56 protein-coding genes, 2 pseudogenes and 1 other annotated feature are annotated in these 54,929 nt (G+C 39.4%); of the genes and pseudogenes, 13 read left to right on the forward strand and 45 right to left on the reverse strand.

The genetic code is table 11. The features are described from left to right. Positions 1-182 (forward strand): hypothetical protein (locus SB775_RS20280; RefSeq protein WP_410863013.1); only part of this gene is annotated, 182 nt, incomplete at its 5' end. On the opposite strand, the gene SB775_RS20285 is transcribed toward SB775_RS20280, so the two are convergent. Further along, positions 154-768, reverse strand: a complete 615-nt coding sequence (locus SB775_RS20285; protein ID WP_061464515.1) for a DedA family protein — start codon at positions 766-768, stop codon at positions 154-156. The two genes, SB775_RS20280 and SB775_RS20285, sit on opposite strands and share 29 nt — an antisense overlap. Before the next feature lie 79 nt (positions 769-847). Further along, complete coding sequence (locus tag SB775_RS20290) at positions 848-1,501, reverse strand: phosphatase PAP2 family protein (RefSeq protein ID WP_410863015.1); 654 nt, start codon at positions 1,499-1,501, stop codon at positions 848-850. A 627-nt stretch (positions 1,502-2,128) separates the two neighbouring features. Here SB775_RS20290 and SB775_RS20295 point away from each other — a divergent pair. Next, complete coding sequence (locus tag SB775_RS20295) at positions 2,129-2,272, forward strand: hypothetical protein (RefSeq protein WP_353958000.1); 144 nt, start codon at positions 2,129-2,131, stop codon at positions 2,270-2,272. Between the two features lie 22 nt (positions 2,273-2,294). Here the strand turns inward: SB775_RS20295 and SB775_RS20300 are convergent, their stop codons facing one another. The 7 genes from SB775_RS20300 to pruA all read right to left on the reverse strand — a co-directional run bounded on the left by SB775_RS20300 (position 2,295) and on the right by pruA (position 10,007). After that, complete coding sequence (locus tag SB775_RS20300) at positions 2,295-3,533, reverse strand: cytochrome P450 (RefSeq protein ID WP_410863067.1); 1,239 nt, start codon at positions 3,531-3,533, stop codon at positions 2,295-2,297. Between the two features lie 665 nt (positions 3,534-4,198). Further along, entirely contained in the window at positions 4,199-4,378 is a 180-nt protein-coding gene (locus SB775_RS20305) for a hypothetical protein (protein WP_061464519.1), read from the reverse strand. A 126-nt stretch (positions 4,379-4,504) separates the two neighbouring features. Next, positions 4,505-5,182, reverse strand: coding sequence for a DUF975 family protein (locus SB775_RS20310; RefSeq protein ID WP_089364896.1), 678 nt, complete (start codon positions 5,180-5,182; stop codon positions 4,505-4,507). Between the two features lie 486 nt (positions 5,183-5,668). Beyond that, positions 5,669-5,923 (reverse strand): biotin/lipoyl attachment domain-containing protein, encoded by a 255-nt coding sequence (locus SB775_RS20315; protein WP_089364895.1) that lies wholly within the window; start codon positions 5,921-5,923, stop codon positions 5,669-5,671. 37 nt (positions 5,924-5,960) lie between these two features. Then, positions 5,961-7,226, reverse strand: coding sequence for a Glu/Leu/Phe/Val family dehydrogenase (locus SB775_RS20320; RefSeq protein WP_410863017.1), 1,266 nt, complete (start codon positions 7,224-7,226; stop codon positions 5,961-5,963). A gap of 22 nt (positions 7,227-7,248) precedes the next feature. Continuing rightward, entirely contained in the window at positions 7,249-8,442 is a 1,194-nt protein-coding gene (locus tag SB775_RS20325) for an ornithine--oxo-acid transaminase (protein ID WP_089364893.1), read from the reverse strand. Between the two features lie 17 nt (positions 8,443-8,459). After that, positions 8,460-10,007, reverse strand: coding sequence for an L-glutamate gamma-semialdehyde dehydrogenase (pruA, locus tag SB775_RS20330; RefSeq protein ID WP_061464524.1), 1,548 nt, complete (start codon positions 10,005-10,007; stop codon positions 8,460-8,462). 382 nt (positions 10,008-10,389) lie between these two features. Between pruA and SB775_RS20335 the strand changes: the two genes are divergently transcribed. Next, positions 10,390-11,802, forward strand: coding sequence for a sigma-54 interaction domain-containing protein (locus SB775_RS20335; RefSeq protein ID WP_410863018.1), 1,413 nt, complete (start codon positions 10,390-10,392; stop codon positions 11,800-11,802). A 90-nt stretch (positions 11,803-11,892) separates the two neighbouring features. Here SB775_RS20335 and SB775_RS20340 read toward each other — a convergent pair whose 3' ends face one another. The 13 genes and pseudogenes from SB775_RS20340 to SB775_RS20400 all read right to left on the reverse strand — a co-directional run bounded on the left by SB775_RS20340 (position 11,893) and on the right by SB775_RS20400 (position 27,422). Continuing rightward, a complete protein-coding gene (locus tag SB775_RS20340; protein WP_410863019.1) occupies positions 11,893-12,579 on the reverse strand; it encodes an FMN-dependent NADH-azoreductase in 687 nt (228 codons plus the stop codon). 29 nt (positions 12,580-12,608) lie between these two features. Then, positions 12,609-13,454: a VOC family protein gene (locus SB775_RS20345; RefSeq protein WP_410863021.1), complete on the reverse strand. Its 846-nt coding sequence runs from the start codon at positions 13,452-13,454 to the stop codon at positions 12,609-12,611. A gap of 4 nt (positions 13,455-13,458) precedes the next feature. Continuing rightward, positions 13,459-13,863 carry a DoxX family protein gene (locus tag SB775_RS20350; RefSeq protein WP_089363791.1) on the reverse strand — a complete coding sequence of 135 codons (405 nt, stop codon included), beginning with the start codon at positions 13,861-13,863 and terminating at the stop codon, positions 13,459-13,461. A 148-nt stretch (positions 13,864-14,011) separates the two neighbouring features. Further along, entirely contained in the window at positions 14,012-14,530 is a 519-nt protein-coding gene (locus SB775_RS20355; RefSeq protein WP_410863022.1) for a hypothetical protein, read from the reverse strand. A 516-nt stretch (positions 14,531-15,046) separates the two neighbouring features. Continuing rightward, complete coding sequence (locus SB775_RS20360; RefSeq protein WP_410863023.1) at positions 15,047-16,192, reverse strand: mannitol-1-phosphate 5-dehydrogenase; 1,146 nt, start codon at positions 16,190-16,192, stop codon at positions 15,047-15,049. 5 nt (positions 16,193-16,197) lie between these two features. Next, on the reverse strand, positions 16,198-18,282 hold the full coding sequence (locus tag SB775_RS20365; RefSeq protein ID WP_410863025.1) for a BglG family transcription antiterminator: 2,085 nt from the start codon (positions 18,280-18,282) through the stop codon (positions 16,198-16,200). Between the two features lie 86 nt (positions 18,283-18,368). Continuing rightward, complete coding sequence (locus SB775_RS20370; protein WP_410863027.1) at positions 18,369-20,321, reverse strand: PTS mannitol transporter subunit IICBA; 1,953 nt, start codon at positions 20,319-20,321, stop codon at positions 18,369-18,371. Positions 20,322-20,548: 227 nt separating this feature from the next. Continuing rightward, positions 20,549-21,841: a CitMHS family transporter gene (locus SB775_RS20375; protein ID WP_318685248.1), complete on the reverse strand. Its 1,293-nt coding sequence runs from the start codon at positions 21,839-21,841 to the stop codon at positions 20,549-20,551. 215 nt (positions 21,842-22,056) lie between these two features. After that, the gene (locus SB775_RS20380; protein WP_410863029.1) at positions 22,057-22,938 is read right to left on the reverse strand and encodes a helix-turn-helix transcriptional regulator; all 882 of its coding nucleotides are present in this window, start codon (positions 22,936-22,938) and stop codon (positions 22,057-22,059) included. Positions 22,939-23,299: 361 nt separating this feature from the next. Beyond that, positions 23,300-23,989, reverse strand: a complete 690-nt coding sequence (locus SB775_RS20385; RefSeq protein WP_089363798.1) for a response regulator — start codon at positions 23,987-23,989, stop codon at positions 23,300-23,302. 11 nt (positions 23,990-24,000) lie between these two features. Next, on the reverse strand, positions 24,001-25,581 hold the full coding sequence (locus SB775_RS20390) for an ATP-binding protein (protein ID WP_410863030.1): 1,581 nt from the start codon (positions 25,579-25,581) through the stop codon (positions 24,001-24,003). 195 nt (positions 25,582-25,776) lie between these two features. Next, positions 25,777-26,009: pseudogene (locus SB775_RS20395) on the reverse strand (hypothetical protein); the annotation flags it as partial. 486 nt (positions 26,010-26,495) lie between these two features. Then, a complete protein-coding gene (locus SB775_RS20400; RefSeq protein ID WP_410863031.1) occupies positions 26,496-27,422 on the reverse strand; it encodes a DNA-3-methyladenine glycosylase family protein in 927 nt (308 codons plus the stop codon). A gap of 205 nt (positions 27,423-27,627) precedes the next feature. On the opposite strand from SB775_RS20400, the gene SB775_RS20405 reads away from it, so the two are divergent. Beyond that, positions 27,628-28,227, forward strand: coding sequence for a bifunctional transcriptional activator/DNA repair enzyme AdaA (locus SB775_RS20405; protein ID WP_289319822.1), 600 nt, complete (start codon positions 27,628-27,630; stop codon positions 28,225-28,227). Continuing rightward, positions 28,214-28,747, forward strand: coding sequence for a methylated-DNA--[protein]-cysteine S-methyltransferase (locus tag SB775_RS20410; RefSeq protein WP_410863032.1), 534 nt, complete (start codon positions 28,214-28,216; stop codon positions 28,745-28,747). Before SB775_RS20405 ends, SB775_RS20410 begins: the two co-directional genes overlap by 14 nt. 38 nt (positions 28,748-28,785) lie before the next feature. Here the strand turns inward: SB775_RS20410 and SB775_RS20415 are convergent. The 4 genes and pseudogenes from SB775_RS20415 to SB775_RS20430 form a co-directional block, all read right to left on the reverse strand. Continuing rightward, positions 28,786-29,196, reverse strand: a pseudogene (locus SB775_RS20415) (DUF2690 domain-containing protein); the annotation flags it as partial. A gap of 138 nt (positions 29,197-29,334) precedes the next feature. After that, entirely contained in the window at positions 29,335-29,808 is a 474-nt protein-coding gene (locus SB775_RS20420) for a DUF2690 domain-containing protein (protein WP_410863069.1), read from the reverse strand. Positions 29,809-30,157: 349 nt separating this feature from the next. After that, positions 30,158-30,808: an NUDIX hydrolase gene (locus SB775_RS20425; RefSeq protein WP_089363803.1), complete on the reverse strand. Its 651-nt coding sequence runs from the start codon at positions 30,806-30,808 to the stop codon at positions 30,158-30,160. A 36-nt stretch (positions 30,809-30,844) separates the two neighbouring features. Further along, positions 30,845-31,111 carry a transporter suffix domain-containing protein gene (locus SB775_RS20430; RefSeq protein WP_250211696.1) on the reverse strand — a complete coding sequence of 89 codons (267 nt, stop codon included), beginning with the start codon at positions 31,109-31,111 and terminating at the stop codon, positions 30,845-30,847. Between the two features lie 261 nt (positions 31,112-31,372). Here SB775_RS20430 and SB775_RS20435 point away from each other — a divergent pair, with 261 nt between their 5' ends. Continuing rightward, the gene (locus SB775_RS20435) at positions 31,373-32,053 is read left to right on the forward strand and encodes a copper homeostasis protein CutC (protein ID WP_410863034.1); all 681 of its coding nucleotides are present in this window, start codon (positions 31,373-31,375) and stop codon (positions 32,051-32,053) included. Positions 32,054-32,084: 31 nt separating this feature from the next. Here the strand turns inward: SB775_RS20435 and SB775_RS20440 are convergent, their stop codons facing one another. After that, entirely contained in the window at positions 32,085-32,507 is a 423-nt protein-coding gene (locus SB775_RS20440) for a UPF0715 family protein (protein WP_410863036.1), read from the reverse strand. 85 nt (positions 32,508-32,592) lie between these two features. Here SB775_RS20440 and SB775_RS20445 point away from each other — a divergent pair, with 85 nt between their 5' ends. Then, a complete protein-coding gene (locus SB775_RS20445; protein ID WP_410863038.1) occupies positions 32,593-32,994 on the forward strand; it encodes a hypothetical protein in 402 nt (133 codons plus the stop codon). Between the two features lie 77 nt (positions 32,995-33,071). On the opposite strand, the gene SB775_RS20450 is transcribed toward SB775_RS20445, so the two are convergent. Continuing rightward, a complete protein-coding gene (locus SB775_RS20450; RefSeq protein ID WP_410863040.1) occupies positions 33,072-33,809 on the reverse strand; it encodes a MerR family transcriptional regulator in 738 nt (245 codons plus the stop codon). Positions 33,810-33,988: 179 nt separating this feature from the next. Between SB775_RS20450 and SB775_RS20455 the strand changes: the two genes are divergently transcribed. Next, complete coding sequence (locus SB775_RS20455; RefSeq protein WP_410863041.1) at positions 33,989-34,270, forward strand: hypothetical protein; 282 nt, start codon at positions 33,989-33,991, stop codon at positions 34,268-34,270. A gap of 12 nt (positions 34,271-34,282) precedes the next feature. Here SB775_RS20455 and SB775_RS20460 read toward each other — a convergent pair whose 3' ends face one another. The 3 genes from SB775_RS20460 to SB775_RS20470 form a co-directional block, all read right to left on the reverse strand. Then, a complete protein-coding gene (locus SB775_RS20460) occupies positions 34,283-35,140 on the reverse strand; it encodes a pentapeptide repeat-containing protein (RefSeq protein ID WP_410863042.1) in 858 nt (285 codons plus the stop codon). Between the two features lie 69 nt (positions 35,141-35,209). Then, positions 35,210-35,671 (reverse strand): VOC family protein, encoded by a 462-nt coding sequence (locus SB775_RS20465; protein ID WP_410863044.1) that lies wholly within the window; start codon positions 35,669-35,671, stop codon positions 35,210-35,212. Between the two features lie 186 nt (positions 35,672-35,857). Continuing rightward, positions 35,858-36,370: a GNAT family N-acetyltransferase gene (locus SB775_RS20470; protein ID WP_410863046.1), complete on the reverse strand. Its 513-nt coding sequence runs from the start codon at positions 36,368-36,370 to the stop codon at positions 35,858-35,860. 347 nt (positions 36,371-36,717) lie between these two features. Here SB775_RS20470 and SB775_RS20475 point away from each other — a divergent pair, with 347 nt between their 5' ends. From SB775_RS20475 to SB775_RS20485, 3 genes are all read left to right on the forward strand, one after another. Beyond that, entirely contained in the window at positions 36,718-37,284 is a 567-nt protein-coding gene (locus tag SB775_RS20475; RefSeq protein WP_410863047.1) for a sigma-70 family RNA polymerase sigma factor, read from the forward strand. Beyond that, on the forward strand, positions 37,281-38,420 hold the full coding sequence (locus tag SB775_RS20480; RefSeq protein WP_410863048.1) for a DUF4179 domain-containing protein: 1,140 nt from the start codon (positions 37,281-37,283) through the stop codon (positions 38,418-38,420). Before SB775_RS20475 ends, SB775_RS20480 begins: the two co-directional genes overlap by 4 nt. A gap of 235 nt (positions 38,421-38,655) precedes the next feature. Then, the gene (locus tag SB775_RS20485) at positions 38,656-40,044 is read left to right on the forward strand and encodes an L-cystine transporter (RefSeq protein WP_410863049.1); all 1,389 of its coding nucleotides are present in this window, start codon (positions 38,656-38,658) and stop codon (positions 40,042-40,044) included. 81 nt (positions 40,045-40,125) lie between these two features. On the opposite strand, the gene SB775_RS20490 is transcribed toward SB775_RS20485, so the two are convergent. The 6 genes from SB775_RS20490 to SB775_RS20515 form a co-directional block, all read right to left on the reverse strand. Further along, on the reverse strand, positions 40,126-40,887 hold the full coding sequence (locus SB775_RS20490) for an HAAS domain-containing protein (protein ID WP_410863050.1): 762 nt from the start codon (positions 40,885-40,887) through the stop codon (positions 40,126-40,128). Between the two features lie 2 nt (positions 40,888-40,889). After that, positions 40,890-41,219, reverse strand: coding sequence for a PadR family transcriptional regulator (locus tag SB775_RS20495; RefSeq protein WP_061464555.1), 330 nt, complete (start codon positions 41,217-41,219; stop codon positions 40,890-40,892). Between the two features lie 240 nt (positions 41,220-41,459). Next, positions 41,460-42,401 carry a hypothetical protein gene (locus tag SB775_RS20500; protein WP_410863052.1) on the reverse strand — a complete coding sequence of 314 codons (942 nt, stop codon included), beginning with the start codon at positions 42,399-42,401 and terminating at the stop codon, positions 41,460-41,462. Next, entirely contained in the window at positions 42,353-42,664 is a 312-nt protein-coding gene (locus SB775_RS20505; protein ID WP_410863053.1) for a hypothetical protein, read from the reverse strand. The genes SB775_RS20500 and SB775_RS20505 overlap by 49 nt, the downstream gene beginning before the upstream one ends. Before the next feature lie 247 nt (positions 42,665-42,911). Then, on the reverse strand, positions 42,912-43,568 hold the full coding sequence (locus SB775_RS20510) for a phosphatase PAP2 family protein (RefSeq protein WP_061466176.1): 657 nt from the start codon (positions 43,566-43,568) through the stop codon (positions 42,912-42,914). Positions 43,569-43,797: 229 nt separating this feature from the next. Next, positions 43,798-45,147: an amino acid permease gene (locus SB775_RS20515; protein ID WP_089363817.1), complete on the reverse strand. Its 1,350-nt coding sequence runs from the start codon at positions 45,145-45,147 to the stop codon at positions 43,798-43,800. Positions 45,148-45,206: 59 nt separating this feature from the next. Then, positions 45,207-45,444: a binding site (T-box leader), on the reverse strand. Positions 45,445-46,108: 664 nt separating this feature from the next. Here SB775_RS20515 and SB775_RS20520 point away from each other — a divergent pair. Then, entirely contained in the window at positions 46,109-46,654 is a 546-nt protein-coding gene (locus tag SB775_RS20520; protein ID WP_410863055.1) for a hypothetical protein, read from the forward strand. A gap of 301 nt (positions 46,655-46,955) precedes the next feature. Next, entirely contained in the window at positions 46,956-47,363 is a 408-nt protein-coding gene (locus SB775_RS20525) for an HTH domain-containing protein (protein WP_410863057.1), read from the forward strand. A 331-nt stretch (positions 47,364-47,694) separates the two neighbouring features. On the opposite strand, the gene SB775_RS20530 is transcribed toward SB775_RS20525, so the two are convergent. The 8 genes from SB775_RS20530 to SB775_RS20565 form a co-directional block, all read right to left on the reverse strand. After that, on the reverse strand, positions 47,695-48,390 hold the full coding sequence (locus SB775_RS20530) for a cupin-like domain-containing protein (protein ID WP_410863058.1): 696 nt from the start codon (positions 48,388-48,390) through the stop codon (positions 47,695-47,697). Positions 48,391-48,403: 13 nt separating this feature from the next. Further along, positions 48,404-49,477, reverse strand: a complete 1,074-nt coding sequence (locus tag SB775_RS20535) for a metallopeptidase TldD-related protein (protein ID WP_410863060.1) — start codon at positions 49,475-49,477, stop codon at positions 48,404-48,406. Further along, on the reverse strand, positions 49,474-50,712 hold the full coding sequence (locus tag SB775_RS20540) for a peptide arginase family protein (protein WP_410863061.1): 1,239 nt from the start codon (positions 50,710-50,712) through the stop codon (positions 49,474-49,476). Before SB775_RS20540 ends, SB775_RS20535 begins: the two co-directional genes overlap by 4 nt. Then, complete coding sequence (locus tag SB775_RS20545) at positions 50,702-51,496, reverse strand: hypothetical protein (protein WP_410863063.1); 795 nt, start codon at positions 51,494-51,496, stop codon at positions 50,702-50,704. Before SB775_RS20545 ends, SB775_RS20540 begins: the two co-directional genes overlap by 11 nt. Beyond that, on the reverse strand, positions 51,481-52,446 hold the full coding sequence (locus SB775_RS20550; protein ID WP_061464563.1) for a multinuclear nonheme iron-dependent oxidase: 966 nt from the start codon (positions 52,444-52,446) through the stop codon (positions 51,481-51,483). The genes SB775_RS20545 and SB775_RS20550 overlap by 16 nt, the downstream gene beginning before the upstream one ends. 25 nt (positions 52,447-52,471) lie before the next feature. Continuing rightward, positions 52,472-54,358 carry a B12-binding domain-containing radical SAM protein gene (locus SB775_RS20555; RefSeq protein WP_410863065.1) on the reverse strand — a complete coding sequence of 629 codons (1,887 nt, stop codon included), beginning with the start codon at positions 54,356-54,358 and terminating at the stop codon, positions 52,472-52,474. Between the two features lie 94 nt (positions 54,359-54,452). Continuing rightward, a complete protein-coding gene (locus tag SB775_RS20560) occupies positions 54,453-54,587 on the reverse strand; it encodes a hypothetical protein (protein WP_284149541.1) in 135 nt (44 codons plus the stop codon). Between the two features lie 53 nt (positions 54,588-54,640). Further along, a complete protein-coding gene (locus SB775_RS20565) occupies positions 54,641-54,772 on the reverse strand; it encodes a hypothetical protein (RefSeq protein ID WP_284149542.1) in 132 nt (43 codons plus the stop codon). Positions 54,773-54,929: the final 157 nt, after the last annotated feature.

Genomic DNA, 54,929 nt, shown 5'->3' on the forward strand with positions numbered 1-54,929 from the left:
AGCTAACCACTACTACTGCCTTCATGATTCGGGACTTCCACCCTATAGATTGCACCCATGCCGGGCGCACGAAAAAGGCTGTCGCAATGACAGCCTTTGGCGGTAATGTTCGGTTATGTAATGAAAGTGCCGTTTTCGTTTGGCCCCAATCAATTATTTCCCTTTGCCTTTATTCCTTCTAAAAATCAAAACAACGAAAAGAATCAATAGCAAGGCCAATATTGCATAAACGACGTTGGAATAAATGTCCATATACCCTACAATATCTTCCCACGAAGATCCAACGGCCGCCCCGATATTCACCAAGATGACGTTCCAAATTAACGTACCGGATGTAGTGTATAGCAGAAAGAGCCAAAAGCTCATATGGGACATGCCTGCAGGAATCGAGATCAAGCTTCTGATCAGCGGAACGAGTCTACAGAAAAACACGGTCCAGGCCCCGTACTTATCAAACCATGAATTCGCCTTATGGACGTCGGATACCGTTAACCGAAAAATATGCCCCCATCTATCCACGAACTTTTCAATAATTTTCACATCAAGAAGTAAACCAACCCCATAAAGGACGACCGCTCCTGCCACTGACCCCAGTGTCGAAGCAATCACGACACCGATAATTGTCATATTCGCCGTCGTCGTCATGAAACCGCCAAAAGTCAGAATGACCTCTGACGGGATCGGCGGGAAAATATTTTCCAATGCTATTAAAAGAAAGATTCCTATATACCCAAAATCATTCATGAATTCCGTAATCCAATTTTCCATTTAATCGCTCCTAACTGTATTGAGTCAATATCTGACCCTGTTACCCTCCGGCTGCTAACCTTGCAATAATCTTGTCCCTTTATTGCATATCTTTGTTCTTCCGCCGGTCTTGATACCTTTGAAAAAACCAAATGGAAATCGAAATCCAAAAACCACCCGCCAAATATCCGGCAATGATATCACTAGGATAATGGACCCCCAAGTATATTCGGCTTATACCTATTGAGAGGATCATCGACATGCTGAACAGAATCAATAGAACCCTTGCCCACTTAGCCGTAATATGACGCCATAGCAAAAATGTGAGAATACTGTATAAAGAGAATGCATTCATGGCATGTCCACTAGGGAAACTGTACCCCCCTATTTCGATGAGTCGATGTAAATCGGGCCGGGCGCGTCTAAAGAAAAGCTTAACCATAAAATTGAGAAGAGGTGAACCAATTATGACAGCACTGAATAAAATTAGTTCCAAACGATGCTTTAAAACCTTATATAAGAAAAACAATATGAACAAAGAAAGGATGATCAAGGCACTGGTTGAACCTATGTAGGTAAAGAACTTCATGATGCTCGTTAGTAAGGGCGACTCCAATCCCTGCACTAAGGCAATCACGACTTCATCAAATTTCAGGTATTCATTTGCACTTATGGTAAATGCAATGAAACTGAACCCTATTAAAGAAAGTACACTTACTATAAAGGCAATGGTTAATTGTTGCTTTAATCTCATAATAACATCCTTTCACTTTTGAAACCGTTTTAAATGGAATTATCCATTTTATCCTAACCTTCTTCATTATAGGCAGAATGTAAAGGCTTCATCGCCCGCAAACCTCACCCAGAGGATGCCGGAGCACACTTCCATCTACTTTTTCATACTACCCTATTGGTCATTATCACCTCAACTTCAGGTTACTTTAGATTCATACATTCACATGTACCGTTACATCTTCGGTTTCGTTTCACTTACCATTTTGTTTAATCATTCTAATGATCGATCTATGGCACAATCAAAATATACATATTTTGTATTTTCATTCTTAAACCAAAGGAAAAAGAAGCATGAATGTTAATTTTGGCAAGTACCGAAAAATTATGCTGAATGGAGAAATGATTTACCGGATGAATTGATGGAAAGTTAAAAGTGAGGGGAATGAACTTTGCTGAGGTTCAGGTGGCAGACCTATGTTCTTGGGGTTCTGGGCAGTACTTTATATAATGAAGGAGCAACGGTGATTAGTGTTGAACCATCAAAAAAGAATTGATTGAAGTAGCCAAGAATATCGATGGACAACGGATTATAGAATACTTTAACCCGGTATGCAGAAACCACTACCCTAAAACGTGATTTTTCGACATCGCAACCGTTTTAAGGGCTTGGCACTGGATTGACAGAGAAGAAACTCTAAAGGAAGTGAGGCGGGTTTTAAAAGCTATTGGTTCGTTTATCGTGATGTATTCGGGATTCACTTCAACAAGCAAAAAACCTTATGCAGGTTAGTGCACAAGGTTCTTTTCGTTTTTTAATGTGTACGGCGTGCCTTAAGCGGTAGTGATGTCAAAGTTTGCCCTGTCGCTGAATCAGTAAGATTTTCTTCTACCTGGAATGTTGGCACCGCTTCAATATGCTTGAATTTCTTCAGGAATGTTGTAAGCGCAATCTTTGCTTCCAGCCTCGCTAGCGGAGCTCCTAGGCAGAAATGGGGACCATTCCCGAATGTTAAATGTTTCTTATTATTAGGGCGGTGGATATTAAGGGTGAAGGCGTCTTCAAACATCTCTTCGTCCAAATTAGCTGCACTCATCCAAACAACCACGTTTTCCCCTTTTTTCAATTCCACTCCCAATAGATCGTTATCTTCCTGTACGGTGCGATCTAATTTAATGAGATTGAATCGGAAACGGAGCATTTCTTCGACCGCCTGCGGAACCAAATCCAGGTTTTCATGTAATTCCTGATAAACTTCAACGTCATCATATAGCAGGGAATAAAAGCTATTGGCCAGTAAATGACTTGTTGTCTCGACCCCTGCTCCTAAAATCAGCATGGTCGTCCGGACAACCTCATCATCCGTAAACATTTCCCCATCCACTTCTGACTTCAATAGATCTGAGATGATATCATCTGCCGGGTTTAATCGTTTTTGCACAACAATTGGATACAAATATTGATAGTATTCTTTTGCTGCCACTTGCTTCAATTCATTTACTTCTTCCTGTTTTTCTTTATCAAAAGGAAGGAATAAGATATCCACCCATTTCTTAAACAATAAACGATCTTTCGAGGGAACCCCCATTAAATCTGACATCACAATGATCGGAAGCGGACTCGCCAATGATTGCACAATATCGATTTCCGTTTCCTCATCCATTTGTCCAATCAATTCATCTGCAATTTCCTGAATGCGTGGTTCCCAGTTTTGAAGACTTCTAGGTGTGAATGCTGCGGCCAGCAGTGAACGGCGTTTTCTATGCTCAGGTGGATCACTTTCAGTTATTTTGATCTTTTCAGGGACTGCCCCTTCACCACTATCCGTTCCAACCGATATGGTAGTCCGTTTGCGAATACTTGAAAAATGTTTATAATCACTGAGAACCCGCTTCACATCTTCATATTTAAAAACATTCCACGTATCCGTTCCTTCGTGATAACTCACAGGGTCATTTTCTAACATCCGTTTACACCAAGCATACGGACTAAATTCCTCCGTCCGTGTTTTAAACCTAGTAAATTCTTTTATTGCAATAACTTCTTTCATGATACCGACTCCTCCCACTTCTCAAAGATACCTAACAAAAGGATCGAATGTTCAGTATTCTTAAATCTCAGTCGATTTGAATAGGGTCGAGCATTCCTGATAGACTTTTACCATTTACCTTAAACATGAATCTATTCCATTATAGGGTAAAACACTACAGCAGACCATGCATCTTCCATACCAGCACCCTCACATGAAATTTGCCCCACATTCCCAACAATCTATGTAAAACTGCTTATTTTTGACAATTCCCTTTCTTTTTCTATTTTTTTATGTCTCTTAATTGATGCTTAAAATCCAATCCTCTTTATCAAATTCGGGGACAGTGCTTTTGACTAAGTTATTTCAGTATAGATTTTTTATAATTGCCGGAGTTTGTAAAACCTGAACGTTGATTGGAACGCAGGGCACTCACTTTCCGCGGGCGGTCTTTGCGCCTGTGGGGTCTCCCTAGGACATGTTTTCCCGCATATATGGAATAAAACCATTACTAGATTGAAGAAATTTACGACACTCCTGCCGAAACTGCTAGCCGAGACCCCGGAGGCGCTTGCGGCAAGGGAGCGACTATCTAAAATCAACTGGAATTTTTTGAAAGAAAAAAACTGCAGGCAAACTCGATTCTCATCAAGCTTGCTTGCAGTTGGAACGGCAGTACGATGCAGCCGTCAATTTTTGCCTCTTTTAATCAGTTCATGTAAATCATCCATTTTCTTTTCCATGATATCTAGTCTGGTTTTACGGTGCTTGCTGGAACGGAAAAGGGATACGGCGCCAACAATGATCAGGATTAGAAATACAAGGCAAAACAATTGGTATATCAGATCAGCAATATTAAAACTACTCACTATGTGATCCCCCTAAAATGGCATTCTCAGTATTTATTATACACCAGGCAAAATTAACATTTTAACCTTTTTAAGGAGAAACGAGAATAAAAAAAACCGATAGCCAATTTGCTATCGGTTAATCTTTTATACCTCTATTTGTTGATCTTCAGTATCTTCTTGAGGCACAATCAATTCATTATAGAATGCAGCCAATGTAGTTCCGACATAAGGAAACAGCCATAGTAAACCAATTCCTATCGTGAACATGCAAAGGATGCCCCAACCTATGAAGCTTAGGTGCATAAGGAAATACTTCCATTTCAAGCCCTTCATTCTTTTTTTGCTTTCTGTAATGGCTTCAAGCACGGTGTATTCTGGATGATCCTTCAATAAGAAAAACACCTGCGAATAGGCGATGCTTTTGATGATACCGGGAATGATTAATAATAATGACCATAAAAAAATGAAAATAGCTTGTAAGATGGATGCCCCAATAAGCTTGAAAGAAGTTTTTCCATCTTTATAGATAGCGAATACTTCTGGAATATCAGGGTTTCCTTCCCTAACCAAATTCAAGTAGAACCAAGTGGTTGAAATGGTGAGCGGGATTAAGGCAATGGAAAAGACCATGCTGAAGATATCAGACCATAACGGTGTTTCTTCCTGCATGAACCATTGTGAAAACCCACCGCTTCCGATCACATCGACAATTATAGGTAAAATGAAATTGATCAAGAACAAGAGCAACATAAGCGAAACTGCTACTCCCCATTTACCTCCCAACGAATGAAGGGCTTTCCTTTTTAATTCTGAGATTCTCATACTCTGTAACTCCCCTTTTTTAAACGGAAGAATTCTGAACATTCACCATTTCATTGTAAATATGGATGAATTCAGAAAAACCGCTTTTTAATTGATGTCTAAATCTCACTTAGTATTTTAACATAATATTTCTAGCCATGGGCTTAAATTCCTAGAAAGCACTCACGGATAAAGAAAAACGGCTTAACCAGTTTCGAGCAATCAGGATCACCTCCCATCAGGCAATTAAATCGACTTGGCTTGTTTGTATAACAGTTTATGAAAGGGAATATGGCAATATGCCCTTTCCAAATGAAAAATACCTTCGCGAAACCATACCATGTTAAGGTGTATGGTCAGCGAAAGCGCTTTTATTTATCTTGGGTAAAAGTTTTTTCTTTATATAGTTCTTTTTTCCTTCCTGGCTTTGTCCTCGCCATTTATTGACCACAACAAAAAAAGAGCATCCCAAAGCTCAATCGCCTTGGAACGCCCTTTTTCCTATGATCAATCAGAGCCAGTTATAACGAAATCGTCTTGGAGCAAAGCTAAAGGAAGCTTTCTATTTATAGGATCCCCTGCCGAGACATTAATTTCAGTAATATGACCACTTGCACCAATTGAAACATCAATCAATTTCCCATCTTTCGTTTTCACTAAAAAGAGCCTCTCCCATTCATAAACATAGGAATTCTTTTGAACGTAAACTTGTTCGATGGTCCCATCCTGAGCACACTCGATGGTATGAATCGGTTTTAACACGGAATCACTCCTCCACTCTCCATTATTAGACTAAAGCTTATACCCAGCCACGGAATATTGAGGCTTCTGCCATTTTTCTGACACCCACCATATATGCTGCCAGCCTCATATTCACTTTTCTTGTCTCGGACATTTCATATACTTGATTAAATGAATTGACCAATAACGCTTTTAATTTAGTTTGGACCTCTTCATCTTCCCAATAATAACCTTGATTATTTTGAACCCATTCAAAGTAAGAAACTGTCACACCGCCTGAACTTGCCAATACATCAGGTACGAGAAGGACATTGCGTTCCGTCAAGATCTTGGTTGCTTCCAATGTGGTAGGTCCATTCGCTGCCTCCACGACAATTTGGGCTTTGATAAGATGTGCATTTTCTTTGGTGATTTGATTGGAAATGGCAGCAGGCACTAAAATATCACAATCTTGTTCCAGAAGTTCCTGATTGGTGATTGTATGATCGAATAGTGTCGTTACCGTTCCAAAGCTATCCCTTTTATCAAGTAAGTAATCGATATCCAGACCATCCTGGTTATAAATGGCACCATATGCGTCCGAAATCCCAATTACTTTCGCACCTGCATCGTGCATGAATTTGGCTAAAAAGCTTCCTGCATTCCCAAACCCTTGGACGATGATGCGTGCACCTTTCAATTCTATACCCTTACGTTTTGCCGCTTCCTCGATACAGATGGTGACTCCTTGAGCAGTCGCCTTTTCCCTACCGTGTGAACCGCCCAGAACCAGTGGCTTACCTGTAATGAAACCAGGAGAATCGTGTTCTCTTATTCTACTGTATTCATCCATCATCCATGCCATGATTTGTGAATTTGTATAAACATCCGGGGCCGGAATATCTTTTGTCGGCCCCACTATTTGGCTGATCGCCCGAACATACCCACGGCTAAGCCTTTCCAATTCACCGATGGACATTTGGCGCGGATCACAGATGATGCCGCCTTTTCCTCCGCCATATGGCAGATTCACGATTCCGCATTTCAAACTCATCCACATTGAAAGTGCCTTGACTTCTTCCTCATCGACTTCTGGATGAAAACGGATTCCGCCTTTTGTCGGACCGACAGCATCGTTGTGCTGGGCACGGTACCCAGTGAATATCTTCGTCGTATTGTCATCCATTTTAATCGGAATCCGGACGGTCAGCATCCGAAGAGGTTCCTTCAAGAGCTCGAACACTTCTTCAGAATAGCCAAGCTTATCAAGCGCCTCCTTGATTACGACCTGTGTTGAATCAAGCAAGCTGGCAGTTTCTTTTTCTTCTTTGACAGTTGTACTCAATGGAATTCACCTCATAGGGATATTAGGATAAAACTCTTTTAATGCGTTCGATTGCCCAATCCAAGTCTTCTTTAGTAATCACTAATGGCGGAGCAAAACGGATGACTGTATCATGTGTTTCTTTACATAGCAGTTTTTCTTCTTTAAGCTGCTCACAATAAGGTCTTGCAGCCTCTGTCAATTCAACCCCGATGAATAAGCCTCTACCACGGATTTCTTTAATCATCGGATTCTTGATTTCTTTTAAGCTATCCATAAAATATTGTCCAAGCTCCAATGAACGTTCCGCAAGCTTCTCATCTTCAAGTACTTCCAAAGAAGCGATGGAAACCGCACATGCCAATGGATTGCCGCCGAATGTAGAACCATGGGAACCAGGATTGAATACGCCAAGGATTTCGCGGTTTGCAGCTACGCAAGAGATCGGGAAAACCCCGCCGCCAAGCGCCTTGCCTAAAATGTACATATCCGGAACTACTCCATCCCAGTCAGAGGCGAACATTTTTCCTGAACGTCCAAGTCCTGATTGAATTTCATCAGAAATGAATAGGACATTATTTTCTTTACATAGTTCGTATGCTTCTTTTAAGAATCCTTGAGGCGGTATGATGATTCCAGCTTCACCTTGAATCGGTTCGATTAAAAATCCAGCCGTTTGCGGTGTAATCGCTTCTTTCAATGCATCAAGATCGCCATAAGGGATAAGCTTGACCCCTGGTAACATCGGTCCAAAGCCCCTTCTGTACTCTTCATCGGACGACAGGGACACGGCTGCCATTGTACGGCCATGGAAATTCCCGATACAAGCAATGATTTCCGCTTGGTTTTCTGCGATTCCTTTAACATCATAACCCCAGCGCCTAACAGCTTTGATTGCTGTTTCAACGGCTTCAGCACCCGTATTCATAGGAAGCGCCATGTCTTTTTGCGTAATGCGTGAAACCATTTCGTACCACGGGCCTAATTTATCACTATGGAATGCACGGGACGTCAATGTCACGCGATCGGCTTGTTTTTTTAATTCGTCGATGATTTTCGGATGCCTGTGACCTTGGTTCACTGCTGAATAGGCACTTAGCATATCCATATATTTGTTTCCTTCAGGATCTTCCACCCAAACTCCTTCTGCCTTCGAAATGACGATTGGAAGTGGATTATAATTGTTTGCACCATATTGTTCTGTTTGCTCGATTAATTTTTCCGTTACTGTTGTCATGTTGATTCCCCCTAAAATTATAGCGTTTCAGATGTTGTTTTTCCTTGAAGATGAAGAACTAAATAATCAGGACCGCCCGCTTTTGAATCTGTACCTGACATATTGAATCCGCCAAATGGCTGGTATCCGACAATGGCACCAGTACAGCCGCGATTGAAGTACAAGTTTCCTACGTGGAAATCTTCACGTGCTTGTTCGATATGTTCAATATTGTTCGAGATGACTGCACCTGTTAATCCATAATCCGTGTTATTGGCAATCTCGATTGCATGAGTGAAATCTTTTGCCTTACAGAACGCTACCACTGGTCCGAAAATCTCTTCTTTCATGACTCGTGCATTCTCATCCACATCGGCAATGATGGTTGGCTGGATGAAGAAACCTTTTGAATTGTCCCCTTCTCCCCCTGCAACAAGTTTCCCTTCTTTTTTACCGATTTCAACGTAGCTCATGACTTTGTCGTAAGCGGCTTGATCGATAACAGGACCCATGAAGTTGTTTACGTCCGTTGGTTCGCCGACCGTTTTTTCTTTCGTTAATTCAATGACACGATTCAAGACTTGGTCATATACATCTTCCACTATGACTGTCCGTGAACAAGCAGAACATTTTTGACCGGAGAATCCGAATGCAGAAGCGACGATGGATTGTGCTGCCAATTCCAAATCAGCTTCTTTATCAACAACGATCGTATCTTTACCGCCCATTTCAGCGATGACACGTTTCAACCAAATTTGGCCTTCATTTACTTTTGACGCACGCTCATAAATACGGATTCCCACATCACGAGATCCGGTAAAGCTGATGAAACGTGTACGAGGATGATCTACCAAATAATCGCCAACTTCAGCACCGCTTCCTGGAATGAAGTTCACAACTCCTGCAGGTAATCCCGCTTCTTCCAACACTTCGATGAATTTAGCTGCAATGACCGGTGTTGTACTGGCCGGTTTCAATAAGACGGTATTTCCTGAAACAAGAGCCGCTGTCGTCATGCCTGCCATGATCGCAAACGGGAAATTCCAAGGTGAGATGATGACACCGACACCAAGTGGAATATAACTGAATGCATTGTGTTCAATCGGACGGCTTTCCACTGGCATTCCGTCTTTAAGCTTCAGCATTTGACGTGCATAGTATTCCATGAAATCGATCGCTTCCGCTGTATCTGCATCCGCTTCATTCCAAGGTTTTCCTGCTTCTTTAACCAATAGAGCCGAGAAGTAGTGTTTTCTTCTCCGGACGATGGCTGCAGCCCTGAATAAAATATTTGCACGCATTTCCGCTTTCGTTTTTCTCCAAGTTTGGAAAGTCTTATCTGCCGCTTGCATGGCTTGCTCAGCAAGATCCTTATTTGCTTTGGATACGGTTCCAATAACTTCTTCTTTATTTGCTGGGTTTACAGAGGTAATGACTTCATCAGTAAACACTTTTTCACCATTAATGACTAGCGGGTATTTCTTCCCTAAATCATTAGCTACATCATTTAATGCCACTTGAAAAGCTTTATTGTTTTCTTCGATTTTAAAATTAGTAAATGGTTCGTGTTTATATGGTTGGACCATTATGGCTCATCTCCCTAAAGTTTTATATTTTTTTCTCTCGCTTATTAAACAAGCAAGTTCCGTGCCAACTTTTCATTTTTTTGAAAAAAACATTGTTTTTTCATAAAATATGCAATGAAATTCAGCACTTATGGGGCAATATTGGCATAGCATGCCATTTTTTTTTGCTCTAGCCCCTATTTTTTTCACTTAAACCTTACACTTTTTATTAATGCAAGATTCATGCCAACGTGTAAAATCATAAAAAGGGGCATTTTTATCCTTTTTCCGCAAAATATTTTTGCACTTCAATGCAAAATAATCTTGCTGTGCAAATTTTATTTGCACCTTTTCTATATTTCTACTACAATAGCTCTAAGAAATGTGAAAAGGGGAGGCATCCATGTATTTAGATCAAATCGTTAAAATAGAAGGTTTTCAAACCATCCTCCACTCGCTTGTGGATGTAATCGATATCGGGATACACATAATCGATATAAAAGGACGAACCATTGTTTATAACAAAAAAATGGCTGAAATTGAAGGAATGGAATCGGAAGAAGTATTAGGGAAAAAGATTCACGAGATCTTTATATTCAAGGAAGAAACGGAGAGCACATTAATACGGGCACTTCATTCTGGAAGGAAGACCGAAAACTCGAAGCAGACCTACTTCAATAATCTCGGACAAGAAATTACAACAATCAATAATACGTTTCCGATTTTGGATCAGAACCAAAATATCATTGGAGCAATTGAAGTGGCAAAGGATATAACGAATCTCGAAAGAATCATTAAAGATAATATCTTGAATAAGGGCGATACCAAATATACGTTTGACAGCATCATCGGAACGAGTGAAAATTTCCTGGAAGTCATAGAAAAGTGCAAGCGCTCGACCAGGACGGCATCCTCCATCCTCATCGTTGGGGAAACGGGCACCGGAAAAGAGCTCTTCGCCCAAAGCATCCATAATGGCAGCAGCCGTTCGACACAACCTTTCATCAGCCAAAACTGTGCTGCCCTGCCAGACAGTCTAATTGAAGGAATACTCTTCGGCACAAAGAAAGGCGCCTTCACCGGATCGATCGAAAGACCTGGATTATTCGAACAGGCACAGGGCGGTACCATCCTGCTAGATGAAATCAACTCATTAAATCCGAACATGCAAGCGAAATTATTACGGGCCCTTCAAGAAAGGACGATTCGCCGTGTTGGGGATACTAAGGATAAAAAAATTGACGTTCGGGTCATTGCAACGATAAATGAAGATCCGATAGACGCCATTTCAAATGATCATTTACGAAAGGATTTATATTATCGATTAAGCGTCGTATCGTTATTCATCCCACCCCTTCGTGAACGGAAAGAGGATATTCCTTTGCTGGCACAATCCTTCATCGAGAAATTCAATGCGCTGTTCGAATTGAATATTGAAGGGATTAGCGAAGAGGTCTACTCACTATTTTATGATTACGACTGGCCCGGGAACGTAAGGGAACTTGAACATATCATTGAGGGGGCCATGAATTTACTGGAACCTGGCGAAACAAAGATTGCCATCAATCACCTTCCCACTCTCTTTAGAAAGAAAGCCCATTTTGAAGACATTCATCCCGAGAAAAAAGATGTCAAAACAAATGGAGATCTACAGGAGTCGACCTTATCTCTTGATGATTATATCGCCAATACTGAAAAGCAATACTTGGAGAAGATATTAAAGGAACATGGCATGAATATCTCCCAAGCAGCTAAAGCCCTGAATATCAGCCGCCAAAGTCTTCAATATCGTTTGAAAAAGTATCAGGATAAATAACCACAAAGAAGGCCCCCATTGATATATGGGGCCTTCTTTGCTCGTTTATCCTGTAACTATGCGATTCCTTTCATTAGAAAAACTTCGCAATCAGAATGTTTCAGCCGCTTTTGCAACGTTTTCCAAACCATCCGCGATGATTTTTTGAGTCCGATCCGGATACTGATTATGTCCTTCAATGACCACTGCCTCCGGATTGTTGATTCCCCACAGGCTAATGATGTTTTTAACTAAATTCACGGCCATTTCAGCAGAAGCCATTCCTTCCAATGCATAATCCGAACCGCGGGCATTCAATAGCATGACCTTTTTATCGCCAGCATACCCAACTGGTCCCTCCGCCGTATAATTGAACATTTTACCTGCTTGTGCCAAATAGGAAAGGTATGTGATCAGCGGTGCAGGAACCGTTGCGTTCCATAGAGGGAAAGCGAATACCACTTTATCCATGGCTAGGAATTGATTTAAATATTGGTCAACCAGTTTTGCCGCTTTTTCCTCTTCGGCTGTCAGTTCAAGACCCTGGTTGCGTTTATACAAACCAGTAATGGCTGTATTCCCATAGTAAGGGAGTTCTTCTTTAAATAAATCCAACTCGGTCACTTCATCTGTACGGTGTGTCTCTTTATATGTTTCTAAAAATGTGTCATACATTTTCGAGCTGATTGCCTGATCTGCTGGACGATCATTCACTTTAATGAATAATACTTTTGTCATTTGTCCATTCTCCCCTGCCGCGGTTTCTTTATTTCCAAATAATCTACTTAAGAATCCCATTATCCTCACCCTTGCTTTCTGCTTTAAATTCAGACGACTAAATGAATCTCATTGCCTGATGGATCTGTTACACTGAAAAACTCTTCTTTTTCCGTGACGACAGCCCCGATTTCTTTCAGTTGCTCCCTTACTTTGTTTCTCGCATCTTCATCTGCAAAAACGAGGGTATACCAGTTCAGCCCCACACTATTTTCCTTTGGAGCAGGGGCGCCAACGCCATTCCATGTGTTCAACCCGATGTGGTGATGATATCCCCCGGTGGAAGTGAAGAGCGCTCCTCCATATCTATTCACGACGGTAAACCCAAGACCTTGCATGTAAAACTCCTCCGTTTTACGTAAATCTGATACATGCAGGTGTATATGTCCCATTAATGTACCTGCAGGCAGTGCACTCCACTCGCCACTACTTTCTTCCAGAAGGTCATTTCCATCCAACGGATCCGTGCCCATCGCAACCTCCCCATCAGCCCATCTCCAATCGGTGGATGGCCGGTCAGAGTATACTTCGATGCCATTGCCGTCCGGATCGGTAATGTACAGCGCTTCACTCACTTCATGATCCGCCGCTCCAAATGGATATTTCGTTTGAAGTAAATGGCGTAAAAAAATCGATAAGTCTGCACGGGTCGGCAGCAAAAGGGCAAAGTGATATAAGCCCGTCGTCCGCCCTTCTTTCGGAATCACATCAGCAGGCTGCTCAAGTGTAAGCAACGGGGTTTTTCCGTCTGTCGTTAAAACAGCTTGCCTTTCTGTTTTCTTCAATACTTGAAGACCGATGATATCTTGATAAAAAGTGATGGCATTTTTCAAATCCAAAACATTAATACTGACTTCGCCAACAAAAGTTACTGGTTTTTGATGAAAATTCTCCATATCGTCACTTCCCTTTTTTATTGAAAATCATGTTATCCAAAGAAAGAACAGTTCGGTTTGCACACACTAGATATACAGACATGGCCAGTAATGCCAAGTCCAGTTCGTAGCCCGCCGCTTGCCCGTTTCCAAGAAAACCAGCAGGTAATTTAGCCGTGAAAATCGCCCCCGCCATAATGACCACAAACAGCACGGAAACGATACGTGTTCCCAAACCCAGTATAACCGCAAGTCCTCCAATCAATTCGATACTTGCAACGATGTATGCCATGAACCCAGGAATACCAAGGCTATCGAAAAATCCCGCCGTGTTCCCTATGCCCCCTTGAAACTTTGAAACGCCGTGAATGAAAAAAGTAAGACCTAAGATCACCCGTAAAAAAACTTGACCTGCTTCATTTCTATTCATATATAAATTCTCTCCTTTTTTGTTGGTTACTTTATGTAAGTAATTATATTTTAATAAGTCCATATTGTCAAGTAAGCTTATCGGAATTTCTTTTTTCCCTAAATAAAAACGAATTGCAGAAAGCAACTCGTTCCAATGATGTCACTGTTTAAATGTGTAATACATGTTTGAATGATGGTGAAAGTAACCGCAATGGTTCTCCCGACTTCCTCACATGCCACCTTACTGAATTTTGTCGCATCAACGGGCTCATATAACAATTGATGAATGCCGTCCACCGACCGTATTGCGACGGTTGCGTCACGGTTTGTCTGAAATATACATTCCAGTATTTCTTCTTTATTAAGAACCAGGCTGGCAATCCAGACAAGATCGAGCTCCATGTAGTCATGAAGGGCGCCATCATTCCAAACTCACGAGTATTTACTCCAAACTCACGAGTATTTACTCCAAATTCACGAGTATTTGCTCCAAACTCACGAGTATTTACTCCAAACTCACGAGTATTTACTCCAAATTCACGAGTATTTGCTCCAAATTCACGAGTATTTACTCCAAATTCACGAGTATTTACTCCAAATTCACGAGTATTTGCTCCAAACTCTCGAGTATTTGCTCCAAACTCACGAGTATTTACTCCAAACTCACGAGTATTTGCTCCACTCACGAGTATTTACTCCAAATTCACGAGTATTTACTCCGAATTCACAAGTATTTGCTCCAAACTCACGAGTATTTGCTCCAAACTCACGAGTATTTACTCCAAATTCACGAGTATTTGCTCCAAATTCACGAGTATTTACTCCAAATTCACGAGTATTTACTCCGAACCCGTGGAATCAGCTTTAAATCTCGTGCAATAGCACCAAACTCTTAAGTAAATGCACCAAAATCTCGATTTATTGCACTATTCCGCCTTCAAGCAATTCATATTTTCAACATATAAAGCCCCTTTCGCTAAACAAATCAAAATGATTACTATTTACATTTTAGAAAAACAACTCTTTTTCTTGACTGCCCTTCATCATAAAACGTAATAATTACCATTTATAAGATTTTGTTTCGTTATTGTTAAACGGCCCGTACCTTCAGCTTTCAAGGTAATGCTGCTTTACATGATGATAAGTCATCGACTTTTTCGATAAGAAAAAACTCCTGAAAAATTATTTCAGGAGTTCTATTTTTATTTTTTCAAGTCGTTGTAATGAGTGATAACTTCTTTGGTTATTTCGCTATTTTCGTCCAATCCGCTAACTTCTTTAAGTGCGGTAGCTATACCGTGTTCTTTGATCATCGTTTGCAGTTTAAGGGCTTCTTCATCTTCGTTAAAATCAAAGAGTAAAGCGGCGGCTATCGCTTTCGCAAGATTAGTAAAGGAAAGTCCGGATTTTTTAGCTTCTACGGCAGGGCGCACGAGACGGTCGTTTGGCCCGAGCTTACGCAGCGGTGAACGGCCGACTCTATTCACCGAGTCATTCAGGTAGGAGTTTTTAAATCGATTAATGATTTTTTCGATATACTGTTGATGCTCATCTGCGTCCAGACCGTATTGCTTTATTAAATAAGCACCCGTTTCCCCTAGGGTTTTCTTGACTTGCTCTACAATGCCTGCATCTTCCAATGATTGGTCAATCGTCGATTTTTTATTTTTGAGATAACCGAGGTAAGCAATAACGGCATGTCCTGTATTAACGGTGAACAGTTTTCTCTCAATGAATGGAGCGAGTTCTTTTACAATGGTCATCCCTTCCACGGCAGGAATGCTTTCATTCGTTTCAACGACCCATTCATAATAAGGTTCCACCAAAACATCGAGTGATCCTTCGTTATTTTGGATAGGAACGATGCGATCGACTGCTGAGTTAAAGAAGTATACTTTATCGGCTAGTTTTTCTTTTGTATCTTGATCCAAGTTTTCTAGGATGTACCCTTCTAAAAGGTCTGTTGCCGATATTTGGTTTTCACAAGCGATCACATATAATTTTTCATCAGTTTCCTTCACCCTTGAGGCTAATCCTTTTGCAATTAAAGGAGCGATATGAGGCAAAATATTGGGACCGATAGCAGTGGTAAGGTAGGTTGCTTTTGAAATTGCTTTAATGATTTCCTCTTCCTGCTTTAAGCTGTTTAATCCCGAAACATTTTCTACTGTTACGGATTCTTGTTGATCAGTAGCCAGTTTGACTTGATATTGCTTTTTATCATTTAACTGATCGATGATTTGATCGGCTATGTCCACAAAAGTCACATGATATCCAGATTGTGAAAAGAGTGCTCCGATAAATCCTCTTCCAATGTTTCCTGCACCGAAATGTACTGCTTGTTTCATTACAATCATCCCTTTATCAAGTTAGTATATAAATAGTCCAAAAATACGGCTTCCAGCCTTCTGTTAATCATTTCCTCGTCCGAAGATGAAAAAATCATGATGGATTCATTGCTTTCAATTAAGCTTGAGCTTATTAAGCTGACGATTTCCTGCTGCTTCACACTCAATTCTTCAGGTGCCAGCATCAGCAGTAAATTTTTCATATGGACGTCCTTTCCATCCATACCTTTGACCAGACGATATTCCTCCAGGTGGGCCACCTGGAATATAAGTTCTTTCACATTCTTGTGTCTCGTATGGAAAAGGCCCATTCCAGTGCCAGGAATGCCTAAACCACCTTTTTTTTCCCGTTCGTTCAAGGATTCGATTACATCATCCGCACCCATTAGCAGTGATTCATTTTCAGCCATCCTGACCATTTCTTCGATGATTTCTGGATGTCCTTTAAGATGCGGCAGCCGATAAAACCGGAAATTATCCATGATTGACTCGATGCTCTGCTGGGCATCTTTCAATTCCTGCAGCACTTCTTTCAATTCGCCATCCTCTTTTTTTGGCAGGCTATGGGCTGAATGACTGCCATAACGCTTATTCTTCGTGAAGTTTTCGATATTCTTCCTTAAATAATTCCTGATGTTCAATATATTCTCTTCACTCAAAAGAGGGGATACGAGGATATAATCCATATCGATATACGGAAGACGAACGGTAGAAATAATCACATCATAGTTTTTCAGGCTGCCCTGCTGCTGGATGTCTTTGATCGTCTTGATTTCTACAGTCTCGATTTCGATGATTTCTTTTTTGATCCGGCTTGCAAGCATCTTCGACGTGCCGATACCTGTCGGGCAAACGATGAGTGCCGTAATTGATATTTCTTCCTCCCGCAGCACTAATGCAGATCCGAAATGCAGGACGATGAAGGCTATTTCATCTTCAGGAAATTCTTTTATTTCTTTGAATCCTTTTTCCAGACTTGTCTTCACTGCCAAAAAGAGAACCGGATACTTTCGTTTAATATCTTCGGTTAAGGGGTTGTACAATCCCATTTCCTGTTTGATCCGGAAAAGTGACGGTTCCATATGGGCAAGGAGCCCTTGATACAATGGGAAATCCTTGGTCAAATCGATTTGCAGTTGTGCCGAAACATCTTTTATCAGGTTCCTTATCAGCTGGCCTAATACCACACTGTCATATGGAACGGCATCAGCCGCATGAAGCTTGGAACCTTTAAGGATGGCTGCCAGGTAGCTTATATCATCGATGGTAAAAGAGACTTCCAGCATGGTGCTGAGTTCCTTGCCTATTTTATTCATGAGATTATTCTCATCGGAAAGTTCCCTTATTTTCTTGAAGTCCTTCTCCAAAAAAAATTGGCTTTCATTCCTTTGCAGGGTTACATAAATATGTACAATTAACCCTATATACCCGCTATCCGCCAATCGAGAATGGACACTGTTAAAAGTGGAAAACAGCACCCCATCGATAGCCAGAAGATATTCGGGATCGAAATAGTCGAGGATTTTCGCTTCTGGGAATTTTCCTTCTTGCAACAAAAATAAACTTTCAATCAGCTCTTCATTAAAAAAGTGCAAAAAATAGGCTGCCTGGGCTTTCCGTTTATTTTCTTCAGTGCCGGCAAGCTCTATTCCGACTCCCCTTTTTCTCGTAATCACGATATTAAAATTCTTTAACCATTCAGTCAGTTCGTCCAAATAGGTTGTAAGAGTCGTAATGCTTATACCGAGATCCCCCGCAAGAACTTGAGTTTTATATGATTCTTCCTGCAGTAAAGCTAACAGGAGATGCAACTTTCTTTCTTTTGGCGTTTGATCGATTGGATGATTTCCCATCAGATGCTGTACAAGCCGAAAGACTTGTTCATTCTTCCCATCTATGGTCAGTCCCTCATGCGTATTGCGTGTTAAATGCAACTCAAATGATTGCAGGATTTTTTCTATGGACTTCAGATCACGTTGAACAGTCCGGACACTCACATTCAGTTGTGTCGCAATGGAAATGGCCGTATGTTTCCCGGAAGTTTTTATGATCAATTCTATGATTGATTTTTCCCTTGAAGTAATATACATGCTACCAACTCATTTCTGGTGGAGTAACACGAGAAAATACTGAATAGAAAAGCGTAAAACGCTTTTCTATTCTTGGTTAAGTTTATTTAATTATTTCCGACATCTATAATATCCATCAATTCCCTGGCTGATGTGGCTTTAACCATCTTTTCGATATTCTCCATCTCAGAGCAGGTAACCGCAATGCCAGATAGAATTTCAAGATGTGTTCCGTCCTTGCCGGCAATGCCGAATATCAATCGTGCCTTTTGGCCGTCAAAGTCAACACCATCAGGAATTTGTAGAACGGTAAATCCAGATTTAAGGACATCTTTCTTCGCTTCCTCGGTTCCGTGCGGAATGGCTACATCATTCCCCATATAGGTTGAAGTCAATTCATCACGGGCAATCATTGCTTCAATATAGCTTTCCTTAACGTATCCTGCATTGACCAAAGCTCTTCCCGCAAAGCGGATCGCTTCTTCCTTATTGGCGAATTGTTGATTAAGGAAGACGTTTTCTTCGCGAAGCAGATCATTATCATCCGGTGCATCTTCTTCACCTGCATCGATGCCAGGTTCAATTGTATGTTCACGAACGCCGGGAACCTTCTCTTCAGCATCTTCGACGATTTCATGCAGCTCATCAACGCCGTCATCCTGAAGACGTGCAAGCAATGAATCGTATTCAGGGCTCGATAGGAAATTATCGACGGATACATGATAAGCATTCGGCACTTTATTCTGTGCCCTTGGAGTTAACTCTTCCTGTGTTATGACGATTTGTGCATCAGCAGGAATGTTCGAGATCGCTGTATTGGTCACGGTGATATTCAATCCGGCTTCCTTCACCTTCTTACGAAGCAGCGAAGCTCCCATCGCACTTGATCCCATCCCAGCATCACAGGCAAATATTATTTTGCTGACGTTTGTCGGCATCGTTCCCGGATCTGAAGCGAATACATCAGCAACAGAGCTTTTCTTGCCTTTCATTTCTTGCATTTTTTTCGCGGCATCTTCAATATTCTCTTCAGATTGCTTTCCTGTTTTCAAGACGAATGCACCGACGATGAATGAAACAAGGGCGGCTACGATCACGCCTGCAAAGTTAGCAATATATGCGCCCGCATTATGCGGAGTTACTGCTGTAATGGCAAGTATGCTTCCTGGAGAAGCTGGAGCGAACAATCCTCCGCCTAAAAGCACCAAAGTGAAAACTCCACTCATGCCTCCAAGAATGACCGCTAAGAATAACATCGGTTTCATTAGGATATAAGGGAAATAAATTTCATGGATCCCGCCGAAGAAATGAATGATGGCAGCTCCCGGCGCCGATTTCTTCGCAGTTCCTTTTCCAAAAAAGCAATAGGCAAGCAGTACGCCAATACCTGGACCAGGATTAGATTCCAGGAGGAACAAGATGGAAGACCCTGTTTGTTTTACTTGCTCTACACCGATTGGTGATAGTACACCATGATTAATGGCATTGTTCAAGAACAATACCTTGGCAGGCTCGATCAGGATACTTGTCAAAGGCAGTAAACCTGTACCGACAAGCCAATCGACTCCTGCTACAAGCCATCCTGTAAATACGTCTACAGCAGGCCCGATGGCCAAGAAGGATAGAATGGATAATAAGCCCCCAAGTATCCCCGCCGAGAAATTATTTACAAGCATTTCAAAGCCGGCTTTTATTTTCCCTTCAATCAGTTGATCGAATTTCTTGATGGCATAACCGCCGAACGGTCCCATTATCATTGCACCAAGGAACATCGGGATGTCAGAACCAACGATGACACCCATTGTCGCAATGGCACCAACTACGCCACCTCTATGGTCATGGATTAGCTTACCGCCTGTATAACCAATTAAAAGCGGCAGTAAAAACGTAACCATTGGTGTAACCATTTTGGCAAGGCTTTCATTTGGCAGGAAACCAGATGGTATGAATAGGGCAGTGATTAACCCCCATGCTATGAAAGCGGATATATTCGGCATGACCATTGAACTTAGAAAGTTACCGAATTTTTGAACGGCAACCTTTATATTAAAGTGAGCCATTTTGCTCTCTTCCCTTCATATTAATATCGTTTCATTAATCTTAAGGTACGTACCTTCCGCATTCAATAAAACAAAAAGCTAACTTTGTCGCGAAAGGGAAGACAAACATAATGTATCTCAGTTTTCCAGATTTATTCAGCTTATGATGTTTATCGGAAAATGAATAAAAGAGTCCCATTCGCATCTTTACGAATGGGACTCTTTTCAAAATTGGGATATGATCTTTCTTATAGTGGGATGATTCCCAATAGGACTGCTACCACTATCATGACAAGCGTCGATCCGCATGCCCATTTCAGGAAAGTGCGCTGCAATGCCCCGAAATCTTCCCCTACCATTCCAATCAATAGATAAGTAGATGGAACAAGCGGGCTTAATAGATGGACAGGCAATCCTAAAAGAGAAGCTCTACCAATCAAAGCAGGGTCAATTCCATAAGCAGCTCCCGCTTTAGCAAGTAATGGGAGTACTCCATAATAAAATGCGTCATTAGACATGAAGAACGTGAAAGGTGCTGAGATGATGGCTGTAATTACGGCAAAATGTGCACCCATTTGATCTGGAATGTGCTGAATCAAAGAGTTTGCCATGGCATCCACCATTTCCGTACCGGCAAGGATCCCAGTAAAGACACCTGCCGCAAAAATCATCGAAACGACAGATAAAGCATTGTCCGCATAGTTTGCAACACGTTCTTTTTGATCACTGAGTTTCGGATAATTAACCGTAATGGCAATGGCAAAACCTATCATGAACAGAACCGCTGAAGGCATAAGTTCCATTATTAGCGCCACCAGCAAGGTAAGAGTCAATGCGTAATTGAATATGATCAATTTAGGACGCTTAAGATAAGCATCTTCCGTTGCTGCGGCATGCTGTGCAACAACATGATAATCGACCTCTATGATTCCAATTCTCTTTCTTTCTTTTTTACCCAGGCAATATGCCATGAAAAGGACGAATAGGACTCCGCCAATCATCGCAGGAATGACAGGGGTGAAAACATCGGACATTTCAAGTTTCAAAGCGGTCATCACCCGTGCTGTAGGGCCTCCCCATGGAAGAAGATTCATTACACCAGATGACGAAACGGCAATACCGGCCAATACAAGCGGTCTCATTCCAATCCGTTTATATAGCGGAAGCATGGCAGAAATCGTTATCATATATGTAGTCGTACCATCTCCATCCAAGGAAATGAGCAAGGCCAGGACGGCCGTGCCGATGGCAATTTTGACTGGATCTCCTTTTACTAGCCTAAGGATCGTATTGATGATTGGATCGAAAACCCCAGCATCGATCAAAATGCCAAAGAAAAGAATCGCAAATAAAATCATGATCCCAGTTGGCGCTACACCTTTGATCCCTTCCAACGCCATCTCACCCATTTTACCGCCAAACCCGCCAATAAGTGCAAAGGCACTTGGTACTGCAATCAAAGCAATCATGGCTGAAAGTCGCCCTGTCATAATTAAAATCATAAACACTACTATCATTAAATATCCTAATAAAGCGAGCATATCTATCACTCCTATCTTCTAATAAGATAAATTGTATATGAAAACGCTTCATCTGTAAGCGTTTTCAATTTATTGTGTTTTAAAACTATTTTGTCAATTGTGTTCATTGTGTTCACGGAAGCGATTTTTCGCGGAGGAACCGAACGCCACTCCCCGGGTTGAATGGCGCGTTCTTTAAGGAAATAAGCGAATATTCAAGCAAATGATCCGCGCATTTATTCTTCAAATGATAAATTTTCCGGTCCGTCCAAAAGGTCACAGCCGTAATCTATATTGGTCGTTGGTGTATCGATACTGACTTCCTCGAATTCCAGTTCATCGATCCATACTTGGCCGCGCCCTGTAAGAAGGACCCCGAATGAAATGATGGCACTGTTTTCGGGCACATCCAGGACAATATAATAATGGTTCCATTCCGTATCGTTGACGATGGGCCGATTCCCCATATTGTCGAATTGCAAAACATCCTGGAGCGCATTATCCACCCTCATCCATAAACCACAAAATCCATCAACATCTTTTGATTTTAAAAAACCCGACAGTTTCATTCTTTTACCAAGGTAATTTTCCGCCTTGAATTGCTGCATCATCGTAGCAAATTCCTCCTTGGATTCGGCAGTGACGGATTTCAGTAATCCTGATGCCTGGCCTTTATGGAATGTCTCCCGGTCAATTCCCATTTGATAATTGAATGGATGACTCCCGCTTAAATTCCAGCCTTTTAATAATTGTTCGTTTTTCATCGTCATTTCCTCCTTTTGCAAGGTTAGTTTACTTACGAGTTTCCGATATTGCCCTGGCGGCAGGTCATAATATTTCTTGAATGAACGAGTAAAGGATTCCTGTGTTTCAAAGCGGTAATATAAAGCAATATCTATTATTTTTTCATCGGTATAAAGCAGCATGTTAGCTGCATTGGCAATTCTTCGATACCGAATATATTCCGATACGGTCACGCCAACCTCCTTGTGAAAAATACGATGATAATGAAACTTCGAAAAACCTGCGAACCGTGCGATGTTCTCCAAGGATAATTCGTCTTGTAAGCTATTCTCTATATATTCAATCGTTTTTTGGATGATGGGGCTATATCTCATTTCCGAACCTCCTTAAGAAAAGGATAACAGATTAACATATCGTTTTTTTGACATATATTGCTTTTTTCATAATCTTTCAAACGATGCATCATAAAAAAAGGCTCTTTTCGTAAAGATTGTTGTTTTTAAAACGAAACTATTTAAGGTTGATTGGAGCGGAAGTGCGAGACTCCTGCAGGAGCAGCGAGAAAGGTGAGACCCCACAGGCGTTTACGCCGAGGAGGCTCACCGCCCGCACCAAGGATAGCGAGCATCTGGAGGGGAAATCAGCCACAACTCACTACCTGGTAAATAGCAACAAAGTATGTGAAAACAGCCTAAAAAAGACACCTTCAATCTTGAAGGTGTCTCTCACTTAATTCTATTGAATTTTATAATATCTTCGCTCAGGTCTTCCCACTACCCCGTATACGACTTCTGCTTTACATTTCTTTACTGATATCAAGTATTCCAGATAGCGTCTCGCGGTTGTCCTGGAAGCGCCGATTTGTCCGCTCACTTGCTCAGCCGACAAACCGATATCGCTTGCTTCAAGTACCTCGATCACTTTCGTCAAAGTGATTTCGTCGACCCCTTTCGGTAAAGCGGGCCCATCGTTCGTTTCCGAAGCGGCAGGTCCCTTTTTCAAAATGAGATCAACAAAATCCTGGTCTATTTCTTGTTTGGATTTCATCAGATGGGCTTTCTTAAGATACTCTTCGATTATTTGGTTGAAGCGCTTCATTTCAACTGGTTTTATTAAATAATTCTCTACTCCGTAGTGAAGCGACTTTTCAAGTTGTTCTTTATCCGTTGCCGCGGTAATCATGATGATATCCACATTCGGGAATTTCCGCCTTATATCCGGAAGAAGGTCTGTCCCAAGCTGATCTGGCATATATACATCAAGCAAAAGCAAATCAGGGCTTTTTTGCTCCAAAATCCGAAGCGTCTTTTTTGCATTGACAGCTTTTCCGACCACTTCTATTTCATCAAAGTTTTTCAAGAATTTTTCATGGATATCCGCTACTCGAAAATCATCTTCTGCGATGACTGCTCTTATCTTCAGCATTCTTTCCCTCCTCACTGTTCTTTAGGAAGATACACGGTGAATATGGTGTTTTCACCCTCGCTTTGAACTTCGATGATGCCGCCCAGCTCTTTTACGACACGATCAGCATTCGAAAGACCATACCCACTCGGACTTTCATTCTTTTTCGATGTGAAACCCCGATCGAAAATATGGGCGATAGCATCCTCCGGTATTCCTTTTCCGTTATCACTCACTTCAAATACCATATCATTTCCGATATCGGTGGCGAAAAATTTCACAAGTGGCTCCTCCATTCCTGAAACCGCTTCAAGTGCATTATCGATAATGTTCCCCAGAATCAATGTTAGTTGTGACAATTTTATATGATCCGGAAGTTTCTCTAGATAACTTTGTGAGTCTATTTCAAAGATTATTTTCTTTTCCGATGCTTTCCCTATCTTACCAAGCAACAGGGCTTGTACCTTTGTATCCTTTATCTGTTCGAACACGACACGGTTCAGGGAATGCAATTCGGAGGTTTCGCTTTGAATCATATCTATCGCTTCATCATATTCCCCTAATTGTATCAATCCTGATAGAACATATAGTTTATTGGTAAACTCATGGGTTTGAGCCCTTAAATCCTCTGAATGCATCTTCACTTCCGATAATGTGTTGACCATTTCCTCAATTTCCGTTCGATCACGGAACGAAGCGACAACACCGCTTACCCGTTCACAATCAAAGATTGGCGTACAATTCACAATAACGGATTTATCTTTCCATGAAATCTCCTTATCCACTTGCGGTTCACCGGACTTCAACACCTCGAATAAATATTTCGAAGGAAATAGGCCATCCACGTTCAAATCGCGTACGGACTCTTTAATATCCAGCAATTTTTTCGCCGGCTGATTCATCGATGTAATCAACCCTTTATGGTCAATGGCCAGAATTCCTTCTTTCACCGATTGAAGTACTGCATTTTTTTCTTTATATAAATTGGCGATTTCAAATGGTTCCAGCCCCAATGTATCTTTACGTATGCTCCTTGCAAGCATATAACTGCCAATGATCGATATCATGATGGCCACTAAAGATACAATCATCTCTTTGGACAAATCCTTGAAAATCTGGGCGCGGACATCTTCCACTAAAAAACCGACCGAGACGATACCAATTATTTTTCCATCCTTATTGAATACCGGTGACTTTCCCCGAATGGATAGACCAAGTGATCCTGCCGCTTCGGAAACATAATATTCACCATCCCGAATGGCCCTGCTATTATCTCCGCCTTCCATCCGTTTCCCAATTTCGGAAGCCAGCGGATGGGAATAGCGAATGCCCTCTTTATTCCCGACAACGATGAACTCAGCCCCTGTTTCCCTGCGAATCTTTTCGGCAATCGGCTGGATTATGCCGGCGGGATCATCCGTTTCAAAGGCCTCTGTAACTGTAGGCATGAAGCTAATCGTCTTTGAAAGTTCCAACGCCAATTGACCTTTATCCTTCACTATTTGCCTTCCTTCCATATAGGAAAAAGAAGTCGTCAATAAGAGAATCAAAAACAGGCTCAACGATAAGACCAACCCGAGAATCTTGGTTTCCAGCGATACTTTTTTCCTCATATTCAACAGCATCCTCTTTTTTCATATTCATTCACTAAATTTTATAGGAGCATAATGATTTTACCATTTCTATTAAATATTGAACATTGTGATTACTAACCGTAGTTGGCGTTTATTTCATTATGTAAAAAGCGAAATAAATTTCTATGATCATCACCCTAAAATGCTCAAAGGAAACATCCCCTTTGAGCATTTTCAAAAACAGGTAAAAGAATTGGTTTGTCTTGTATCAGTGCCCAGAACCTGCCGTTCCATCTGAAGCTTGCAACAGATCGCGGACCGACAAAAGTGGGATAATACCAGAAACTCGTACAAAACGAAATGGTCCTGATCTACAGCTAATGTTGAAGCCGATTGTTGTTGGGGATAAAGCTCGGTGGGGGAGCCGTTGGTGCTTCCAAACCCGGCGGTGGCCCTGGAAATTGAGGCGAGGTTTATCTCCGAATTTAGAGATATATCGACGTAATCCACAGTTTTATCTTCGAACATTGAAATATATCGACGGAACCTGCAGTTTTATCTCCGAATTTAGAGATATATCGACGTAATCTACAGTTTTATCTCCGAAAGTAGAAATATATCGACGGAATCTACAGTTTTATCTCCGAATTTAGAGATATATCGACGGAACCTACAGTTTTATCTCCGAAAGTAGAAATATATCGACGGAACCTGCAGGTTTATCTCCGAAAGTAGAAATATATCGACGTAATCTACAGTTTTATCTCCGAAAGTAGAAATATATCGACGAAACCTGCAGGTTTATCTCCGAAAATTGAAATATATCGACGAAATCCACAGTTTTATCTCCGAAAGTAGAAATATATCGACGGAACCTGCAGGTTTATCTCCGAAAGTTGAAATATATCGACGAAACCTGCAGGTTTATCTCCGTTGTTGAAATATATACTAATTCAATATAGCAATCTCCATAAATAGAAGGTCGCATAGGATTCCCAATCGGCCCATGCTTCCGATAGTTTCAGGATTTCCGCTTTCGTTGGTTTTGCTTCCGTTTCCATGACCAGTTTCATGGAATTATGCAGCCCGACGTCATCGATGGGAAAGGCTGCGGGAAAACGCAAACAGCGCATCAAGACATAGTTCGCTGTCCACGGACCGATACCCCGTATTTTGGTCAGCATCTTTTCAGCCTTCTTTACATCCTTTGCATTCAACAGCTTTTCTTTTGTAAGTTCCCCTTCTGCAATCAGTTGCGCAACACCTATTAAATATTCACACTTCTTCACCGTCATCCTCAAATCGGCAAAATCATCGACCGTCAATTTCGCGATTACATCAGGCTTTGGAAACAACCAATATTGCTTTCCTTCGAATTCAACAAAATCACCAAACCCCTCCACAAGCCTCCGTTTCAAGGTATAGGCATAAGTCAAGTTAATCTGCTGTCCAAGTATTCCCCAGGCAATCGCTTCAAATAAATCAGGGATGCCTATATTTCTTAAACCGAAGAATTGGCTTACCGGCTTTTGCAATAAAGGGTCATTTTGTGCCAGCTCATAAAAAGGAAGAAGATTCGTCTCAAGATCGAACCAGTGACGAATATATTGGGAAACAGCATCCTTTACCTGATTATCCATCGGTGCAGTTCGCCCTGGAAATCGAATGATCAGCTCGGTTTCATTCATCGCACTGATTTCTACTAAAAGTGTCTCGTTTTCGACAACAAGTGCACGATAAATTTTTTGATCAACAATTTCGAACAGACATTCATTGGAGGATCTTGATAAGTATTTAAGGTTTTCCGAAAAACTAAACTCTTTTGGTGCACGTATTCTCAATTCAGCCATGCCTTCGTCCATTGATAATGTCTCTTTCATTCTGCCCCTCCTTTAGCTTTATTGTAATGAAAAATGGATACGTTATCTTGCTCTTTTCTTTTTCATTCAACCCCCTTATTTTAACAGACCAATAGTCTTCTCCACTAACTTTCCACTAATTGATAATTACGTTATCTTGCTTTTATATTATCAAAATGTTTGTATATCAACCCTTTCTTGTATACTAAAAGAAGAGGTGAATGTGTTGAATCCGAAAAAAGCAGATTTCCCGAATGAATATTGGAAAGCCATTATTGATTGCGATGCAGCATATGATGATCATTTTTTATATGGGGTAAAAACGACAGGCATTTTTTGCAGGCCTTCCTGTAAATCCAGGGTGCCTAATAAGGAAAACGTGAAGATTTTCAAAAATGCCATGATGGCTTTGGAAGAAGATTTCCGCCCTTGTAAACGATGTAAACCGGAAGGACTGAATTTGCCGACAGAAGAATGGGTTGACCAAATAGCCGAATGGATCGACACACATTACAGAGAACCCCTCACATTGAACAGATTGGCGGATATTTCCCACGGCAGCCCCTATCATTTACAACGATCATTCAAGCGTGTGAAGGGGATATCGCCCACTGAATACATTCAACGGCTTCGCCTTGAAAAAGCAATGAGGCTCCTTGAAAACTCCGAACAGCCAATAACTGAAATAGGCTTGGCTGTCGGGTTCTCAAGCACACCCTATTTCCTGACGCTATTCAAAAGGAAAATGGGGAATACCCCTTCAGGATATCGGAAAGCTTATCTCAAGACTCAAGCGAAGGAGCGTGAACAAGATGAAGAATGTTAAAGAACAAACCATTGAATGGGCCATACTGCATTATGATAAGTGGCAATTATATATTGCCAAGACGGAAAAAGGACTTTGCTATGTAGGCTCTCCTGGTCAATCGTATGAAGACCTGAAGGCTTGGCTACAAAAACGCTTTCCAATGGCGAGCCTTGTTGAAAATGAAGAAGAGTTAACACCCTATCTACAAGAACTCCTAGAATATTTCGAAGGAACCAGGCAGACTTTCTCTCTTCCAGCAGATGTAAAAGGTACGCCCTTTCAACAAGAAATTTGGGCAGCGCTGAATCAAATACCCTATGGCAAAACCTGTTCCTATTCCGACATTGCCCAAGTGATCAAAAGACCTTCCGCTGTTCGGGCGGTCGGAACGGCCATTGGTGCCAATCCTGTTCTGATCACTGTGCCATGTCATCGGGTAATCGGGAAAAACGGGGCCATCACCGGTTACCGAGGGGGTACGGAGATGAAACAATATCTACTTGAATTGGAAGCACAAAAAGCGGTGATGAATGAATAAGGCGTGAGTTCAATCGGACCGCCAAAAAAAGCATCCGATCATGCGGATGCTTTTTTTGCGCCTTTGTTTCTTAGTACCAGATGGTCATATGCATCACTATTAGGAATCGCATGTATCCCTTGGCCCTGTGCTTTGCGCGGGTCTAAATCATATACCATTGGTGTATAGCAAGAGGTCTGCCCGATATTCACAACACCATTGCCCCCGGAACTGGCGCATGTATAGGCATTACCATCAGTACTTCGGACGATCCTGGCATCCGCTTCATGGTTGTATACGGCGGGGCGTGTTACGGTCACTTTTGCCCAGGCGGTTTTACAGACAGTGCTGAATTTCAATTCTACGTACGAATTGGAATCGATCCATTTTTTATCCTTCGTTACCGCCGAACTTGCACAACTATCATAGTTAGGGCTTTTGCCATCATAAGTATGTGTTTCGGCCAGGGCCTGATTTTTTCCAAATCCAAAATCGACAAGAAACATCGACAAGGTCATTGCCATGGATAAACCTATCATTTTAAGCTTTTTATTCAATTCATTCATCCTTCCTTTTTCATAAAAATAGATGAAGGCTTTCCTTTTTCATTAATACCAGCCAGTTTCGCCTGCCGTATATGGCCAGTATGCAACTGCTTGAGCTTTTCGAGGATCTAAATCATATACCATAGGTGTATAGCATGTCGTTTGACCTTTATTTATTTCACCATTTCCTCCAGGAGATGCACAGCTAAATTGTTTATTATCAGTATTTCGGACAACCAATGCCGTTGCCTCCCCATCTGCTTTAGCCGGTCTGCTTAAAGTGATCTTTGCCCAAGCCGTTTTGCAAGTTGTGCTGAATTTCAACTCCAAATTGGCAGAAGCACCGTTGGCATAAATTTTCACTGACTTCTTCATAACTGCGCTATTTGCACAACTATTATAGTAAGGACTTTTTCCATCATAGGTGTGTATTTCTGCTGATGCTTTGCTGGCAAAAAAATCAAGGGAGCCAAAAAGGACTAAAAAAGCTACAAAAAATGAAATACATAGAACCATTTTTTTCATTATTTCACTCATCCCCTTAACAAAATTCATACACTGTTCATCTTACAATTTTGTAATATTCTTACAAGTGATAAATTCCCTAGTTCATGAAAATTTACAGAAAACCTCCTTTAACTTGAACCCTGCCATCATTTATACGTCGCTTTATCAACTGAATCACCACAGGACAAAGTCATTATGCCTATGAACAATTCACGACAATTCCGGGAACAACTAAGGAGATATGAATGTCGCGTTTGAGACAAAACGGGCTAATAGGCTATAGTTGAACGGGGAAAAGACACAGGTCGATGTACTTAATGTTTTTTAAAATAGAGAAAAGCCCCAACAAAACTCGAATCATTTTGTCGGGGCTTTATTTTCATTTAGCAAGGCCAGAACCTGAAGCCTTCGATAAGTTTTCTCTGATCAATCTAATGATGCTTTCATAATAGGAAAGATCATGCGGCACGAGCTCATCTCGTCCAACAAATCGATCGATCATCATCCTACGGCCTTCTTGATTCATTTCGAATCCCTTAATATTCACTTTGTCCTTCGCTTCGGTCCAAAGCTCTTCGAAGTCATTCAGTACTACCTTCACCATCCCGGAAACCTCTTCTGGCTGCAGGGTGAAATCATCGAAGCAATGTGCACTTTCATATAGAAAGACGTTTGCCAGTTCCTTGTCGATGAAATCTTCTTTCGTTTGATGGTATTCAATAATCCCTAATGGAACCAACTCGTCAAAGGAAACGTCAATGCCTATTTCTTCTTTAATCTCCCTGACTCCGTCGTATACCGATTCATGAGCCAGTAAATGACCGGCAGCCGTTATATCCAATAGATTCGGATAATCTTTTTTCATCGCACAACGACGCTGAAGATATAGGTAATCCACTCCGGCTTCCGAACTTGCAAACCAGCAATGGAAAACCTCATGCCAATGCCCCAATCTATGTACTTCCTCACGCGGAGCCACGCCGATTTGAATGTGATCGGAATCGAATACTTTCAACAACTCAGTTTCCATGGAGCCTCACTCCTAGCCTTTTTATAAAAAACTGCTTCACCCTTTTTCTTTTTTCCAATTTTTCGGGTTTAAATAACCTTTATATTTAGCAGCCACCTCTTTCCCAACCAAAAGCGCGCCCGCCCAAAACATGACTTCCGCAAAGACGATTGCACCTGTTATGACCCCCGCTTTAACGCCAGTCGAAAAAGGCGTAAAAGGAGCTATTACAGGAATGATCCAAGTGAGAAGGGAAATGATTAGGAATCCCATCCCTACTTTGTAAAACTTCGATTTCTTTATTTCCTTACTTTCTTTATCCAATTAAATAACCTCCGTCATGATGATTTTCATTTAATTCCCCCGCCAAACATTCCACTTTCAAATATACCATTGAATATATTCTTTTTTTTATACGTTTGAATGTTCATTTCGTTTCATAATATGAGATATAAAGAAATTTCAATCGAGGAAAGCTAGGGAGGACAGTGTATCTATTAAGATTGACTTTACCATTCTTAATGGATTTAATAATCTTATACATACTATTCTTATAACACTTGCATGCAGGAAAGGAAAAATCCAATGTATATTGAATTCATTGCCACAACCATAGAAGATGCCCTTTTAATCGAGAAATCGGGCGCAGACCGAATCGAGCTTGTCAGTGCTTTAGCCGAGGGGGGATTAACTCCCAGCCACGCCCTGATAGAAGCTGTCGTCAATTCGGTAAAGATACCAGTCAACGTTATGGTCAGGCCTCATAGCCAATCGTTTTGTTATACTCAAAATGATTTGGAAATCATGAAAAAAGATATCCAAATCATTCGATCACTGGGAGCGAACGGGGTCGTATTGGGTGCATTAAATGAAAAAAATGAAATCCATCGACCATACCTCGAAGAACTATTGACGGTATGTGAAGATTTGGAGATTACATTCCACCGAGCCATCGATGACACAAACGACCCAGTCCTTTCAGCTGAAATGCTAGGACAATATCCAGGAATCACAACGATATTGACTTCCGGTGGACATGGGGATTTGCCCAGCCGCATGCAAACCATTCAACAAATGAAAAGAGTCTGCGGCGACATAGCGATATTGGTGGGAAGCGGCTTAAATAAGGATAATATCCTATCGATCCATTCCGAATTGCATACCGGTCACTATCATTTCGGTACGGCTGTTCGAAAAAATAACAGTATCATTGAAGGAGTCCAATTAGAAAAAGCTAAAGAAATCGTGAACATGCTAAAGAAATAATATCGGAAAGGGACCATTTCTTTGGTCCCTTTTATGATGCAGACCTCTTTTTTTGTAAAAAGACTGAGTCCCAAAACCAAAAAATCAGTGCCGCAGAAAGGCTTATTGCATAGTAATTCTTTGTTGTTAAAACATCCATACTGAAGTCAAAATTAAGCACCGAACTATAAATGAATACTGCCAGCAAAGAGAAAAAAATATAAAGGCAAAAATAAAGTAAATTGAACTTTTTAGGGTGTTTATTGAAAAGGACCTGTACCGGAACAGCAAATAATAAATAAGGAATAACCACATAAAAAGAAAACACGATAATACCAAGTCCCCCCCAGGAACCCCCGCTAAAAATAACCCACACTGTGGAAAGCGATAGACAGGAGGAGACTAGACTAAAAAAATAAGAAGGAATCACATCGCTTAGCTCCGATATCTTTTGACTCATTTTCCAAAGTTCCATTTTAATCAGTACCTCGCAGTCTACAATAATATAATGGGAATTTTTACATATTCATTATACTATATAAAATGGAGGTGTTTTTATTTTGGAGCTATATATCGAATTATTCATTTTTCTGGCCATCCTCTTTTTAATAGTGATTTCCAATCGATTCTTACCTTGGTGGGTAAAAGCCGCCATTGCCGTTTATTACTCTGTCATTTCCTATCTCTTCATTACCACTAAAAATAAAATTGATAAACAGTACGAGAATATCACTCCTGTACCTGACGCTTACTGGGATAAAAATTCAGCGTGGGTTGACACTATGACTGGTTATTATTTATGGTCCTTTTTAATAATACTCCTGTTCATCTATTTTAAATGGTTCACAAGTGTGAAAAGTAAGGAAGCGAAGGGATGGGTGATCGTTAGTTTCATTCCATCATTGGCCCTTTTTTTACTATTCATGTTCATATTCAGTTTTTCATATGGGTACAGGCCATAGGGGTTGGATATTGCCTGACTCAAAATTAGAAGGTTGCCGCAGCAACCTTCCATCTGGAAATTTCTTAGTCTTGAGACTTAATTTTTGTTAGCGTCAGCAAAGTGCCCCATCGCATCACACATGAATTTTGCTAAACCATCCCCATATTGGTCGATATTTTTGGTGAAGCGTTGATCATTCACATACATTTGTCCTAATCCTTTGAAAGTTTCCGGTGAGTATGTTCCGAAGTTATTGTTCAAACAGTCATACCATTCTTTAATTGCTTTTTGTGCCTCCTCCGACTCGGGCGAGGCAGTACGGATTGACGCAAGTTTTATATAAATATCCGATACAATTTTCTGTGCATCTTTGGACATACCCGCCACTTTAGCCTTCGACTCATCGACAGCTTTATCCCCCCAACGCTCTCGGGCTTCTTCTTCATAAGGATTCTGACTGAAATCAAACCCTTCAAATTTTTCTTTATCCGTCATTTGAATTTCCCCTTTCATATGCTTAATCGATTTATCGACCGTGTTAATTAATTTATCGAGTTGACTGCGTTTCTCCAGTAACATTTTTTGATGCTGCCTTAACGCTTCTTGTTTATCAAACGAAGTACTGCTTATCATTTGTTTAATTTCCTTTAAAGGCATGTCGAGTTCCCTGAAAAACAGGATTTGCTGCAACATCTCAAGATTATCATTCGAATAAAGGCGATAACCTGCATCGGTTATTTCCTCCGGCGATAATAACCCGATTTCATCATAATAATGCAGTGTCCGCACACTAATGCCAACTAAACCGGCTAGTTCTTTCACTTTCATTGCCACTGCTTCCTACCTCCTTTCGATATCATTTACTGTAAGGTATTACGCAACGTGAGAGTCAAATAAAAAAATGAAAAATTTCCGCCTAACTTGAAAAGACGATCCTTCCTAATGAAGAATCGAATGATAGTCAGAGTTCACAAATTAAAATTCCCTCTTTACTCGTGAGTTGGGCTTTACTCGTGAGTTGGGCTTTACTCGTGAGTTTCGGCCTTTTACTCGTGAGTTTGAGCCTTTTACTCGTGAATTTGGCGCTTTTACTCGTGAGTTTGACGCTTTTACTCGTGAATTTTGGCCTTTTACTCGTGAGTTTCGGCCTTTTACTCGTGAGTTTGAGCCATTTACTCGTGAATTTGACGCTTTTACTCGTAAGTTTTGGCCATTTACTCGTGAGTTTGAGCCTTTTACTCGTGAATTTTCGCCTTTTACTCGTGAATGAAGCATTTGCTCTGCATGAAAGTTAGCTCCGATCTTAGCTACACTTTTTTTCTCCAATGATCGGGAATGCTTAAAGAAGGCGGTAATTTTGTATGCATATCGCCTTTGGCCGAGTTAACTTGTGCTTGTGTGATAAAGAAACTTCCGGTGAGATCGGCACCGCTTAAATCAGCGTCCCTAAAGTCGGCGCCGATAAGGTCAGTCACTCTCATGTCAGCTTCCCTGAGGTCAGATGCAATAAACAAAGCTCCTCTTAAGTTCGCTCCCCTAAGATCAGCACCTCTCAACTTTGCACCGATAAGGTCGCTGCCCCTGCCTATTTTGTACTGTTTTTTTTGATTTTTCTTAAATGAAACCTTTGCACGTACCAGTTCACTTGTGCTTAGTAGTAAATCATTAACGGTCGCTCTATGGGCTGGTACATTTAATTCCAATAAAGACTTTGGATTTTGCTTAGTAAGATATTCCGTATCTTCAAAAGCAGCCTGCAAATCCCGATGAAGTGGTTTCGCATCTTCTAAATTCAGTGCTTCATTTAAGTAGCAAAGCATTTCATGAAGTTGTTGCATAATAGGAAATACATCAAACATTTCCTTTGCTGACGCTGGGTTGTCTCTCCAATCGTTTCCATCATAAGTGATTTGGGATACCTTTTGACCGGCACCAAAGCATTCATATACCGTACAGCCCCTAAATCCTTTTGCTCTGAGATTTTCATGGATGCCGCAACGATAATCTGATTGCAGGTTTGAACATGGTGTACCTCCATCTTTATCAAAGGCAAAATCAGCAGATTTTGCATAAGGCAAAGCTACACAGCACAAACCAAAACAATACTCACAGTCTGCACGCAAATTGTTAGGAATACTATCGTCATCCGTTAATTGACTGAACAATACTTACACCTTCCTTTAAAAACTGGCTCTGCCTATCTAAAATCGTTTCATACTAGTAGATTTTTTCTTCTATAAGATAGACTTTAGTTCTTCCCATTCTTCAAGTGAAAGTTTTTCGGTCATATGCTTATATGCATCAGGGACTTTTACCGAACACATAAGTTCCAGACTATTGCCATCAGGATCAGTAAAATAGACGGAAGCGTTTCCTTGGTTCGGACGCACAAAAGGTTCAATGGTTGTCCTTTTACCAAAAGGGACGACTTCAATTTTTAGAGATTGAAGCCAAGTTAACGAATTTTTCATATTTTCATAAGATACCCTAAAGGCGATATGCCTTAGTGAAGGGTGGTAGGGAGTTTGATATTCTTTCCCTTCCCATAGGCCCACCCAGCTTTTGTTTTCCTCTATCCAAAAGAAGGCAGTATCTTCATCCCTCCAGGCTAGTTTCAAGCCTATTTTCTTATAAAAATCGATTGAGATGGCCAGGTTCTTAACGGGTAAATGGGCTTCATATAAACCTTCTATCATATTACATTCTCCTTTCTCCTTTTAAGTAATGAACCCTTTTGCCGGGAAAATATCTCGCGATTATTTCTTCATTGCTGCTTCAGCTCTTAAATCCTTTGCTATTGTCAAGCGGTCAATCCTCGCTTGCCCTTCGGTACTTCACGATACATTCTTGGGAATGCGGTCTATTAATAGAGGAATGTGGATTTATAGGTTCTTACTAAAATGGTAGAGTGTTACCTTTTGACCGGTATCCGCATTATTTTCCGTATTAATCGAAATCCTTTCAAAACCGTTTTTCCCTAAAACCTTTTGAGAAGCCATATTGCTGCTTGTCGTTTTGGCATGTATTTGAGTCACATTCAATTCCGGCGCAAGATTAACCAAAAGCTTTAAAGCCTCGTTCGCTATCCCTTTTTGCGTAAACGCTTCACCAATTCTATATCCGACATGTGCCGTACCATTCATGGGGTCGATATCCACAAGATTAATCCTGCCGACGATTATGCCTGAACCATCCTTAATCAGATAAAAAGAGGAGATAGCACCTTCTTGTTCTTTTAATAATTCCTTATGCCTGATTTCAAACGTTCCAAAGCTATAATAATCATCTCCCCGACTTTGGACCGTCTGCTCGAAAAACCTTCTATTATTGCATTCAAATGCAAATAACTCTTGTGCATCCTGTTCATTAAGCCTATCAATGTATATATCCTTCATTCCTTCATCCCTTTCCAAAAACGCTAAGTATTACCTATCATTCAAGAAAACCAAGGGCTTATCCTTCCTGTAAATGGATAAAGTTTTTTTTTCATTCAACAGTTTTTAGCAGGAAGCATGTGCCTTTAGTAAAGAATCTATTTTTGATCGTTTAATGCTGTCATTTGGATAACACTGTCACATACTGACAAATCGTGATACCCTCAATACCATATCATTCCAAATACTATAAACCCATCATCCCAACTAATTTCCATAAAACTCCACAAATAATTGAGAATAAATCTTTTTACATACGTTGTATAAGTTGTAAAAGCTTTTACAAAAAAACGAGGGGAATCATGATCATGAAGTCTACTGAAGGAAATTTTATCGAGCGGCTGCAACGCCAAGAAGAGGAGGCATTGGAATTTGTAGTGGATACCTATTTGCCACTAATCAAAGGGGTCACATATAAGGTTCTCTCACCACTCAAGAACGACGGTGTTCTGGAGGAATGCATCAATGATATTTTTCTCTCAATCTGGAACAATTCGAAAAAGTTCCATGGGGATAAAACAGATTTCAGAAAATGGATTTGTGCGATCGCTAAGTTTAAAGCGATTGATTACTACAGAAAAGCCATGAAGAAAATGGAGCTTACGTCAGGTTACACAGAAGTAGATTCAGAAAAATCTGTAGAAGATGAACTGATTATATTGGAAGACAGAAAAGAACTGCTTCAGTTAATCAATCTCTTAGAACCTGTTGATCGGGATATTTTTATCATGAAGTACTTTCTGGGTTTGAAAAATGAGGATATATCGATAAAACTCGGGTTGACCAAAGCATCAATAGACAATCGTATTTATAGAGGGAAAAAGAAGCTAAGTCAAAAAGCTACGAGTCTTAAGTTAGGAGGCAGCGTCGTATGAAGGATATTTATGAATTATTAAATGATATGGACATAGACGAAACTGAATTTAAGGAAATGGAAGTTACCGAACTAGAAAAAGCCAAAATCAAAAGATCACTCAAAAAATCAATAAGCAAGAAGAAAAAAATGAAGCCTTGGCAGAAGAATGTGCTGGCTGCTTCCATTATATTCGGATTATCCACCGCAACGATAGGATTCTCGTTTACCGCTTCTGCTAAAAGCATTCCTTTAATAGGAGATATTTTCAGCTTTTTAGGTAATGGAAAAACGGGTCTCTATGATGATATCAAGAATACTGGAAAGGGTCTTTACGGTGATTATAAGGCCTACTCCAACGAAATTGGCCTTACCGAAGAAAGCAATGGCCTTACTTTCACGATAAATGACGCCATTTATGACGGAAAAACGGTAACCATCACTTATACTATTGAAAGCGAAGAAGATTTAGGGGATGGATCATTCTATATTCCCGGCCCGAATATAAAAGAAATGAAAGCCCAAGCAGGATCGGATGGAGTTACAAAAGTAGCTGATAAAAAATATGTAGGCTTATTAACGGCTAGTAATTTAGAAGATCTTAAAGAAGATAAGGTAAATATAGACTGGGATATAAACAGCATTAGTATTACTGACAAGCATAAAGAGATAAAAGGAAATTGGAACTTTGCCTTCTCTTTAGAGGCAACCGAAAGCAACGAGAAGGTCATCAATAAAAGTGTAGATCAATATGGAGTAAAGGTTTCCGTTGAAAAAATCGCGATATCACCGATGTCATTTGTCGTTCACTACAATCAAGAAGTTTCCGACTTGGTTAAAAACAAGTGGGATGACGTCTATGTTGAATTGACCATTAAAGATGACTTAGGAAATGTTTACTCTGGTCAAGGCAACGGAGGAATGGGTTTGGGTTCTTATAATATGAGCTGGAGTAAAACCTTCCAAAAAATTGATCAGAATGCTACGAAACTGATTGCAACTCCTCATTTGTCGTTACGGAATTTCACCTCAGAGAATCATGGGGAAGTAACCATAACGGAAGATGGTAAAGAAAAGGTGTCATCCTTCCCATCAAAACCAAAAAATGCTCCGAAAGAGTTGGTATTGGACGATATCATGATTGATTTGAAGAAATAACCGTTCTATTCACGAGAGGTATACAGAAATCCTGATCCGAGAGCGGAAAGGGTTCATGTATGCCTCCTTTTTATTGTTCCTTCTAATCCAGTTCGTGAATATGGATATATACATGAATCCCTTCAAAAGTCAAAAATAAATTATTTTCTTCTGGTAAAAAATCAACGGATGATGTATCATTGTCTTCAGATATTCATTATTCTTATTTGGTTAATCGGAATTAGGAGGAATAGATATGATTGGATATGTGTTTTTAAATCTTGCCATAATGCTCGTTCTTTTAGGCGTTTTATTTTACATGAATAAGAAACATATTTCTTTTACAAAAAGGGTCTTTACTGGACTTGGTTTTGGGATTGTATTCGGACTTCTTTTGCAGTATTTCTATGAACCACAGTCAGAAGCGATCATTAAATCGGTCGATTGGTTTAACATTGTAGGTTCCGGCTATGTCAAGTTCCTGCAAATGATCGTCATGCCGCTTGTCTTCATTTCGATCTTATCCGCATTTACAAGATTGAAACTAACTAGTAATATCGGAAAAATCAGTGTCCTGATCATCGGAATCCTGCTTGGAACGACTGCGATTGCAGCCGCCGTGGGGATCACCTCTGCAACTGTATTCAATTTGGAAGCCGTTCAAATTGAGCAGGGGAAAGCAGAGTTAAGCCGTGGTGATCAAATATCGGAAACATACGGTACGATTCAGGATAAAACGATGCCGCAGCAAATCCTTGAATTGATTCCGTCTAATCCGTTCCTTGATTTAACGGGAGCACGTCCGACTTCAACCATTTCCGTTGTAATTTTTGCTGCATTTCTTGGAATTGCCTATTTAGGAGTCAAAAGGAAGCAGCCTGATCAAGCTGAATTTTTTGCTAAAATAGTAGATACATTGCACAGCATCATCATGCGCGTAGTCACATTGATCCTGCGTTTAACACCATACGGGATCTTGGCGATCATGACGAAGACGGTAGCTACGAGTGATCTGGATGCCATCCTGAAGTTGGGGAAATTCGTGGGGGCCTCTTATGTCGCCCTGATTGTCATGTTCCTCATTCATTTGTTATTGCTGACGCTTGCAGGATTGAGTCCAATGGTATACTTGAGAAAAGCTTTCCCGGTATTATCGTTTGCCTTCACGTCAAGAACAAGTGCAGGAGCACTTCCATTGAACATTCAAACACAAAAACAATTAGGGGTTTCCGAAGGAATTGCCAACTTTGCCGGGTCCTTCGGCTTATCGATCGGTCAAAATGGCTGTGCCGGCATCTATCCGGCCATGTTAGCGGTCATGATCGCTCCAACGGTGGGAATCGACCCACTAACGCCTTCCTTTATAGCCATGTTGATTGCCATCGTGGCCATTAGCTCTTTCGGGGTTGCAGGTGTAGGCGGAGGAGCAACCTTCGCTGCCATTCTAGTATTATCTGCAATGAACTTGCCAATCGCCTTGGCTGGACTTTTGATTTCCGTCGAGCCATTGATCGATATGGGAAGAACGGCTGTGAATGTCAGCGGAAGCATGACTTCCGGTATTCTGACTAGTAAAATAACAGGCGACCTGGATAAGGAACAGTTCAGCGAAGAATCATCTTTGAAAATAGAAGCTGAAATGTAAAAGAAAAAAGCATCGGACTGCCTGTCATAGGAAGTCTGGTGCTTTTTTTGTATAGGCTAATGAACCTGTATAAAAATCACTTCAACTGCTTTTGGTTTTCCTGATCGTATATCCACAATAAAGAAGGATACCCAGCATCGTTATCAAACTGCTCAGTATCAAAATAACGTTCCCTTGGTAATGGGTCTGTTTCAATAAAACTTCAGGTGCATAAAGGAGTATCGGAATGATGATGGAAACCCAGGATTTGCTCCATAAGGATATGAGGATGAATATTGAAATGGCTAGTATAACAGCAATAATATTACCTGTGTTATCAAGTTTTATAAAAGTTGTACTATAAATGCCACTAAAAATAATTAAACCTGCAAATAACGCAATCGAGATTATGCCTAGTCCATATAGGAGTACACCTTGCTTTACCTTGGATAATTTATGACTAGCCATATACCTAAAACACATCATATAAATGAATACCGAAAGTATGCCAGCAAAAGGATAACCAATGATTTCCCACAATGAAAATTCAATACCACCATTTATAGCTTTTGCAATAATCCAATAGGAAAATGCCCCGATTAAAATTATCACTATATATTTCAGCCATCCCATAAAATCAACAGACATTTCATCAGAAAGTTGCTCCATATATTCTTTTGGACTTCTGCCTACGATATGTTCCACGCTTTTTTTATTCCTTTCAGCTTCAAGAAGATGGACCTCTAACTCTTCGATGATATCCTCGATTTCAGCCGTTTTCTTTCCACTTGAAAAAAGGTATAATCTGAGGTTTTCTAAAAAGTTTTGACTTTCCTTGGATAACGCTTTGTTAACATCAAGCACCTTTACATTCCCCCTTTGTTTTTCACTATTTTATTTACATTTGAACTTAGCTTATTCCAGCGGTCAATGAAGACTTCCAGTTCGCTTTCGCCTTTTTCAGATAAAGAGTAATACTTCCGACTAGGACCTGCTGTAGATTTCTTTAAAGTCGTAATTACTAATTTTTCCTTCTGCATGCGTATTAATAATGGATAAATGGTACCTTCACTTAAAGAATCAAATCCATATCCCCCAAGCTTTTCGGCTAATTCATACCCGTAAACCTCCCCCTCTTTAATGATTGCTAACAGACAACCTTCCAATATCCCTTTAAGCATTTGAGTTGATGTCATGGATATTAAATCACCTCCCCCTTTGTCTTGTATAACAAGGTATTAGTTTAAAAAATATTACTTAAAAAAGGAAGATATACTTTATTTTACATTTAACTACCTTGTATTGCAAGTGTTTAATCCCATATTATTCCTTTAGTGGAATTTCTTCTTTTTTTCGGCTATGTTAAAATTTTTGGCGATTTATTAGAGCCACTTATTTTTTAATGTCCATTTTATTGTTAAACTGCCGGATACATTTTATTTAATAAGTAAATGCAAGGTATTTTCTTGTTTCTTATATCTTCCCTTTATTTCACCAACACCATCAATTGTAAGCGAATCAATATTTTCAATGGGTTTATTCTCTAAAATCAGATGTAATCTATTTATGCTTTGAATTCCATTTCCAAAATAGGCAATAACGGGTTGTTGAATATGATAAGCTTCATTGTTGATTCTTACTTCTAAAAAGCTCTTATGTAAAAGTCTATCTTCTAAGGGGATGATATTCATCGGATCATAGGTTTTGGCAGTTATTTCCCCTTCAATATATAGATGAATTCCTGCTTGTTGATAAAATTCTTCAAATTCATTTTTTCTCTTTTCTAAAGCAAAATTAACTGCTTTCTCTGTTTCAGAACTTATTTTCACACCTGCTATCGGATATTTTATATAGTCACCGGAATGCTTTTTAACTAGGTCATATACTGTTTCTTCTATACCAAAAAAACTTTCCATCCAGCCTGGTGAAAGCTCCTCCAGCAATAAACACATAAACAAACCGGAACTATAACAACTCCTTCTTATACTAGAAGTAGATTCATATTTGTTTAGTAGCTGTTGTCCATACTTTTTTAAAACTGAATGGTAATCATCTGGGCTTTTTTCCGAATAAGCCTTTAATTCCACATACCACGCAGGTCCCTCAACGGTTTCAATTAATTTTTCATATGTTAAATACTCTTTAATCTTGGCTGTTCTTTTTTCTCTTAAGGCTATGAAATTATGAAGATATTGTTTCTTCTTAATAATGTTGTTTTCCAACAACGCACTATAAAGATTTGTTCTTTCCTGATTTCGTAATTCCACATTATCTTTTGACAACGGATATGTGATTCCCATCATTTCATCAGGAAACCGTTTTTCACCTTTTATATACTGATAGCCGTGAAATAATTCGTGAACAAGTATTGAATACAAACCTTCATATTCCTCATACGATTCCATCTTAACAATTGCAGTGGGTATTCTTCATACAGAATGATTGTGTCTCCAGTAAACTGCACATCCCAACTTAAAATATGATATGTAGATTGTTGATTGTTACTAAATTTAGGATGATTGAATAGATAAACATTTTTCTTATCATATAATGCATATGCAACAAGTTCAAAACCCGGCCAATAATTTTCCAATTTCGCTTTAAACAAGTCTTCAGCAATTCGATTAAGATAATGAGTCATTTTGTTCCTCCCCTAATTTAAATGTCCACTCTTTCAATTCTCTCTATACATTTTAACATAAATATCCAAATCCCACCTTCATCTTTCGAGTTATCTTGTCTACTTGATCAACCTTCATTATTAACATAGTCAATTTTCAATACTCTTGTTGTTTTTAAATGAACTCCACATAAAATGCCACTGTAAAATATCAGCCCATGGGAGCGAATATCTTACAGTGGCATTTTCCTTCTTTTATGGCCTGTAATCACTTTTTCATTTGCCTCGCTGCGTAATGATTGGTCTGAAAAGCCGATAACGATTGGAACATATACTGGACAGCAGCATATACCCCACATGCAAGAAGTATTCCTGCGAGTGCATCCAATACAGCATGCTGTTTCGTGAATAGCGTGGAAAGGATAATCAGTGTTCCCAATGTAGTGACACTGATGTACTCCCATTTATGCTGCTCTTTCCGCTTATGAACGACGATCATCATGATGAATGTAGTCAATACATGAATGCTGGGAAGACAGTTAACAGGTTGATCATGACTATAAACAATTCGCATTAAATGGGCAAAGATATCGTTCCCCACCACTTCTGGACGCGGGACTGTCGATTGCCACAGGCAATATACAAGAAAACAGATAAGTTTCCCTGATACCAAACTGCCTAATGCCACAAAATAATGCTTTCGGTCAACGAAACAGTAGTAAATCAGCAATCCATAAATATACGGGTACCAAAGTAAATAAGGAACGACAAATTCTTTAATAAAGGGAATCTCCCCATCTATTATAGTCGTAACATCGACAGCGTGACCTGTGGATTGATTGATTACCGAGTAGATGGAACTTGTAATAACTAAAAGTAATAAATAACATAATGGGTGAAAGGATAAGATAGAATTGTTTTTCATGCTCGCTCCAGCTTTCAATATATTGGTTATTTTCCAAAGATTATTATACAACATTTTTCACTAGATTAACTCTTTAATTGCTTAAGTTAATGATTCCCATGAACTAGTAAAATGGATATCTCTTACTTTTCACCAGACCCAAAATACATAACGAAAGCCATGGTATGTTACCACGGCTTGGAATTTAAAATGAATATGCGAGAAGGTAAAGGTGATAACACTGCTTTCTCTAGATTTTGTTATGGCGTCTTTTCCATACATACGTTAAGGTAATGAAAATGTAGATGCAAAGTGTCATGATCGTTACGATTATGGATGTCGTGAAAATGATTCCGATCAGGATCGTTATTAAAGCGATGATCGCAGCCCATGTCGTATACGGGAACCATTTAACCGAATAGGCACTGGTTTTTCCGGACTGTTGTTTACGTGATTTCAAATGGGCGAATGCAATGATCAACCAGATGAATAATACGGTATATCCCAGCGATCCCATTAGGAAATCGAAGGTCTTGCTTCCAGCAAATAAGGAAATCAGTACACCGCCGTATAAAGCCGACGTACACATTAATATTGCGAAAACAGGAACTTTTTTCTTGGATAACCGTGAAAAGATTTTCGGAATGCGACCGTCCACCGCTTGTGTATATAGAACGCGGGATGAACCATACAATCCAGAGTTCATCGATGAAATGATCGCCAGCAGAACGACGGCGTTCATAATATGGTCTGCACCTGGAATCCCGATCATTTGAAAGACCATCACAAACGGACTTTCCGGCACACCGTTTACTTCATTCCAAGGGATTAAGCTAACGATGATGAAAAATGGAATGATATAGAAGGAAATGATCCTTACCAATGTACTGCGAACGGCTTTTGGAACCACTTTTTCAGGATCTTTCGTTTCAGCCAATGTGACCCCGATAATTTCCGTTCCGCCATATGAATAGATTACCACCAGCATCGCGGTGATTAAACCTTTTGATCCATTTGGAAAGAAACCGCCATGCTCAGTCAAGTTAGAGAAACCGACGGCTGTATGATCACCAAAAGTCACAAGCAATAACAATAATCCAGCCATGATGAACACAATGATGACGGTAATTTTAATTAAAGCAAGCCAGTACTCCGTTTCAGCAAAAACCTTTACCGACAGCAAATTAACCGCAGTAACTAAAACCGAAACAGCTAATGCCAGTATCCAGATTGGATATCCAGGCAGCCAATATTGAAGGAAAATCGCCGCAACCACTGATTCGGCCGCGATATTCAATACCCACATTTTCCAATAGATCCAATCCAGGAAATAGGCAGGATACTTTCCTAAAATCGATTGGACCAAATCCCTGAATGTACGTGCACCGCTATTGCGGACCGCCATTTCAGCTAAACCTTGCATGATGAATAAAAGGATGATGCCTCCTATCAAGTACGCAATGATTACGGAAGGTCCTGCCATATCAATGGCTGAACTGCTTCCTTTAAATAAACCTGCCCCGATGGCACCGCCTAATGCCATCATCGTAATATGCCTTGAAGTCATTGTCCTCTGTAAATTCCGTTTGTCCGTCTCCATATCCTTACCTCCCAAAAATCAAAAAAAGCATATCGTCTCTTCCTTCATAATCAAATGAAGAAAGAGACGATATGCCTTAAGCTTACCGCGGTACCACTCTTATTGGTTCTTTTTTAGAACCCTGCTTTAAAAACCTTGTAACGAAGGTCAATCGTTAAAACAAAAGAATAGAATAATTCCTATCTTTCACTTTACCACTCCCAGGCAAGTTCAAAGTATCATTGGACTGCGTTGCACCAACCCGCAGCTCTCTTTACCGAATAATGTGCTTTTACTACTCCTGATCATTGCGTTTCAAAAATTAAATTATATCTGAATATTTTTAATAATATCCCATACTATACGGACTCGAAGTAAATTTGTCAATAATTTTCTTAGGATAATATATTCAAAGGAACAAATCATATGAAATCGTGATGGGCCAGTATATGAAATCAGTAAAATACTATTTATGATAAAGTATGATTGGTTATCACTGAAACCTTTATAGATTTTGTTTGCCCAAAGGATAGTATAAAAGAAGCCTAACAACCTTCTGGGGAAAACGGGATATTATTGATTTGCTCATTTGATCACTCTTTTACATATTTGCTAATTTAGTATTCTGCCTTGTAGCTTTTAGGCGTTAGACGTAACACGTTAGCAGATTTACAGACAATTCCCCTAGAAACTTGAGCATTTCCACCTATATAATAGGTAATATATCTGCAGTTGGATTGTCTCCTAACGTAGTGTTATCCCAATGTTACTCACTTCTCATTTCTTTTTCTGAACCTTCTAAAGTTCTAGCAAATCATCGATTAGTCCTATATCAAATCTTAACACCTATATGAAACTCATCGCATAATCCAATATAAACTTTCAAATTTAATAATTTTATGAATTTTACAAAAAATATAACTAGTTAAAAAGACCTATGTTATTATGAAATAGAAGCAAAAATTCTAAAGGAGATGATAGAATGAGAAAATGGTTTATAAGTATCTTAGTAGTATTTATGATTATGGCTACATCATCAGTTTTTGCAGAAGAACAACAAAAATTTGTTTCGTCTGACTTGGTATCAAATGATACAGTAGAAGGTGAAAATTCAGGTGATGACTATACTTTCTCAGTTGATTTATCGGAAATTAAATTAGCCGAAGGTGAAGTAGCTTCTATTCCTTTAGTTCTAGTTCCCACCAATTTAGATAACAACCTTCTCCAACCAACATTAGCCTTTCCTGGCCCCGGAGGTATTCTAAATTTATGGGCCGAAGGAAGTAAAGTTAGATACAAAATAACTATGTCTATACCAGCTACTGGTTTTACTGGTACTATGCTTATTACAAATCTTACTTCAGGATTATCCTCTGGGAGAACTTCAGTTTCAGGTTTTAGTGGGTCTGTTTCATATAAAGCGTTATATAATAATAGATATAGTGCACAATTAACCGGATCAGCAACTTTCCTCGGTAAAGTTGTTTCTTATACGGTTCCAAATTACATTACTTGGGTTTCTAAATAAGGGGTATTTTTCAAAAAATATGCAGGCAATATATAATTATATTGTCTAAGACTGTAGGCAAAAGAGATTTTAATTTTATAACAAAGTTGATTGGAGCGGGTGTGCGAGACTCCTGCGGGAAAAGCGTGTCTAAGGGAGACTCCGCAGGCGCAATCCGAGGGCGGACTGCCCGCGGAAAGCGAGTGCCCTACGTTCTAATCAACGTTCAAATTATACAAGCCATAAAAAAACTGTAGACAATATATAATTATATTGTCTACTTCCATATAATAGAGTTAAAAGTGAAAGAGGGTTATTCAAGATGATTGGTCATGAACCTAAAGAGTTATTAACAACTCTTCTAAATGATTATAAAATGCCTGCAACATCATTAAGTAAAATTACCGGAATATCTGAACAAGTCATTTTAGATTTTGCGAACGGTCGAAATATTCAATCTTCTATAACTCAAACAGAAATGATGGACTTAATAGATTTGGTGGGCCTTTTAGTCATAGGTGTACCTTCAACCGATGCAGATGAAAGGGTCTCCGCTATAACTCAAGCACTGAACAATGAATTTGGTATACCAGCAGAGACGATCTCCTTATTCTCTAATCTTGAATGTGAAGATATCGAAAAATTCATGAAAGAAAAAGATTCTCTTTCAATCGAGAAAAGGTACAAACTTGCAGTAACAGTCCTTTTTTTGCATTATATATTTAAATGATTTGTTTATAGCATTATCCGAAAAGAGGATATACCGTCGAATAGACTGTTCCCTTAGAGTAGAATGGCTAAAGAAAGAGGAGAACGGAAAAATGGCTAAAAAGCTCTTTACGACACCCCTGACCAAGAATTTGATAAACTTCTAAAATTCTTATATTAGAACAGAATTTTCTCCAGAATGCAGGTTCCAATAGGATGCAATGGTTGTATTCTGCAACTTTGCCAAGAAGGTTCCATGCCTATACCAAGGAAAAGTGATTTTTTTCCAACTATCACAGGTCTGTCCATCGGCTCGGAACCAGCCGATGGATGCTCTGCCCTATAAAAAAGGATTATTCCTTTTCATCTTTATACCAGAAATTCTCACTAACAGAGAAAGAAGTTTTGATATTTCGAACGGTATGCCACCAATTTTTAGGTGTGTACATTAATTCTCCAGAAAACTGGTCCACAATGTAGGGCTTGGTATATTTGAAAGTTGAATCCTCCTTTAAATCCAAATCGAATAAATCATGCTTCAAATCTTTCACATACTCAGTATCATCAGGACTGAAGAAAATCCACTTTTTTTGGCCAAATACTACTGCATTCCAATTATGTGATTTCTCAAAATCCTGGTGTATTGGGGTTCCTGTTCCAACCGAACCAAGGAAAATCCATTTTAATTTCTTGTTGTTTTTTGTCTTGATTGTATTATGGTTGAATAGAGATGGACTTTCAAAATAACTCTCTAAATCCTCATTGCCCATTATGGAAAAAGGCCAGTCACAATACAATTTTTCGGGGTTATCATTTAAAATACCAATGAATTTACCAAGTTTTGATTTGTAAAATTTTTTTTCTTGATCGTATCCAGACTTCCTAATGATTATTTCCCTTTCTCCGTAATTAGACTGTAGATAGTCTGTATCCCAATCCCTAGAAGGCCATGCATCTACTAATCCAGTTATTATCAGTGGCTTTTTACCCGCATAATTTTCTTCAAAGTCCATTAGTGATAATTCTTTATAGTGTATCTTTTCTATCAATTCGCTCATCCTTTCAGAGTACGGGATACAATGTTAGATTTTCAAAATGAATATGAGGTGAACCTTGGGTGACGCTAAGGTTATTTTCACCATTTTTATTACAGCCGAAAACCGGATTAAAAAAAAGCAATTCATTGCTAAGGGACTTTATAGCTTTAGCTGAATCAAGTTTGTTTCCTTTAATATCAAATCTTCTAAGTATTTTATTGGTTAATTTCCCATTTTTAATGACCAAACCATATGCTGGCCGGATTACAAAATTCAAACCAAGTGATCCCCCACCCCAGGCACCTCTGCAATAGATCCCATTGTCAATTCCTGAAATTATCTCCTGTACTTCCATATTGCCAGAATCCAAATAGGTTGTTGACATTCTTGGCATCGAAAGTGAAGATGAGTCAACGCTTCTTGCATTACAGGAAGATTGTAAGCCTAGGAGCTTACAGGTTTTTGCATTATGCATCAAACCTACGTTTACCCCGTCCTTTATTAGGTTCGTCCTAAATGCTTCATTCTGTTCCGCATCCAATAAATAACTGCCATTTTGACCAGGAATGGTCGGATCATCGAATACGTTAATTTTATAATCTGACCATTTGTATCCCATCGTTATGCCATTTGGCTTTAAATACTCTAGATAGTTATCTGCTTCTAACGTATGGCCAAAACATTCGTGTACATAATGGGATCCAGTCCATGGCTCAAGCACAATTTGTGTTTCAATCTTGCGTTCAAGTTGCTGACCATATAAAGCTGCTTCTATTTCCGCTAAAATCACTTCAAAATGATCGATTAATTCAATACATGGTGACTTATTAGTTCTTGTTTGCCATATTACTGGAATAATAGATGCTGAAGTCTCTATTAAAATCATTATAAAGAGGGAATACTTTAATTCATAACTGCTCAAACCGATACGAAGTTTAAAAGACTTCCAATGCCTTAAGTGATCATAGCCATCCCGTTCAATGAATGTTAAACATTGATTTAACTCTTCTTGAAGAAACTTATTCTTTTCATTCTCGCACTCTGGTGAAACAACCCCTTCAACAGCTGAATCATATGATATTAAATATTCATTGTTCATGGTTTCGCATCAGCTCGACTAATTATTAATTGAGAAGGATCGTTATGGATCTTTCCGTCAAAATCCGGTAATTCCATTCCAAGTTTTGATGCGAATACTTCACCCAATTTATAACCCTCTATTCTCATAGGCAATAATTCGATGCAATCTTTTGATAAATCATATCCTTTTTGATACAGCTCCAAGCGAAGGCAACAAATTAAACGTAATATTAAACCATGTGCCTCGATGGTATCCACTATATTTCCAGTTTTACTAAACCAATTTAGAGCCTCTTCATAATGACTATCCTTGAAAAAGTGAATGCCTAAAACATAGGCAGCCCAATATGAATCATCACCTGTTTTAATTGCTTTTTGATAGCAATTCATAGCACGTTCAATTTCACCAGATTGGGTATAGAGAATGGATTTCAATTTCCATCCTATTGCGCCTAATGGTTTCAGTTCAAAGGTTAAATCATCTATTTCAGCTAGACTCAACTTTTTATTAGATGAAATTTTCTCCATCGTTACCTTCGGGGAAATCTTACCTTCCTTGGAATATACAATTTCCCTCCCCATTTGCCCGGCTATATATTCCCCTAACCACCTGAAACTTTCAGGTAGAAAACCACTTTTAATTGAATAGGTCATTGTTTTCACTTGATTAATGATGCCTAGACTCCCCAATACATGTAAGGTTTCGTCTATATCATTGGATAAATCATTAGTCTTGGGATCATAAAAATAATCCAAATCAATATCTACAATAACCTGTTCATTAATTATGAATTCTCCTAGATAATCAATACTTGTGACATGTAACTCAATATTATTTAATTGTACAGAAGCAGAATTTTTCCCGTTTTTAAAGCTTGATATGAATTCTCTTCCATGATTTGGTATAAGGGACAAAAGGCCCCATAGCAATTCACTAAAACCCTTTTCTCCTAACATATGAGGGTATACCCATATAATTTTCCGAAAAAGACCCTCTTGTATTGCGGCGTACAAAAAGTCATCAATCCCATAACAATATCTTCCATCTTCCCTGCAAGGTATATCTTTTTTCAATTCATCAATACAAAGACCCTCTTTAATGAACTGACTAATTCTTTTCATTTTTGAATTTTCTATCAACTTTAAATCTAAGTGCTGATCAAAATAGACCAAGGTGCAATTTCTAGGAATTTCATTGACCCAATATGAAAATACTTCACTATGTTCCTCATATACATATATTTTATCCATCATTCTTGATTAATCCTAAGTTCAGAATCCAATCTATCTGGTCTTGATTGAACTTTTGTTGACGGCTTATTTTCCTTGAACTTCCTATTTCCACCATTTCTAATATACTTGGGTGAATGGGACCCCTAACTAAATTTTTTTCGGTCGCTGCATATAGCCATATGACCATTTCGGAATCACCAGCTACTTTTTTTCCACTTAGTGCCTCGGATATTTCTTTAGAATATGTTTGGTACGCGTAGTAAATATGACCATTATTTTTAACCAGGTCACTATCTATTCTGAAAAATGGATGTTTATTGACTGTTAGTATAGATAAAATGGCATTTAAAAATTCGTGTTTTAATAATAAATGATTATTTTCAGCCGCAAGGATAAACTCCTCGTTTTCAGACAAATAATTATAAAACGCTTCCTCGATACATGTCCCTTCCCCAGCATAGGGCAATTCCATGTAACCCTCGAAATGTTTGGACGCCAGGAACTTATGCATAAGCAGCGTTATATCGGTTTTACTGAATTCCAAAGCCTGAAAAACACCGGGAAAAGAAGTTCTTAAACCACCATTATGTTCAATGTTTCCACTCATTAAATTTCTTACAATCGTTGTAGCCGTTGCTGCAAGCTCTTCTTTATCTATTGTTTTTATGTGATTCAAATTATCAGCTGATAAATTCAATTCATTCAATTCATCATTTAAAAAGTTGTTTCTATATTGGTAATCATATAATAAATTGTAAAGTAACTCGTCCAGTGAATAATTCTTTGGCTTTAAATCATTTGCCATTTTTCAACTGCCTCCTTCATTCTTTGATAATTTTTCTGTGACTTCGGAATTAATATTCCTTCATCTGTATATTTAGGGTCTTCATATGTAATGGCTTTTAAATTAGGGCATAAAGGAAGCAAGTAATCTAAAAGCTGGATTTGTTCATCCATTAAAACTCCATGATGCAGATCTCTGAATTTCCCTTTAATGATTTGACAGCCTGAAAGGTGCAATTCAAAACAGTTTTCAAAAGGCAATTTTTCTAAACCATTGAACATCTTTTCATTTGTATTTCCTAACAACCATTGATAACTGAGAATATGACCAATATCTATAGTGATCGGGGAGTTTGTCTCCTCGACCAATGTTCTGAAATAATCAAATCCATTTATTTCCCCAATAAAGAAGTTCGTACCTTCAGTGAATCCAGGAAACTCAACTGAAACTGGAACAGCCAGTTCAGATTGGTATTCGTTGATGTTCTTTATACAAGCTTCCAATCCTGTTGGTGTCATATATGGCGGCAAAGGGAAAGGGACGGTTTTTCCTTTTATTGACCACAGGCCAAGATCTTCTACGATCCATCTTATGTCATATCTTTCTATAATCTTATTTGTGAATTCTATGATTTCCGATTTTTTGTAATATTCGGTAGCCCCCATATTTAAAATCGTTTGATGGAATGCTCTTGCCTTAAGATGTGGATTGGCTTCGAATAATCTATCATAAGCATCAAAGTAATCCTCGGCTTTTAACACACTTCTATTTTTCGGTTGAAAGGCAAAGAAAATATAGTTAAACTCGTCTTTATAATTTTGAAAAAAGCCTTTCATCTTAAGCGTGATGTCGTCATGGTCCCCTTTGCTTGAAAAACCTATATCTTCCCCCCAAGGTAAATCCATGCCTAAACCAAGTCCAAGTTTTTCCTTTACGTCTGGAAATTTTATCTTCTGATAGACTGTGCTCATTAGTCTTTCCTCCCCATAGGTTTTATTAGTTAAGGTTAATCACACCTTTTTCGACAAAATACTCTAGGTACTTTTTATCGTCTGCCTTGCTCATTATTAATGAGTTTCCGAATACTTCTAAGGATTCTGGGACCAAGAAGATTCTTTGCCAAACAAAATCCATGATATACGTTTTATCTAACTTAATGATTTTAGTCCAAGGGTTTATCAATAAGGTATTTGAAGTGATATCCTGTCCTTCCTGTTTGTATTTATCAGGAGGCAGCTCATCATTCTTTTGGGGGTTGATCTTTTTATGCAGCTGCAGGAATCTATTCAGCTTTTCTTCAAATGTTATTCCGTCAGAGTATTGAAATGTAGCGCCCATTCTACCCATCCCATAATTGAGTAATTTGTTTCCTCTTAGATTCTTGCTTGATTGAATATGGATATCAGGATTATTTGTATCCTCATAAATATAAGTGCCGGGTTCCAGAACGAGCATTTGCATGACGTCGATGCCAATTTTATCTTGATTTTTAAGTAAAAATTCCTCAGAACATTCAATTTCATCCTCGGTTTCACCAGGTAAACCACCAATTATAGACAGCCGCAGCGTAATGTTAGCTTTATGTAAATTATCTATTATCTGCTGATAATTACTAGATTGCACTCCTTTATCCAAGGAGTCTAAAATCCTTTGAGAATTGGTTTCATAGCCAACAGACATTAAAATGCAACCTAAATCACTTAGTTCAGAACAAAAACCAGCGTCTAACAACACATCCTCAAGACGGTTCCGTGTACTGAATTTAATTTCATAACCTCTAGATTTAAGTATTTTGACTGCATTGACGACAAGCCGCAAATTAGTATTCTCATCTATGAAATTAATTCTATTAATCCCATAATTGTTAATGATATCCTCGCACTCGTTTGCTACCTGCCTTGCCGTTTTCTGCTGATAACTTTTTTCTTTTCTTGATCTATTACCATATGAACAAAAAGTGCATCGTCCCCAGTAACACCCCACACATGTAATCAAAGACATATGCACTTCTTCATCTAGATAGTTTTTGTACGGTAAATCAGAAAAATCAGGTGGTAAGGCATCTGTGATCCTATATGCAGACTTGGAAGGGACATTTTCAACATTTTTTTCATTAAGCCAAACAATATCCGGCACCTCCACGATTTGGCAATCGTTTTTCAAATACCTGTTTAACATGAATATTGTTTCTTCGCCAGCTGAAATTCCTAATGAATCCACAAATTGATTCAATCCATTTAGGCTTAAGAAAGATGATTGACGAATCATGATTTGTTGCCCGCCCAAAATAATGTGGGTATTGGGGGAAAGTTCTCTAATCCACTTGCATATTAAAAGGGAAGGTAATATTTGGCTATAGTAAGCAATAGAAAGCGCGAAGATTTTTGGTTTATCGTTTAGAATTTTCTCTTTGATATTTTCGTATAAGGTCTTTGTTGCTATATCACTTTTTTTCCAGCTAAAATCCCTTACCGATTCAAGGATTTCTTCCAATGAGGTAATTTCCAGTTTTAAAAACGAATTGACTAGCAGTAACTCTATGCCTTGTCTCACCAACCGAACATCATACTTCAATGAATCAGAAGATCTTTTCTCAATGAATACATTATTGTAAAGTTGCTTTTGTTCTTTTAATAAGTATTTAGCCATTTCGACTTTATATACCCATTTTAAGTCTTTACTTCCATTTTCATTGATGCTCACATATTCATTTAAACAATCTTCACTAAAGAGGGTATGGCATAATTCAATATTTAAATCAATTTGGCTTACACTCATTCCTTTACTTCTCAAAAAACTAGTAATCATGGGTAAACTTAAATACGGAAAGAGCCTGGCTTCAGTTAGAGGAGGAAAAACTATCATGGCATCTGAATTTTTCATCTGAAAAAATTCTCCTTTTATTTATCCAAAGAGAGTGCTAGTTTTATAAAAGCTAACACTCTCTTTGGATCACCTTATGGATTTAGGATCTAACTTATTTTTCTGCGCCCGTCACTGTACTGAAACGGAACGCATGAAATGCACTCCCCACTTCCAGTTCTTTAGCTTCGATTACTTCCAGGTTTTCCACTAACTTTTCCGCTTCTGTTTTTTCCACTTGCTTTGTCATATGTTCACCTCCTTAACATGTATGATGGAATGCTGTAACTCCCAGGCTCCCATCTATTTTTCTGTGTCCAACGTATTGAAACGGAACGCATGAAATGCACTCCCCACTTCCAGCTCTTTAGCTTCGATTACTTCCAGGTTTTCCACTAGCTTTTCCGCTTCTGTTTTTTCCACTTGCTTTGTCATATGTTTCACCTCCTTAACATGTATGATCGATGGCCTGTAACTCCCAGGCTCTCATCTATTTTTCTGTGTCCAACGTATTGAAACGGAACGCATGAAATGCACTCCCCACTTCCAGCTCTTTAGCTTCGATTACTTCCAGGTTTTCCACTAGCTTTTC

The sequence above is a fragment of the Peribacillus sp. SIMBA_075 genome, assembly GCF_046534585.1.

What these genes read in the sequence shown, in the direction of transcription:
- SB775_RS20560 (WP_284149541.1), bottom strand. Translation starts at nt 54,587, where the DNA reads ATGACAAAGCAAGTGGAAAAAACAGAAGCGGAAAAGTTAGTGGAAAAC.
- SB775_RS20425 (WP_089363803.1), bottom strand. Translation starts at nt 30,808, where the DNA reads ATGGAAACTGAGTTGTTGAAAGTATTCGATTCCGATCACATTCAAATC.
- SB775_RS20380 (WP_410863029.1), bottom strand. Translation starts at nt 22,938, where the DNA reads ATGAGATATAGCCCCATCATCCAAAAAACGATTGAATATATAGAGAAT.
- SB775_RS20325 (WP_089364893.1), bottom strand. Translation starts at nt 8,442, where the DNA reads ATGACAACAGTAACGGAAAAATTAATCGAGCAAACAGAACAATATGGT.
- SB775_RS20345 (WP_410863021.1), bottom strand. Translation starts at nt 13,454, where the DNA reads ATGGAGAATTTTCATCAAAAACCAGTAACTTTTGTTGGCGAAGTCAGT.
- pruA (WP_061464524.1), bottom strand. Translation starts at nt 10,007, where the DNA reads ATGGTCCAACCATATAAACACGAACCATTTACTAATTTTAAAATCGAA.
- SB775_RS20335 (WP_410863018.1), top strand. Translation starts at nt 10,390, where the DNA reads ATGTATTTAGATCAAATCGTTAAAATAGAAGGTTTTCAAACCATCCTC.
- SB775_RS20410 (WP_410863032.1), top strand. Translation starts at nt 28,214, where the DNA reads ATGAAGAATGTTAAAGAACAAACCATTGAATGGGCCATACTGCATTAT.
- SB775_RS20390 (WP_410863030.1), bottom strand. Translation starts at nt 25,581, where the DNA reads ATGAGGAAAAAAGTATCGCTGGAAACCAAGATTCTCGGGTTGGTCTTA.
- SB775_RS20360 (WP_410863023.1), bottom strand. Translation starts at nt 16,192, where the DNA reads ATGAAACAAGCAGTACATTTCGGTGCAGGAAACATTGGAAGAGGATTT.
- SB775_RS20310 (WP_089364896.1), bottom strand. Translation starts at nt 5,182, where the DNA reads ATGAGAATCTCAGAATTAAAAAGGAAAGCCCTTCATTCGTTGGGAGGT.
- SB775_RS20525 (WP_410863057.1), top strand. Translation starts at nt 46,956, where the DNA reads ATGATTGGTCATGAACCTAAAGAGTTATTAACAACTCTTCTAAATGAT.
- SB775_RS20540 (WP_410863061.1), bottom strand. Translation starts at nt 50,712, where the DNA reads ATGATGGATAAAATATATGTATATGAGGAACATAGTGAAGTATTTTCA.
- SB775_RS20565 (WP_284149542.1), bottom strand. Translation starts at nt 54,772, where the DNA reads ATGACAAAGCAAGTGGAAAAAACAGAAGCGGAAAAGCTAGTGGAAAAC.
- SB775_RS20365 (WP_410863025.1), bottom strand. Translation starts at nt 18,282, where the DNA reads ATGTATATTACTTCAAGGGAAAAATCAATCATAGAATTGATCATAAAA.
- SB775_RS20350 (WP_089363791.1), bottom strand. Translation starts at nt 13,863, where the DNA reads ATGAATAGAAATGAAGCAGGTCAAGTTTTTTTACGGGTGATCTTAGGT.
- SB775_RS20475 (WP_410863047.1), top strand. Translation starts at nt 36,718, where the DNA reads ATGAAGTCTACTGAAGGAAATTTTATCGAGCGGCTGCAACGCCAAGAA.
- SB775_RS20480 (WP_410863048.1), top strand. Translation starts at nt 37,281, where the DNA reads ATGAAGGATATTTATGAATTATTAAATGATATGGACATAGACGAAACT.
- SB775_RS20555 (WP_410863065.1), bottom strand. Translation starts at nt 54,358, where the DNA reads ATGAAAAATTCAGATGCCATGATAGTTTTTCCTCCTCTAACTGAAGCC.
- SB775_RS20465 (WP_410863044.1), bottom strand. Translation starts at nt 35,671, where the DNA reads ATGATAGAAGGTTTATATGAAGCCCATTTACCCGTTAAGAACCTGGCC.
- SB775_RS20535 (WP_410863060.1), bottom strand. Translation starts at nt 49,477, where the DNA reads ATGAACAATGAATATTTAATATCATATGATTCAGCTGTTGAAGGGGTT.
- SB775_RS20485 (WP_410863049.1), top strand. Translation starts at nt 38,656, where the DNA reads ATGATTGGATATGTGTTTTTAAATCTTGCCATAATGCTCGTTCTTTTA.
- SB775_RS20340 (WP_410863019.1), bottom strand. Translation starts at nt 12,579, where the DNA reads ATGGGATTCTTAAGTAGATTATTTGGAAATAAAGAAACCGCGGCAGGG.
- SB775_RS20550 (WP_061464563.1), bottom strand. Translation starts at nt 52,446, where the DNA reads ATGAGCACAGTCTATCAGAAGATAAAATTTCCAGACGTAAAGGAAAAA.
- SB775_RS20470 (WP_410863046.1), bottom strand. Translation starts at nt 36,370, where the DNA reads ATGAAGGATATATACATTGATAGGCTTAATGAACAGGATGCACAAGAG.
- SB775_RS20495 (WP_061464555.1), bottom strand. Translation starts at nt 41,219, where the DNA reads ATGACATCAACTCAAATGCTTAAAGGGATATTGGAAGGTTGTCTGTTA.
- SB775_RS20370 (WP_410863027.1), bottom strand. Translation starts at nt 20,321, where the DNA reads ATGGCTCACTTTAATATAAAGGTTGCCGTTCAAAAATTCGGTAACTTT.
- SB775_RS20545 (WP_410863063.1), bottom strand. Translation starts at nt 51,496, where the DNA reads ATGGCAAATGATTTAAAGCCAAAGAATTATTCACTGGACGAGTTACTT.
- SB775_RS20510 (WP_061466176.1), bottom strand. Translation starts at nt 43,568, where the DNA reads ATGAAAAACAATTCTATCTTATCCTTTCACCCATTATGTTATTTATTA.
- SB775_RS20290 (WP_410863015.1), bottom strand. Translation starts at nt 1,501, where the DNA reads ATGAGATTAAAGCAACAATTAACCATTGCCTTTATAGTAAGTGTACTT.
- SB775_RS20515 (WP_089363817.1), bottom strand. Translation starts at nt 45,147, where the DNA reads ATGGAGACGGACAAACGGAATTTACAGAGGACAATGACTTCAAGGCAT.
- SB775_RS20440 (WP_410863036.1), bottom strand. Translation starts at nt 32,507, where the DNA reads ATGGAACTTTGGAAAATGAGTCAAAAGATATCGGAGCTAAGCGATGTG.
- SB775_RS20385 (WP_089363798.1), bottom strand. Translation starts at nt 23,989, where the DNA reads ATGCTGAAGATAAGAGCAGTCATCGCAGAAGATGATTTTCGAGTAGCG.
- SB775_RS20400 (WP_410863031.1), bottom strand. Translation starts at nt 27,422, where the DNA reads ATGAAAGAGACATTATCAATGGACGAAGGCATGGCTGAATTGAGAATA.
- SB775_RS20505 (WP_410863053.1), bottom strand. Translation starts at nt 42,664, where the DNA reads ATGACTCATTATCTTAATCGAATTGCTGAAGACTTGTTTAAAGCGAAA.
- SB775_RS20375 (WP_318685248.1), bottom strand. Translation starts at nt 21,841, where the DNA reads ATGCTCGCTTTATTAGGATATTTAATGATAGTAGTGTTTATGATTTTA.
- SB775_RS20520 (WP_410863055.1), top strand. Translation starts at nt 46,109, where the DNA reads ATGAGAAAATGGTTTATAAGTATCTTAGTAGTATTTATGATTATGGCT.
- SB775_RS20435 (WP_410863034.1), top strand. Translation starts at nt 31,373, where the DNA reads ATGTATATTGAATTCATTGCCACAACCATAGAAGATGCCCTTTTAATC.
- SB775_RS20420 (WP_410863069.1), bottom strand. Translation starts at nt 29,808, where the DNA reads ATGAGTGAAATAATGAAAAAAATGGTTCTATGTATTTCATTTTTTGTA.
- SB775_RS20285 (WP_061464515.1), bottom strand. Translation starts at nt 768, where the DNA reads ATGGAAAATTGGATTACGGAATTCATGAATGATTTTGGGTATATAGGA.